The organism is Tepidiforma sp. (assembly GCF_026419595.1).
Lineage (GTDB): Bacteria > Chloroflexota > Dehalococcoidia > Tepidiformales > Tepidiformaceae > Tepidiforma.
In genome coordinates this window covers 1-49302 of the sequence record NZ_JANZZD010000021.1, presented here as the reverse complement: position 1 = coordinate 49302, position 49302 = coordinate 1, and the positions used below count along the sequence as shown (strand labels likewise).

The 49302-nt window shown below is 72.9% G+C and carries 46 protein-coding genes, 1 pseudogene and 1 riboswitch; of the genes and pseudogenes, 21 read left to right on the top strand and 26 right to left on the bottom strand.

From position 1 onward, the window contains the following. From N2041_RS11070 to N2041_RS11055, 4 genes and pseudogenes are all read left to right on the top strand, one after another. Positions 1-801: pseudogene (locus tag N2041_RS11070) on the top strand (hypothetical protein); the annotation flags it as partial. A 17-nt stretch (positions 802-818) separates the two neighbouring features. Further along, positions 819-1268: a hypothetical protein gene (locus tag N2041_RS11065; protein ID WP_297678647.1), complete on the top strand. Its 450-nt coding sequence runs from the start codon at positions 819-821 to the stop codon at positions 1266-1268. Positions 1269-1270: 2 nt separating this feature from the next. Beyond that, positions 1271-3769, top strand: a complete 2499-nt coding sequence (locus tag N2041_RS11060) for an Hsp70 family protein (RefSeq protein WP_297678646.1) — start codon at positions 1271-1273, stop codon at positions 3767-3769. Positions 3770-3852: 83 nt separating this feature from the next. Next, positions 3853-4893 carry a hypothetical protein gene (locus N2041_RS11055; RefSeq protein WP_297678645.1) on the top strand — a complete coding sequence of 347 codons (1041 nt, stop codon included), beginning with the start codon at positions 3853-3855 and terminating at the stop codon, positions 4891-4893. A gap of 50 nt (positions 4894-4943) precedes the next feature. Here N2041_RS11055 and N2041_RS11050 read toward each other — a convergent pair whose 3' ends face one another. After that, positions 4944-5720 carry an SDR family NAD(P)-dependent oxidoreductase gene (locus N2041_RS11050; RefSeq protein ID WP_297678644.1) on the bottom strand — a complete coding sequence of 259 codons (777 nt, stop codon included), beginning with the start codon at positions 5718-5720 and terminating at the stop codon, positions 4944-4946. Between the two features lie 104 nt (positions 5721-5824). On the opposite strand from N2041_RS11050, the gene N2041_RS11045 reads away from it, so the two are divergent. Next, complete coding sequence (locus tag N2041_RS11045) at positions 5825-6439, top strand: TetR/AcrR family transcriptional regulator (RefSeq protein WP_297678643.1); 615 nt, start codon at positions 5825-5827, stop codon at positions 6437-6439. Here the strand turns inward: N2041_RS11045 and N2041_RS11040 are convergent. Beyond that, the gene (locus N2041_RS11040; protein WP_297678642.1) at positions 6436-7194 is read right to left on the bottom strand and encodes an alpha/beta fold hydrolase; all 759 of its coding nucleotides are present in this window, start codon (positions 7192-7194) and stop codon (positions 6436-6438) included. The genes N2041_RS11045 and N2041_RS11040 overlap by 4 nt on opposite strands. 128 nt (positions 7195-7322) lie before the next feature. Then, positions 7323-7472, bottom strand: coding sequence for a hypothetical protein (locus tag N2041_RS11035; RefSeq protein WP_297678641.1), 150 nt, complete (start codon positions 7470-7472; stop codon positions 7323-7325). A 202-nt stretch (positions 7473-7674) separates the two neighbouring features. Between N2041_RS11035 and N2041_RS11030 the strand changes: the two genes are divergently transcribed. Together N2041_RS11030 and N2041_RS11025 are read left to right on the top strand one after the other, a co-directional pair. Then, positions 7675-8220, top strand: coding sequence for a YbhB/YbcL family Raf kinase inhibitor-like protein (locus tag N2041_RS11030; protein ID WP_297678640.1), 546 nt, complete (start codon positions 7675-7677; stop codon positions 8218-8220). 112 nt (positions 8221-8332) lie between these two features. Then, positions 8333-8692 (top strand): YrdB family protein, encoded by a 360-nt coding sequence (locus tag N2041_RS11025; RefSeq protein ID WP_297678639.1) that lies wholly within the window; start codon positions 8333-8335, stop codon positions 8690-8692. A 122-nt stretch (positions 8693-8814) separates the two neighbouring features. Here the strand turns inward: N2041_RS11025 and katG are convergent, their stop codons facing one another. The 4 genes from katG to N2041_RS11005 all read right to left on the bottom strand — a co-directional run bounded on the left by katG (position 8815) and on the right by N2041_RS11005 (position 13148). Beyond that, positions 8815-10980, bottom strand: a complete 2166-nt coding sequence (gene katG / locus N2041_RS11020; RefSeq protein ID WP_297678638.1) for a catalase/peroxidase HPI — start codon at positions 10978-10980, stop codon at positions 8815-8817. Positions 10981-11184: 204 nt separating this feature from the next. After that, complete coding sequence (locus N2041_RS11015) at positions 11185-11886, bottom strand: hypothetical protein (protein ID WP_297678637.1); 702 nt, start codon at positions 11884-11886, stop codon at positions 11185-11187. A 414-nt stretch (positions 11887-12300) separates the two neighbouring features. Continuing rightward, positions 12301-12729 (bottom strand): DUF1801 domain-containing protein, encoded by a 429-nt coding sequence (locus N2041_RS11010; protein WP_297678636.1) that lies wholly within the window; start codon positions 12727-12729, stop codon positions 12301-12303. Beyond that, positions 12726-13148 carry a DUF1801 domain-containing protein gene (locus N2041_RS11005; protein ID WP_297678635.1) on the bottom strand — a complete coding sequence of 141 codons (423 nt, stop codon included), beginning with the start codon at positions 13146-13148 and terminating at the stop codon, positions 12726-12728. Before N2041_RS11005 ends, N2041_RS11010 begins: the two co-directional genes overlap by 4 nt. A gap of 87 nt (positions 13149-13235) precedes the next feature. Here N2041_RS11005 and N2041_RS11000 point away from each other — a divergent pair, with 87 nt between their 5' ends. Continuing rightward, positions 13236-13571, top strand: coding sequence for a YnfA family protein (locus N2041_RS11000; RefSeq protein WP_297678634.1), 336 nt, complete (start codon positions 13236-13238; stop codon positions 13569-13571). A gap of 78 nt (positions 13572-13649) precedes the next feature. Here N2041_RS11000 and N2041_RS10995 read toward each other — a convergent pair whose 3' ends face one another. The 3 genes from N2041_RS10995 to N2041_RS10985 all read right to left on the bottom strand — a co-directional run bounded on the left by N2041_RS10995 (position 13650) and on the right by N2041_RS10985 (position 15380). After that, positions 13650-14033 carry a VOC family protein gene (locus tag N2041_RS10995; protein WP_297678633.1) on the bottom strand — a complete coding sequence of 128 codons (384 nt, stop codon included), beginning with the start codon at positions 14031-14033 and terminating at the stop codon, positions 13650-13652. Then, the gene (locus tag N2041_RS10990) at positions 14026-14865 is read right to left on the bottom strand and encodes a MerR family transcriptional regulator (protein WP_297678632.1); all 840 of its coding nucleotides are present in this window, start codon (positions 14863-14865) and stop codon (positions 14026-14028) included. Before N2041_RS10990 ends, N2041_RS10995 begins: the two co-directional genes overlap by 8 nt. A gap of 95 nt (positions 14866-14960) precedes the next feature. After that, the gene (locus N2041_RS10985) at positions 14961-15380 is read right to left on the bottom strand and encodes an EamA family transporter (protein WP_297678631.1); all 420 of its coding nucleotides are present in this window, start codon (positions 15378-15380) and stop codon (positions 14961-14963) included. Between the two features lie 90 nt (positions 15381-15470). On the opposite strand from N2041_RS10985, the gene N2041_RS10980 reads away from it, so the two are divergent. After that, positions 15471-15773, top strand: coding sequence for a hypothetical protein (locus N2041_RS10980; RefSeq protein WP_297678630.1), 303 nt, complete (start codon positions 15471-15473; stop codon positions 15771-15773). A 12-nt stretch (positions 15774-15785) separates the two neighbouring features. Here N2041_RS10980 and N2041_RS10975 read toward each other — a convergent pair whose 3' ends face one another. After that, positions 15786-17627: a DUF190 domain-containing protein gene (locus N2041_RS10975; RefSeq protein WP_297678629.1), complete on the bottom strand. Its 1842-nt coding sequence runs from the start codon at positions 17625-17627 to the stop codon at positions 15786-15788. Between the two features lie 74 nt (positions 17628-17701). Continuing rightward, positions 17702-17778: riboswitch (Fluoride riboswitch) on the bottom strand. 145 nt (positions 17779-17923) lie between these two features. Here N2041_RS10975 and N2041_RS10970 point away from each other — a divergent pair. Together N2041_RS10970 and N2041_RS10965 are read left to right on the top strand one after the other, a co-directional pair. Next, a complete protein-coding gene (locus tag N2041_RS10970; RefSeq protein ID WP_297678628.1) occupies positions 17924-18460 on the top strand; it encodes a phosphoglycerate mutase family protein in 537 nt (178 codons plus the stop codon). A 173-nt stretch (positions 18461-18633) separates the two neighbouring features. After that, a complete protein-coding gene (locus N2041_RS10965; protein WP_297678627.1) occupies positions 18634-19395 on the top strand; it encodes a hypothetical protein in 762 nt (253 codons plus the stop codon). A gap of 40 nt (positions 19396-19435) precedes the next feature. On the opposite strand, the gene dnaN is transcribed toward N2041_RS10965, so the two are convergent. Then, positions 19436-20584, bottom strand: a complete 1149-nt coding sequence (dnaN, locus tag N2041_RS10960; RefSeq protein WP_297678626.1) for a DNA polymerase III subunit beta — start codon at positions 20582-20584, stop codon at positions 19436-19438. Positions 20585-20796: 212 nt separating this feature from the next. Here dnaN and N2041_RS10955 point away from each other — a divergent pair, with 212 nt between their 5' ends. The 3 genes from N2041_RS10955 to N2041_RS10945 are packed head-to-tail and all read left to right on the top strand — an operon-like array spanning position 20797 to position 24524. Further along, a complete protein-coding gene (locus tag N2041_RS10955; protein ID WP_297678625.1) occupies positions 20797-21885 on the top strand; it encodes an iron ABC transporter substrate-binding protein in 1089 nt (362 codons plus the stop codon). Between the two features lie 7 nt (positions 21886-21892). Continuing rightward, the gene (locus N2041_RS10950) at positions 21893-23494 is read left to right on the top strand and encodes an iron ABC transporter permease (RefSeq protein WP_297678624.1); all 1602 of its coding nucleotides are present in this window, start codon (positions 21893-21895) and stop codon (positions 23492-23494) included. Then, positions 23400-24524 (top strand): ABC transporter ATP-binding protein, encoded by a 1125-nt coding sequence (locus N2041_RS10945; protein WP_297678623.1) that lies wholly within the window; start codon positions 23400-23402, stop codon positions 24522-24524. The genes N2041_RS10950 and N2041_RS10945 overlap by 95 nt, the downstream gene beginning before the upstream one ends. A 16-nt stretch (positions 24525-24540) precedes the next feature. Here N2041_RS10945 and N2041_RS10940 read toward each other — a convergent pair whose 3' ends face one another. From N2041_RS10940 to N2041_RS10930, 3 genes are all read right to left on the bottom strand, one after another. Further along, entirely contained in the window at positions 24541-25392 is an 852-nt protein-coding gene (locus N2041_RS10940; protein ID WP_297678622.1) for a VOC family protein, read from the bottom strand. Between the two features lie 261 nt (positions 25393-25653). Then, positions 25654-26997: an ATP-binding protein gene (locus N2041_RS10935; protein WP_297678621.1), complete on the bottom strand. Its 1344-nt coding sequence runs from the start codon at positions 26995-26997 to the stop codon at positions 25654-25656. 22 nt (positions 26998-27019) lie between these two features. Then, positions 27020-27445, bottom strand: a complete 426-nt coding sequence (locus N2041_RS10930) for a tyrosine-protein phosphatase (protein ID WP_297678620.1) — start codon at positions 27443-27445, stop codon at positions 27020-27022. A gap of 68 nt (positions 27446-27513) precedes the next feature. Between N2041_RS10930 and N2041_RS10925 the strand changes: the two genes are divergently transcribed. Then, entirely contained in the window at positions 27514-28317 is an 804-nt protein-coding gene (locus N2041_RS10925) for an enoyl-CoA hydratase/isomerase family protein (RefSeq protein ID WP_297678619.1), read from the top strand. A 480-nt stretch (positions 28318-28797) separates the two neighbouring features. Here N2041_RS10925 and N2041_RS10920 read toward each other — a convergent pair whose 3' ends face one another. The 5 genes from N2041_RS10920 to mutM are packed head-to-tail and all read right to left on the bottom strand — an operon-like array spanning position 28798 to position 33012. Further along, a complete protein-coding gene (locus tag N2041_RS10920; RefSeq protein WP_297678618.1) occupies positions 28798-29643 on the bottom strand; it encodes a methyltransferase dimerization domain-containing protein in 846 nt (281 codons plus the stop codon). A 1-nt stretch (position 29644) separates the two neighbouring features. Then, positions 29645-30430 carry an alpha/beta hydrolase gene (locus N2041_RS10915; protein ID WP_297678617.1) on the bottom strand — a complete coding sequence of 262 codons (786 nt, stop codon included), beginning with the start codon at positions 30428-30430 and terminating at the stop codon, positions 29645-29647. Between the two features lie 46 nt (positions 30431-30476). Next, on the bottom strand, positions 30477-31211 hold the full coding sequence (locus N2041_RS10910; protein WP_297678616.1) for a hypothetical protein: 735 nt from the start codon (positions 31209-31211) through the stop codon (positions 30477-30479). 39 nt (positions 31212-31250) lie between these two features. Continuing rightward, positions 31251-32156 carry a hypothetical protein gene (locus N2041_RS10905; protein WP_297678615.1) on the bottom strand — a complete coding sequence of 302 codons (906 nt, stop codon included), beginning with the start codon at positions 32154-32156 and terminating at the stop codon, positions 31251-31253. After that, positions 32146-33012: a bifunctional DNA-formamidopyrimidine glycosylase/DNA-(apurinic or apyrimidinic site) lyase gene (mutM, locus tag N2041_RS10900; RefSeq protein WP_297678614.1), complete on the bottom strand. Its 867-nt coding sequence runs from the start codon at positions 33010-33012 to the stop codon at positions 32146-32148. Before mutM ends, N2041_RS10905 begins: the two co-directional genes overlap by 11 nt. 57 nt (positions 33013-33069) lie before the next feature. On the opposite strand from mutM, the gene ruvA reads away from it, so the two are divergent. Continuing rightward, a complete protein-coding gene (gene ruvA / locus N2041_RS10895) occupies positions 33070-33729 on the top strand; it encodes a Holliday junction branch migration protein RuvA (protein ID WP_297678613.1) in 660 nt (219 codons plus the stop codon). A 1-nt stretch (position 33730) separates the two neighbouring features. Here the strand turns inward: ruvA and N2041_RS10890 are convergent, their stop codons facing one another. Then, on the bottom strand, positions 33731-34102 hold the full coding sequence (locus N2041_RS10890) for a hypothetical protein (RefSeq protein ID WP_297678612.1): 372 nt from the start codon (positions 34100-34102) through the stop codon (positions 33731-33733). A gap of 104 nt (positions 34103-34206) precedes the next feature. Between N2041_RS10890 and N2041_RS10885 the strand changes: the two genes are divergently transcribed. Next, entirely contained in the window at positions 34207-34710 is a 504-nt protein-coding gene (locus N2041_RS10885) for a hypothetical protein (RefSeq protein WP_297678611.1), read from the top strand. 55 nt (positions 34711-34765) lie between these two features. Further along, on the top strand, positions 34766-36895 hold the full coding sequence (locus tag N2041_RS10880; RefSeq protein ID WP_297678610.1) for a hypothetical protein: 2130 nt from the start codon (positions 34766-34768) through the stop codon (positions 36893-36895). A gap of 9 nt (positions 36896-36904) precedes the next feature. Here N2041_RS10880 and N2041_RS10875 read toward each other — a convergent pair whose 3' ends face one another. The 3 genes from N2041_RS10875 to N2041_RS10865 are packed head-to-tail and all read right to left on the bottom strand — an operon-like array spanning position 36905 to position 41393. Beyond that, entirely contained in the window at positions 36905-38587 is a 1683-nt protein-coding gene (locus tag N2041_RS10875) for a Na/Pi symporter (RefSeq protein WP_297678609.1), read from the bottom strand. Positions 38588-38593: 6 nt separating this feature from the next. Next, the gene (locus N2041_RS10870) at positions 38594-39034 is read right to left on the bottom strand and encodes a hypothetical protein (RefSeq protein WP_297678608.1); all 441 of its coding nucleotides are present in this window, start codon (positions 39032-39034) and stop codon (positions 38594-38596) included. A gap of 10 nt (positions 39035-39044) precedes the next feature. After that, positions 39045-41393 (bottom strand): heavy metal translocating P-type ATPase, encoded by a 2349-nt coding sequence (locus N2041_RS10865; protein WP_297678607.1) that lies wholly within the window; start codon positions 41391-41393, stop codon positions 39045-39047. Between the two features lie 195 nt (positions 41394-41588). Here N2041_RS10865 and N2041_RS10860 point away from each other — a divergent pair, with 195 nt between their 5' ends. Then, the gene (locus N2041_RS10860) at positions 41589-43610 is read left to right on the top strand and encodes a methyl-accepting chemotaxis protein (protein WP_297678606.1); all 2022 of its coding nucleotides are present in this window, start codon (positions 41589-41591) and stop codon (positions 43608-43610) included. An 83-nt stretch (positions 43611-43693) separates the two neighbouring features. Here the strand turns inward: N2041_RS10860 and N2041_RS10855 are convergent, their stop codons facing one another. Further along, a complete protein-coding gene (locus N2041_RS10855; RefSeq protein WP_297678605.1) occupies positions 43694-45001 on the bottom strand; it encodes a glycosyltransferase family 4 protein in 1308 nt (435 codons plus the stop codon). Further along, entirely contained in the window at positions 44998-46392 is a 1395-nt protein-coding gene (locus tag N2041_RS10850) for a glycosyltransferase (RefSeq protein ID WP_297678604.1), read from the bottom strand. The genes N2041_RS10855 and N2041_RS10850 overlap by 4 nt, the downstream gene beginning before the upstream one ends. Positions 46393-46503: 111 nt before the next feature. Here N2041_RS10850 and nhaA point away from each other — a divergent pair, with 111 nt between their 5' ends. Together nhaA and N2041_RS10840 are read left to right on the top strand one after the other, a co-directional pair. Next, a complete protein-coding gene (nhaA, locus tag N2041_RS10845) occupies positions 46504-47895 on the top strand; it encodes a Na+/H+ antiporter NhaA (RefSeq protein WP_297678603.1) in 1392 nt (463 codons plus the stop codon). A 55-nt stretch (positions 47896-47950) separates the two neighbouring features. Then, positions 47951-49302, top strand: a 1352-nt coding sequence (locus N2041_RS10840) for a hypothetical protein (RefSeq protein ID WP_297678602.1), incomplete at its 3' end; no start/stop codon positions are given.

The following is a 49302-nucleotide window of genomic DNA, read 5'->3' as shown; positions in this document are numbered from 1 at the left end:
GTCCTCGGCATCCTGCTGTTTCGCCGGGACGCGAACCGGGCGACGATCGAGCTGCTCGAGCTGGCGGCCCGCGTCGACTGCCGGCCGGCGCGCAGAGACAACATCCGCGAAAACCTGGAGTTCGTGGCCCAGTACGCCCGCGGCGCGCGCACACGCGACCGGAGCGCCGAACTGGAGCCGCGGCCCGAGCCGGCGCCGCGGGCGAAGCCGGCGCCGGCGTCGCGGGTTCGACACGAGTACCGCGGCGGCCCGCCCACCGCCGCGCCGCCCCCGTTCGGCGGGTGGCCCGCCGCACAGTCCCAGGGAACGGGCAGCCCGGCGTCGCAGAGCGGCCGGCCTCCCGGGGCGCCGCCGCCCTACCCGGGCCGGGGCCACCCGTCGGCCGGAGGACGGCGCCGCGTCAACTGGGCAGGAGTTGCCGGCACCCTGGCCATCCTCGCCATCATCGGCGGCGGCATCGCCTCGAGCGTCATCGACTCGACGAGCGAAGACGATCCGGTCTCTTCGAGCGGGTCGTCGAGCTCGAGTTTTACCCCGGCGTCGTCGAGTGTCCGCTTCACGGCGGGCCAGTGCGTCATTTGGAACCCGGTCGACGGTTCGCTCACACCCGCCTCATGCAGCCGGGCCCAGGCGGCCAGGATCTTGGACGTCTTCCGAATGTCCGGGTCGACGTATCCAACGGAAGCGCAGTTCGAGCGAGCGGCAAACGTGAACTGTCCATCGTCGACGGAGTCGTTCGTCTTTCCGACCGAAGCAGGATGGCGTCGCGGTGACCGGGAGGTCATTTGTCTCGATCGTTAGGTACCTGGAGGGTCATCTTGGGAAAGTCTTCGAAGAAGACGAAACAACAGGCGCCGAAAGCGGCACGAGAGCAGGCGCCACCGCCGGCAGCGGCCCCCGCGGAGCCGGCGGGCACTGCCGCCGACGGGATGGCGCAGGGCGACGCCGGCGCGCCTCAGGCGGTCGACCTGCGCGCCGTCGCCCGCGCCTTTGTCGAGGCTTGGCGCCTCGAGCGGCGCGTGCGCTCCCTGGAAGATCCCCGGCTTGCTGAAGGGGTCCGGCGGCTCCTCGGCGAATTCGAAGCCGCCGGCTGCCGGCTCGAAGACCCGGTCGGCACGCGCTTCGTGGACGGCGTGACCTTCGAAGTCATCGGCGATGTGCCGCAGGGAGCCTCGCTCAAGGTCGTCGAGACGATTCGCCCCGCCGTCTACATCGGGGGACAGCTGCAAGTCCCGGCCCAGGTCATCATCGGCAGCGAGGAGGGATGAACATGGTGAACCAGGTCAACTGGCAGCGGTACAGCATCGACTTGGGCATCGACCTCGGGACGACGAACTCGGCCGTCGCCGCCTGCGTCGATGGCGAAGTCGAGACGCTCCGGAACAGCCTCAACAACGAACTGACCCCTTCGGCCGTGCGCGTCCGCGCGAACGGCGCCATCGATGTCGGTCAGTCGGCCTACCAGCGGCTGAGCATCAGCCCCGAGGAGGTCGCGGTCGAGTTCAAGCGCTGGATCGGGACCGACGACACGTTCAAGTTCAGCTCCGGGCGGGAGATGTCGGCGGTGGAGCTCTCGGCGGAGGTGCTCAAGAGCCTGCTCCAGACCGCCGAGCATCGCCTCGGCCGCCGCCCGATCGCCGCCGTCATCACGGTCCCTGCGGCCTTCGACCTGAACCAGTGCGCGCGCACCGAGGCCGCTGCGCAGAAGGCCGGCATCCAGCACACGGTGCTGCTCCAGGAGCCGATCGCCGCCTCGCTCGCCTACGGGTTCTCGGCAGACGTCCGCGAAGGCAGCTGGCTCGTGTTCGACCTCGGCGGCGGGACGCTCGACGTCGCGCTCGTCGGCGTGCGCGATGGCCGCATCGAGGTCTTCGACCACGAAGGCGACAACTTCCTCGGGGGCAAGGACGTCGACTGGGTCATCGTCGAGAAAATTCTCCTGCCGAAGCTCGCAGAGCAGTACGACATCGATTCGTGGACTCGCGAGAACCCCGGCCGGGCGCAAGAGCTCGGAGTGCTCAAGCACTTGGCCGAGGACGCCAAGATTCGGCTCTCGACGGCCGAGGAGGCGTTCGTCACCATCGAATCCGGGCACCTGATGCTGCTCGATGACCGGGATGACGAAGTCAGCGCCGATATCCGCGTCCTCCGGTCGGAGCTCGAAGCGCACGCCGCGCCCTGGGTCGAACGGGCGATCGCGGTGACCCGGCGGGTCATCGACCGGAACCCGGCGATCAGGCCCGGCAGCGTCCTCCTCGTCGGCGGGCCGACGAACATGCCAATCGTCCGGCGCCGCGTCGCCGAGGCGCTCGGCATCGAAGTCGTCTCCGGGACGAACCCGATGCTCGCCGTGGCCGAGGGCGCGGCCATCTTCGCTGCCTCCCAGCCGCTCCCCGCGGAGTTGCGCAAGAAGGCGGTCCAGGCGCCCGTCCAGGAGGCGGGGACCTCGCGCACCGCCCAGGTCATCGTCAGCCACGTCAACGTGACGGACGACGAAGAAACGCCCGTCGGCGTCCGCGTCCTCGGCGGAAACGCTGCGGAGATCGAGGTCGCTGCGGCCGACGGCTCGTGGCGGTCCGGCCGCCTGCCGCTCAACCCGGAAGGCGCACGCGTCGTCCCCGTTGCGCTCCTGCGGAACGGCCGCAACGAGTTCCGGGTCCACGCCTACGGCAGCGACGGCGCGAGCATTCCGCTCAGCGGCGAAACGTTCGTCGTCACCCGCGGTCTCGTCGCCGCGCCGCCGCCGCTGTCCCGCTCCATCGGCGTGGTCGCGGTCGACCCCTCCGGCGCCGGCCGCCACATCGTCGAGTGGCTCATCCCGAAGGGGACGCCGCTCCCCGCGCGCGCCAGCTACGAGTTCCGCACGACGATCGCGCTCGAACCCGGCGGCGACATCGAGGTCATCGGCATCTACCTCGTCGAAGGGGAGTCGCCCCGCCCGGAGCGGAACCGGCAAGTCGGCCGGATCGACATCACCGACCGCGATGTGCCCCGCATGCTGCCCGCGGGCTCGCCCCTGGAGATTCGCCTCGAAGTTTCCGCCTCGCGGCTCCTCACCGCGGAAGTCTTCCTGCCGGTCACCGACCAGAGCTTCAAAATCGCGATCACGCTCGAGGCCGAGCAGCCGGCGGTCGCGGACCTGACGCGCGACCTGCTCGAGGCGCAGGAGCGGTACGACGACGCGCTCCCGTTCCTCTCCGCGGGCGACGCCCAGGTGGTGGCGAGGCGGCTCGAGGAGGCGCGCGACCTCGTGCGCTCCGCCGAATCCGGCGACCCCGACGCCGTCCAGAAGAGCCTCCACCTCCTGAAGGAAGTGCAGGCGAAGCTCGATGAAGCCGACGCGCAGTCGCGGCAGAAGCAAGCGCTCGTCGAGGCCGACGAAACGCTCGGCAACCTCCGGCAGATCGTCAACGACCTGGGAACGAACGACGACCGCCAGCGCGCCGACGAACTGGCGCGCCGGCTCCAGCAGGCCCAGCAGCGCGCGGATGTCGACGAAGTCGAGCGGGCGAACGCGCTCATGGAGCGGCAGATCTTCGAGATCCTCGCGCGGCACGACTGGATCTGGCAGCAGTGGTTCGAAGAGATCGCGTCGAGCGATGGCCCCTGGAAGAACCCGATGGAAACGCAGCGGCTCATCCGGGAAGGGCGCCAGGCGATCTTGCGCAACGATTCCGCCGGCCTCCGCCGCGCCACGGTGGGCCTCGTCCAGAACCGGGCCGGGGGCGGCGGGCTGCCGTTCACCAACGTCGGCATCCGGCGGCGGTAGTTCCGCCCTGCCAGTTCCCCGGGGCCCGGCACGCGCCGGGCCCCGTCTCCACATGGCGACACACCCAGGAAGAGCGATCCGGTATGTATGCACGAGTCCGCGACATCCTCCAACGCAACTACCTCGACCTCCTCGGCATTCCGCCCTCCGGCACCCTGAAAGACGTCCGGCGCGCGATCCAGCGCGCCGAGATGGAGGCAGAAATGGGGGCCTCCACCGTCGATGCCGGCGTCATCGAAGCGGCGCGGGCCGCTCTCTCGAGCGACGAGCGCCTGCTCGAGTACCGCATCCTTGCCCGCTGGAGGGGCGACGAGCGCCTTGCCCGGTGGGCCTCCCCGCACGATGGTGCACTCGAGGCCCTTCGGAGCGCCCTCGGCGGCTCGCCGTCCGGGGCCGTTACGGCGGTCAGCGCATGGATCGCAGCTCACCGCGACCCCTCCCTGGCACCCGCGCTCGATGCCCCCATCCAGCAGGACGGGCCGCTCTGGTGGGTCGGAGAGGTCGCCGAGGACTACCTCTCGGCATTCCTCATCCCGGGTGCGCCGACGATGGCGGCCCATGAACTCGGAGCGCTCGATCTCTCCCCCTTTCCCGCCGCCGCCGAACGCGTGGTCATGAAGTTCATCCAGTGCCGCCTCGCCGAGGTGAACGAACTGGCCGACCTCGTCCCCGAGTTTCTCGGGGGTGATGTCGATCAGCAGGCAGCTCACGAGGCCTGTGCGTACCGGGACGAGATCAACTTGCTGCTCGATGACTGCATCGTCCTCGATGGAACCATCGAGCGATGGGGGCTCCGGAGAACCGGCGGTAAGGGCGAATTGTTCGAGGCGTTCAGGGAGCTCGCAGACGGTCTCGGGAGTGTCGCGCTCCGGGTTGCCCTCTACTCCTTTGCGTTGGGCGACCGAGCTACGGGCAAACGGCTCACTGTGAAGCTGCGCAGCGTCGGAATGGATGCGGACCTCCGCGAAGCTGCCGACATGGTCCTCGCGCGGGTGCGCCAGGTCGAAAGCCTCCCCTACCGGGCGCGGCTCTTCGCATCGAGGGTGTTCAGCGAGTTCGTGGGCCTGCTCATCGTCGGCGGCCTCATCGCCGCCGTCAGCAAGGCGTGCGATTCCGGCCCCTGACCCCCGCCGAAGAAAACGAATCGCTGCCCCGGCGCCCCCGCCGCCGCCCCTCAGGCGGCGGTCCAGCCGAGGTCCACGGTGATGACGGCGCCGTTGATGCCGCGGGCCGCATCGGAGGCGAGGAAGAGCGCGACGGCCGCGATGTCCTCCGGTTCGAGCAGGCCCGGCATCAGGTTCGTGAACGCCTGCACCCGCGCCATGCCCGCCGGGTCGATGCCCGCCTTGGCCATCGATTCGCCGATGTTCGTCTTCGTGCCCCCGGGCGCGATGGCGTTCGCGCGGATGCCCTTCGGCCCGTACATGTAGGCGGTGTTCTTCGTCAGCCCGATGAGCGCGTGCTTCGAGGCCGTGTAGGCCGCGCCGGCCGCGCCGCCGTGCAGCCCGCCCACCGAGGCGATGTTGATGATGCTGCCGCCGCCCTGCTCCGCCAGCTTCGGGATCGCGCGGCGCATCGTGTGGAGCGGCCCCTCGAGGTTGATGGCGAACACCCGCCGCCACGTCTCGTCGCTCACCTCGGCGACGCCCGCCATCGAATCCATCACGCCCGCGTTGTTCACAAGCACGTCGAGCCGCCCGAAGGCCTCGAACGCGCGGTCGACCAGCGCTTCGGCGGCGGCGCGGTCCGAGATGTCGCCCTGCGCGGCTTCGACGGCGGCGCCGGCCTGCCGCAGCTCGGCGACGGCCGCATCCAGCCGCTCGCCGTTCCAGTCGCCGAGGACGAGCTTCGCGCCGGCGGCGGCGAACTTCCGCGCCATCGCGAGTCCCATCCCCGAGGCCGCCCCCGTGATGAGCGCAACCCTGCCATCGAGATTCCCGGACGTTTCCATCGCGACCTCCGTGCGTGGTGGAGTGCCGCCATCGTCCGCGATGTGGCACGCAGTGTCAAGATCGGCGTTGTGAGCACGGTTCGGCATCGCCTAGAATTCGAGCCATGGGACAGGGAACCGCCGCCCCCGCCGGCGGCCTGCGCGAACGCGCCCGCCGCGCCATCCGGGCCGAAATCGCGCGGGTCGGCATGGAGCTCTTCCTCCGCAAAGGGTTCGAGCCGACCACGGTGGAGGAGATCGCGGCCGCGGCCGGCATCTCGCGCCGCAGCTTCTTCCGCTATTTCGGCTCGAAGGACGAAGTGGTGCTCGCCCACCTCGACGAGCTGGCGGCGACGGTCACGGAGGCGCTCGCCGCCCGGCCGGCGGACGAAGACCCGTGGGTCTCGCTCCGCCGCGCCTTCGATGCCATCGTCGCCGAGGCGGAGGCCGACCGGGCGGCCGGCTTCGGCCTCGCGCGGCTGCTGAACGAGACGGAGGCGCTCCGCGGCCAGTACGCCGAGCGCCAGAAGCGCGCCTGGGTCGGAGCAGCAGCGCCGGTCATCGCCGAACGGCTGCCGCCGCTCGCCGGGCCGGGGCCGGATATCCGCGCCGAGGCGCTCGTCGCGGCCGCGCTCGGCTGCGTCGCCATCGTCGCCGATGCCTGCCTCGCCGGCGGCCCGGAGGCCGATTTCGCCGACCTGCTCGACCAGGCGATGGCGGCCGTGCGGCCGCTCGGTTAGGCGGCGCCGGCCCGGCCGAGGTGCCGGGTGAAGAACTCCTCCCACGCCTGCCGCTCGTAGAGCGGGACCTGCACGTGGCGCCCCGGGTTCGCGTGGAGCGTCTTCTCCGTCGAACCGAGCGCGTCGAACAGGGCGAGCACGGAATCGCGCGGGGCCACCTCATCGTCCCACTGGCACATCACCATCGCCGGCACCGTGATCTGCCGGGCGAGCCGGCCGAACTCCTCGTTTCGTACGCCGGCGAGGCCGAGGCCGGCCGCCCGGACGCGCGGTTCGCCCGCGACGAACGGCACGCCGATCGCGGTGCCCATCGAAAGCCCCCACCAGCCGACCGGCCCGGCGCCCACCTCCGGCAGCTGCTGCGCCGCATCGAGCGCTGCCCGCCATTCGCCGACGGCGCGGCTGACGCGGGCGGCGAGCTGCCGCATCCGCTCGGGGTCGATGGGCGGCAGGCTGCCAGCGCCGCGGAGGGCGCGGGCCTGCGCGAGCTCGGCCTCGCTGGCGCGTTCGCCGTGGCCCGGGTTATCGATGCTCAGGCAGGCGTAGCCGTGGTGGCGGACGAACGCGCGCGCCTTGGCGAGCAGGGTATCGACCCGCTTGTGCTGCATGCCGCCGTGGCAGAGCAGGAGGAGCGGCCGCGGCCCGCGGGCGCCCTCCGGCAGCCAGAGGATGCCGGGCACGCGCTCGCCCTCGACGGTCACCTCGAAGGCGCGCTCGGTGACGCCGAGTTCGGTGGTTTCTGCGGCGAACTGCATGGAGGAGCTCCTTCCCGGCGCGGTGCGGGGGCCGGCCCCCAGTAGGTTCGAATCCGAACGAGACTGGCCCCGGGCGCCGGTTCTCGAATGGTGTTCGGAGATTGTACGCGGCCCGGCGGCCCGTTGCCTCAGCTGAACAGCGCGAGCGCCGCCGCCGCCAGCGCGAGGGGCAGCGCCATGCAGCCCGCCGCACGGCCGACCTTCCGCTGGCGGCCCTGCCGGGTGAGCGGAATGCCCGTCTTCCGGGCGATGCGCCCTTTCGCGGCCGAGATCCCCACGGCGCGCTTCCACGAGAACGAGAACCCGTACGTGCGGCGTCGGCGCGGCATCCTGCTCACCCCCGGATGGCGTGGTCGGGCGCATGGTAGCGAACCCGGCCCGCCGCCGCCGCGCCCCCGCCCGTTGAACCGGCGCCCGGCACGGCGGATACTCCGCCGCGGCAGGCCCGGGGCCTGAACCCGGGCGCCGCCGGGGCTTCGCATGCACCGCTTCCGCGCCGTCCTCCCGCTCCTCGCGCTCGTTCTCGCTGCGGCCTGCGGCGGCGATGGCGGCGCGCCCGCCGCCCCGGTCGTCATCCGGCTCGAAAGCCCGGACATCCCGTGGGGCGACGACATCCCGGCCCGCTTCACCTGCGACGGCAACGACGTGTCGCCGCCGCTCGCATGGTCCGGCGCGCCGGCCGAGGCGCAGGCGTTCGCCATCATCCTCGAAGACCCGGACGCTTCCGGCTTCGTCCACTGGGCGCTGTTCGACCTGCCGGCCGATGCGGCGTCGCTGCCGGAGGGGGCCTCGCCCGGCGGGGCGCTGCCGGGCGGCGCCGCCGAAGGGAAGAACGATTTCGGCAGGGCGGGCTACGGCGGCCCCTGCCCGCCGCGCGGCGCGACCCACCGCTACGTCTTCCGGGTCATCGCGCTCGATGCCCCGCTCGGGCTCGAACCCGGGACGCCCGGCACGCGGGTCCGGGCGGCGGCGGAGGAGCACGCGATCGCGGAGGGCCGGCTGGAGGCGACCTACCGTCGGCCGTGAGGCCGGACCGCGGGCGCGGATTCGCTGCCGCGCCCGGTGGCGTGGTACGGTCGGCAGGAGCCGCCGCCAGCTGCCGCTGTCGGGGCCGAAAACCCCTGCAGGACGTGTCCCCATGGCTGGCGTCATCCACCCGCCGCTCCGCTTCGCGCTCGAAATCGCCGGCCTCGTCATCCTCGGCGCGTGGGCCTATTCGCTCGCCGGCCCGGGCTGGCTGCGCGTCGTGCTGGCGCTGGCCGTGCCGATCGCCGTCGGCGCGCTCTGGGGCATCTTCCGCGTCCCGAACGACCCCGGGCAGGCGGTGGTCGCCATCCCGGGGCCGGCGCGGCTCGCGCTCGAGACGGCCGTTTTCGCCGCTGCCGCGGCGGCTGCCGCCCGGCTCTGGGGCGCCGGCCCGGCGGCGGTGTTCGCCGCGCTCGTGGCGGTCGACTACCTGCTCTCGTGGAGCCGGGTGAGCCGCCTCGCCGGCTGGTGACCCGGCCCGGCACCCGCCCCCGCCCGCCCCGGGAATGACGCCCGGGGGCTGCCCACTGGGCAGCCCCCGGTTCCTCGCTGCGTTCCCCTGCAGCGGGTGCGGCGGTTCGGCGCCGGCCGGCCTCAGCTGTGGAGGTCGAACCGGTCGAGGTTCATCACCTTGTCCCACGCGGCCACGAAGTCGCGCACGAACTTCTCCTGCGCGTCGTCGCAGGCGTACACCTCGGCGAGCGCCCGCAGCTCGGCGTTGTGGCCGAAGATGAGGTCGACGCGGGTGGCGTTCCACTTCACGGCGCCGGTCGCGCGGTCGCGGCCTTCGTACTCCTCCTCCGCCTCGCTCGTGGGCACCCACGTGGTGTTCATATCGAGCAGGTTGACGAAGAAGTCGTTGGTGAGCTGGCCGGGCCGGTTCGTCAGCACGCCGAGATTCGTCTCGCCGCTGTTCGCCGCGAGCGCCCGCATGCCGCCGACGAGCACCGTCATCTCCGGCGGGGTGAGCGTGAGGAGGGCCGCCTTTTCGATCAGGTGGTGCTCGGCGCGCTTCCGCAGGCCGGGCTTCCGGAAGTTGCGGAAGCCGTCCGCCTTCGGCTCGAGGTAGCCGAACGACTCGACGTCGGTCTGCTCCTGCGTGGCGTCCATCCGGCCCGGGGTGAACGGCACGGCGACCTCGAAGCCAGCATCCTTCGCCGCCTTTTCGACGGCCGCGCAGCCGGCGAGCACGATGAGGTCGGCGAGCGAGATGCGCTTGCCGCCGCTGGCCTCGCTGTTGAACCGCTGCTGGATGCCTTCGAGCACGCCGAGGATGCGGGCGAGCCGCGGCGGGTCGTTCGCCGGCCAGTCCTTCTGCGGGGCGAGCCGGATGCGCGCGCCGTTCGCGCCGCCGCGCCGGTCGGTGCCGCGGAAGCTCGAGGCCGACGCCCACGCGGTGAACACGAGGTCCGAGACGGAGAGGCCGGAGCCGAGGACGGCTGCCTTCAGCTTCGCGATGTCGTCGGCATCGACGAGCGGGTGGTCGACCGGCGGGATCGGGTCCTGCCAGGTCCACACCTGCGTCGGCTTGAGCGGGCCGAGGTAACGGGTGACGGGGCCCATGTCGCGGTGGATGAGCTTGAACCAGGCGCGGGCGAAGGCGTCCTCCAGCTCCTCCGGATGCTCGAGGAAGCGGCGGGCGATCTTCTCGTAGATGGGGTCCATCTTGAGCGCGAGGTCCGTCGTGAGCATGACGGGCGCATGCCGCTTGTTCGGGTCGTGCGCATCCGGCACGAGGTTCTGGGCCTCGGGGTCGGTCGGCACCCACTGCCAGGCGCCGGCCGGGCTCTTGGTGAGGTCCCAGTTGTACTTGAAAAGGGTCTCGAGGTAGGAGTTGTCCCACTTCGTCGGCGTCGGGGTCCAGGCGCCTTCGAGGCCGCTGGTGTAGGTGTCGCTGCCCTTGCCGGAGCCGTAGCTGTTCTTCCAGCCGAGGCCCTGCTCGTGGATGGGCGCGCCGCCCGGCTCGGGGCCGACGTAGCTGGCCGCGTTGGCGCCGTGCGTCTTGCCGAAGGCGTGGCCGCCGGCGATGAGCGCCACCGTCTCCTCGTCGTTCATCGCCATCCGGCCGAACGATTCGCGGATGTCCTTCGCGGCCGCGAGGGCGCTGGGCACGGCGTTCGGGCCCTCCGGGTTCACGTAGATGAGGCCCATCTGGATGGCGGCGTACGGCTCTTCGAGCTCGCGCTCGCCGTGGTGCCGGTCATCGCCGAGCCACTCGTCCTCCGGGCCCCAGTCGATGTCCTCCGGCTCCCAGACGTCTTCGCGGCCGAAGGCGAAGCCGGCCGTCTTGAAGCCCATCGATTCGAGGGCGACGTTGCCGGCGAAGGCGATGAGGTCGGCCCAGCTGATCTTCTTGCCGTACTTCTTCTTGATCGGCCAGAGGAGGCGGCGGGCCTTATCGAGGTTCGCGTTGTCCGGCCAGCTCGCCAGCGGGTCGAACCGCTGCGTCCCGCGGGAGGCGCCGCCCCGGCCGTCGTGGACGCGGTAGGTGCCGGCCGCGTGCCACGTCATCCGGATGAAGAGCGGGCCGTAGTGGCCGTAGTCGGCCGGCCACCAGTCCTGCGAGGTCGTCATCAGCTCGATGAGGTCGCGCCGGAGCGCTTCGACATCGAGCGTCTTCAGCTCCTCCCGGTAGTCGTAGCCGGGGTCCATGGGGTCGGAGGCGGGATGGTTCTGGCGGAGCAGGGAGAGGTCGGGCTGTTCGGGCCACCAGTCGCGGTTGCGCTTGCCCTTCAGCTTCATCGTGCCATCGGCGGACATGGGCGGTACTCCTCCAATGCGGTGTGCGGGTGAGCGGCGGATGGTGCGCGGGCCCGGGCGCGCGCCGGGAGGGCGCGCCGCCGCCCGTGCGAGGGTAGCGGACCGGCCGCGGCGGGAGGTGAACGGCCTTCCGGCCGCCCCGGCCGCGAAGCGATAGTAGGGCGTGTTTTAGACTCTGTCCAGTTCTGGAGTTACTGCGAACGTTCAGATCTCGGCAGGCTCTTCGTAAGCGTCGAGGACCGAGTCGGACAGGTGCTCGACGTGCGGCAGGGCGGCAATCTCCCGCACGGCGTCGTAGGAGAGATAGGTGCACCGCTCCGCAAGGCTCCTCGGCTCGATGAGCGAGAAGACAGGTCGCCGAATTTCGTGGAGGACCTTCTCTCGCCGTGCCTCCGGGGCAACGATGTGGAGCTTGATGTCCATGTTCGGCTGGAGTGCGAGCAGGTCGGCCATCCTGAGAATTCCCGAATAGATCGATGTGGTGTGCTCGACCTCGAAAGCGCGCCGGATGGAGCGCCCCTTGAGCCAGAGCACGTCGATCTGTTCGATGGTCCGCAGGGTGACATCGTCGTAGTTGAGGGGGAGGCGCTCGATGAGTGAATCCGGGTCTCCCTTCCACTCGGCCTTCACCCTGGCACGGTCGTTCGGGGGTATCCACACCTTCAGCCGCATCCGCGAGCCGATGGTGGCGAGGAGCGCCTGTATCTGAAGGGACTCGCGGACCTCGGGCAGCGACGTGCCGTCGTTCGCGGCCTCATCTTCGGGAACGACAACCACGACATCGCGGTCCGTGCCACGGACGAGCGCCACCTGAACCGAGGGAGGTACGGGATAGACGACCGGATTCTCTTTCTGGCGATCGAGCTCGCGTGTGATAACCATCCCGTCTTCGTCTGCGACCGTCACCAGATTCGTCCTGAGCGGTGCTGTCCAGTACCGGAACGTCTTCGGATGTTCACGGGTAAATGAAAGCTGAGTCCAGATACAGTCTTCCATCATCGGGATTGCATGCTCAAGCGGAAGCAATGAACGGGGATGCACGGACACGAGAACGCGATGCTGGCTCTCGGTTTCTGGCGACGCGATAGCCACCTCACCCGTTGCTTCGAGAACGGCTGCCCATCGGGAAGCTCGCGTCACGTAGCAAACAAAGAAGTCTCCGGCCTTCACGCGGTGAGCCTGACGAAGATGCCGCTCATGAAACTTGACTGTGGAGCCCCCCGACGCTCGGAAAGCTTCATATGTTTCGGGCGAGAAGATGCAGGTATAGAAGGCCATTGGCTATCCGACCTCACTGTTCCGCCAATGGTAGCGCCCCGCTCAGAAGCCCGCCCAGCCGGGGCGCGCGGCCGCCTGCCGCACCCACGCCTCCAGCTGCTGCTCCAGCGCATCGAACCCGCCTTCGGGGATATCGACCCAGCGCGCATCCGGGTCTTTCCCCTTCCCCGGCGGCTCTGGTTCGAGCGCGGCGCCGGCGAAGAACGTCACCTTCACGGCGCGCGTCAGGCAGTGGACGGAGCAGAACCAGCCGAGCCCCTCGACGCCGTAGAACGGCGAGTTCCAGCGGACGGCCTTCTTCACGCCCGGCACGGCGCGCTCGACCAGCGCATCGAAGCGCCGGCCGACCTCCTGCTTCCAGCCCGGCATCGCTGCGATGTAGGCCTGCACCGGGGCGTCGCCGTCGCCCTTCGGGATTTGCGGGTTGCCGCCGGCGAGCAGCCGCGGCGCATCACCGCCCGCGCCGCTCACCGGGCGCGCGCCTTCGCGGCCTTCGCCGCCTCGTTGAGGTCGGCGGCGGCGCGGACGAGCTGGCGGAAGGCCTCGGCGTCGAGCGTATCGCCCTCGGCGAGGTCGATGGCGCGGCGGGTGCCGCCGCCGAAGCCGGCGTTGAAGAGCCCCGCCGGGTCGGGCAGGCTCGCGCCGCGGGCGAAGGTGACCTTCACCTTCCCGCGGTACGCCTCGCCGGTGCAGAGGAGGCCGGCGTGCGACCACGCGACGACGCCGAGCGGGTTCGTCGGCTTCACCCACTTCAGCTCTTCGACCACGCCGGGGACGGCCTCGCGGATGAGCTCGCGGATGAGGGTGAGCGTCCCGGCGCGCCAGCCGCCCCACGCGGCGATGCGCTCAGCGATGGGGTCGGTGCCGGCGGGCGGAGCGGTTTCGGCCATACGGTGGGGACCTCCAGTGCGGCGGGGCGGCCCGGCGCGGCGGCTGGTACGCTCGGGGGCGAAACCCCCTTCGCTGGTGCGCCGACCATGCCGGAGCCCTACCGCGCCATTCTCGTCTTTTTCCTCGCCGGCTGCGCGGAGCTGTTCGGTTCGTGGCTCGTCTGGCAGTGGCAGCGGGTCGACCGGCCGTTCCCGTTCGGGCTGGCGGGGGCCGCGGTGCTGTTCACTTACGGCCTCATCCACACGCTCCAGAGCGAATCGGAGTTCGGGCGCATCCAGGCGGCCTACAGCGGCATGTTCATCGTGCTCGCGCTCGCCTGGGGCGCCATCGCCGATGGCTGGCGGCCGGACCGGTGGGACCTCGCCGGGGCCGGGCTCGCGCTCGCCGGCATGGCGCTGATGATGTTCGGCCCGCGGGGCTGACGCGCCGGCGCCTCCTTCAGCCAAGGACCCGGATCGCATCGGGGCCGCTGGTGCCGGCGCGATGAGCTGGCGCCCGTGTCACCGCTGCCCGGCTGGCTGGAACAGTTCGACAACGTTGCCCGAAGGGTCGAGCAGGAGAATCTGCGAACCGCCGGGCCCGGTGACGATCTCATTGCGGAACTCGCAGCCTTCGGCCTTCAGCCGCGCAACCTCGGCCGCGAGGTCGGGGACGATGACGTGGATGCGGTTCCAGCCCCCGGGTCCCGGAATCGCGCCGTCCGGCATCGGCCGGCCGGCCGAACTCTGCGGCCCGGCGAGCAACAGGCGCAGGTTGCCGCGGCGAACCGAGCCGAACGCCGGCGCAGCGTCAGATTCGACGGTGAAGCCGAGGTGGTCGGTATAGAAGGCCAGCGCCTTCGCGACATCGTCCACCATGTAGCGGACGTGGACCGTTTCATCCATGGAAGACCTCCCGGTCTGATGTTGTTGCCTTGCCGGCGGCCGCGGTGCGCAGCGCCAGTTCGACGAACGGGATGAGGCGCGCGGAGAGTTCGTCGCGGATGCGGCGGTACGCCGCCAGCCGCGCCTCGGCGGACCCGCGCACGGCCGCCGGGTCGGGAAAGTGCCAGTGCAGCGTGCTGTGCGCGCCGGCGATCCTGGCGCAGGTCTCCCGCATCGCATCCGAGAGCGTGATGACGTAGTCGAAGGGGCCCGTCACGTCGCTGAGAGCCTTCGAGTGCGCCTCCCGCCAGTCGATGCCCGCCTCCGCGAGGACGGCGATGGCCATCTCGCTCACCGGCGCAGGGCGCGCGCCGGCCGATTGCACGCGGAAGCGTTCGCCGCCGAGCCGCGTCAGCAGGGCTTCGCCGATCTGACTTCGGCCGGAGTTCGCCTGGCACAGGAAGAGCACAGCGATCGGTGCGGACGGCTCCGGCCGGCGCCCCGGGCCACTGGTGGCGCGCCAGGTCGCCTCAAGGTCACGGAGTTGGCCGTCGAGCCATTCCAGGTCGGCCCTGCGTGCGGCAATTGCCTCGCGCTGGCGCCGGAGCGCGGCGAGCAGTTCGTTCCCGCCGCCGCGGTCGAAGGTGAGCCGCGCCAGGCGGCCAGCCTCCGCGGTGGGGAGTCCGACCCGCCGCAACGCGACGACCAGCCGAAGCAGGCTGACATCGTGCGTCGTGTACTGGCGGTAGCCATTCTCACCTCGCGGTGCTGGCGGCAGCACGCCAGCGGACTCGTACCAGCGCAGGCCCGATGGCGAGATCCCGGCGGCCCGTGCAGCTTCTGCAATGTTCATGGGGGAACTCTAGACTTTCCAGTTGCTGCAAGGTCAACACGCGCGCATGCCCCATCGCCAGGGCAGCGGCGGCCCCTGCGCCGCCCTCTGCCCCCTCACCCCAGCGCGATCAGGATCGTCCCCGCCGTCACCAGCGCAGCGCCGGCGGCCACCCCCCAGCTCAGCCGCTCGCCGAGGAAGACCGCCGCGAACACGACCGTCAGCACCACCGAAAACCGGTCCACCGGCGCCACCTTCGAGGCCGTGCCCAGCTGCAGCGCCCGGAAGTAGAACAGCCACGAAATCCCCGTCGCCAGGCCGGAGGCGATGAGGAACCCGACCGTCCCCCGCGAGAGCTTCCCGAGCTCCTGCTGCGCCCCCGTCGCGAAGACGATCCCCCACGCGAACACCAGCACCACCACCGTCCGGATCGCCGTCGCGAGGTTCGAATTCACGTCCTTCACGCCGAGCCGGCCGAGGATCGCCGTGGCCGCCGCGAACACCGCCGAGAACAGCGCGAAGACGAACCAGCTCACGCCTTCACCCTGCCTTTCCAGCGTGGACATTGCGGCTTGACAGAGTTGCGCCGCCCGGCGACCTTCGAGCCATCCGCCAGGGAGGACGGCATGCGCTCACATATCCTGACCACCCGCACCGTCCCCGCGGCGGCCCTCGCCGCCAGCATGCTGCTCCTCATCCCGTTCGGGGCGATGCTGGTGACGGACGCCGTCCGGTGGGGTTTCCTGGACTTCGCGGCTGCCTGGCTGCTCGTTTTCGCCACGGGGGCCGGCATCAGTGCGGCCGCGCGTGCGCGCTCTATGCCGCTGCTGGGCCGCCTGGCAGCCGCGGCGGCAATCGCGGCGCTCGTGGCGGTGGCCTGGGGCGAGCTGGCCGTTGGCCTCTTCGGCAGCCCATTTGCGGGCACCTGAGCCTCCCCGCCCTCAGCTCCCGGCCTGCGCCGCGGCATCCGGCTCTCCTTCGAAGTCGTCGTCGAACACGTCATCGACCACGACCGCGCCCTTCTCGAGGTGCCAGTGCTCCACCGTCTTGTGGACGATGACCTTGCCGGCGAGGAGGTCGCCGTGGCGCTCGCAGAACCGTTCGAGCGCGTCGGTTTCGCCCACCAGTTCGACGCAGAGCATCAGCGACTCGTTCGTCACTTCGGGCGAGGTGCTGCGCGCGTGGATGTCGGCATTGCCGCTGAACCCGTAGTGCGTCGGGTGGGCGATGGCGTTCATCAGGCCGTCGCGCCGGGCGGCGTCGATGATTTCGCGGTAGAGCGGGCGGCTGCGGAGGAAACCGCCGAGGCCGCGGCGCGGCGCGCGCTCCTTCGGCGCCAGGTAGATGCGCACGAGCCCGAGCTCGCGCCGCCGGACGCGGTGGTTCGAATCCATGCCAGGTTCTCCTTCTGCGGGGGTTTTCCCGTTGAACACGTCGAAGATGGCGGGCAGCGGCAGCTGGTCGGCCGCCTTCGCCTCCCGCACCACGCGCAGCGGCGCCTCCGGCGGCACCGTCGCCGGCCGCACCTTCGGCGTCGCCACCCGCTGCGAGAGGTAGATGCCCGAGTGCCCGCTCACGAGGTAGGACACGAAGCAGGCGACGGCGAGGTAGGGCGCGCCCGCCGAGCCGAACAGCTCGATGCCCATCACGGTGCAGGCGAGCGGCGTGTTCGCCGCGCCGGCGAAGACGGCCACGAAGCCGAGCCCCGCGAAGAGGTCCGGCGGCGCCTGCAGCACATCCGCCACCTGGTTGCCGAGCGAGGCGCCGATATAGAAAAGGGGGGTGACTTCGCCGCCTTTGAAGCCGCTGCCGAGCGAGACCGCCGTGAAGACGATCTTCCAGAACCAGGCGAACGGCGACGCGCCCCCCGCGTGGAAGCTCGAGACGATGGTCGTCGCGCCCGGCTCCGGCGAGGTGACGCCGAGCCCGAGGTAGTCGCGCGTACCCAGCGCGAAGACGAGGCCGATGACGACGAGGCCGCCGGCCGCCGGCCGGAGCAGCGGCTGGCGGATGAGCCGGCGGAAGAGCCGGCCGAGGCCGTGGGCCAGCTCCGCGAAGAACACAGCCGCCAGGCCGAAGACGATGCCGGCGAGGCACGCCTTCGCGAGCAGCAGCACATCGAACGGGAGGTTGCCGCTCCGGCCGGTGACGGTGACCTGGTAGGCGGTGTGGTGGACATCCCACGCGGCGGCCGTGAAATCGGCGGCGAGGGCGGCGTAGAGCACCGGGATGAGGGCGCTGTACTCCATCCGGCCGATGGCGAGCACCTCCATCGCGAAGATGGCGCCCGCGATCGGGGTGCCGAAGACGGCGCCGAAGCCGGCCGCGATGCCCGCCATGAGCAGCGTCCGCAGGTCGTCCGGGCCGAGGCGGAGGAGGCGGTTGAAGGCGCTCGCGATGCCGCCGCCCATCTGCACGGCGGTCCCTTCGCGCCCGACGGAGGCGCCGAAGAGGTGGGCGCCGACGGTGGCGATGAAGATGAGCGGCACGATCCGGGGCGGGATGCCGCCGCCGGGCCGGTGGATCTCATCGACGAGCAGGTTGTTGCCGCCCTCCACGCTCCGCCCCCAGCGGTGGTAGAGCGCGGCGCTCGCGATCCCGGCGAGCGGGAGCAGGTAGAGCAGCCACGGGTGGTCCCAGCGGGCTTCGGTCGCGTGTTCGAGCAGCCAGAGGAAGAGCGCCGAAACGGTCCCGATGGCGGCCGCGACGGGAGTGAGGAGCAGGAACCACTTGGCGAGGTAGCGGATGACGGCGAGCTGGTCGCGGAAATCGATGAGCGGCATCAGGCGGCCCCCTTCCGGGGGCCTCGCAGGTGGCCGGGGTCGCGGGTCGTCTCCAAAAAACAAACTCCTGCACAGGGGGTGCAGGAGTCATCAGCACGCCGGGCGCCGTGCCGGCGGCGGTTGACGGCAGGACTCCATCGCCGTGGCTTTCAGCCTACCGGGCTGGCTGGCTGCTGGCAACCCCCGGCCCGGCGTGGAGCCCGAGGGCGCGGAAGGCCGCCACCTTCACGAAATCCGCCGCGAGCGCGCCGGCCCGGCCGCCGGTACACTCTGCCGACCCCCAGCGAAGCCGCTCTATGAAAACCGCTATCGTCATCCGCCACGCCGAGCGGCAGGACCGCGCCGACAACGCCTCCGGCCTCTCGCCGGCCGGCGTCGCCCAGGCGCGCGCCGCCGGCGCCCGCTGCCCGCGGTTCGACCTCGTGGTGACGAGCCCGCTCCCCCGGGCGAAGGAGACCGCCGCCGCGATGGGCTTCGCCGTCAGCCGGGTGCACCCCGCCCTCCAGGAGATCGGCGAACGGGTGGAGGCGCACGTCCGCTGGAGCGACGGCTACCGGGCCTGGGCCGAAGCGCGCCGCTCGGCGCCGGCGGTCGCCGCGTACGCCGACGCCCTCGCCGCGCTCGTCCGCGGCTGGCTCGATGAGGTGCCGGAAGGCGGCGCGCTCCTTGTCGTCACCCACGGCGGCATCGTCGAAGCACTGGCGGCCGGCCTCGCGCCCGGGTTCGATGGCGGGGCGCTCGAGCCCGGCGCCGGCTACGCCGAGGGGTTCGAAGCCCTCATCGCGGCTGCCGGGGAGCCGGCGCTCCGCCGGTTCCCGGCCCCGCGGGGCTGACCGGGCGGCCGGGGCGCGCCGGGGCAGCCGCCCCCGGGGCGGCCGGCGCCCGGCTCACACGTTACGACGGAACCGTGAGGGTCGCATTGACGTTCTCTGTGGGTGTGGCATCCTCCACCCGGGCCGGGCGGGCGCAGGGTCCGGACGGCACGCGCAGTTCGCAGGAGGTCGAGATGGAGCGGAAGCGCCTGAACTGGCGGCTCGCGGGGCTCGCCGCGGCCGTGGCAGCTGTGGCCGTAGGCGGGTTCGCGCTGGGAAGAGCCTTGCTCGGGTCCGATGGCCCGGCCGATGGCGCGCCGGGCGATGGGGCGCCGCTGCCAGCACCGGTGCCCACGGAGACGATCGACACGAGCAAGCCCGGCTGGGGCTTGCCGTACCTCGACGCCGATAAGGCGCTGCCCCGCTACGACCAGGTGGTCAACGGCATCGCTGTCGGTCCTTCGGCGAAGCACGAATCGAGGTGGTGCGCCCCGGGCCAGGCGCAGTGGGTCGATGCCCGCGAAGCCGACGGGACGCCGCTCGCCCTCCCGGGGTCGTTCCCTGCCGGCGGTGTGCCGGGGGAAGCCCGCGCCGTGCGCTGCGGCGACACCATCGTCCACACCGAAGTCACCATCGCATTCCCCGCCTCGCCGACCGCGGCGGCGAAGGTCGCCTCCGGGAAGAGCTGGTTCGATGTCCAGCACGGCGGTGTGATGACCATCTACAAGGACCTTGCGACGTCGCCGGGCTTCGCCTCGCAGATCGCATCGGAGCGCTGGGAGGCTGCGAGCGTGAACGGGCTGCCTGCGGCGCTCGGTCGTGCCGTCTTACGCGATGAATTCGGCGAGAGCGCCGTCGTCGTGTGGGATGAACGGCGCAACCTGCAGGTCGTGGTCCGGGGCGTCGACGTCCACGTCGATGACCTGCTCGCCGTCGCCGCGGAGGCGCTGAAGTGAGCGCGAAGGCGCAGCGCCCGGCGCGAACCCCCTCAGGCGCCTACCACTGCACGAACATCGGCATCACGACGTGGACGTAGCCCGGCTCGGGCACGCCGTTCTCGTCCACCGGGCGGAAGACGCCCTGCGCTGAGGGGCTCGTCATCTCCAGCGCCACCCGGCCGCTGCCCAGCACGTTCAACACGTCCTGCAGGTAGCGGCTGTTGAACGCGATCCGCGAGGCGTCGCCCTCGATGACCGCATCGAGCTTGCCTTCGTTGCCGCCGACTTCGTCCGCGCGGGCGCTGATCGTCAGCTGGCCCGGCATCCCGCCTTCGCCCGGCGTCATGATCAGCCGGATGATGCCGCTCCCGTCGCGGGCGAAGATCGCCGCGATGCGCGCCTCCCGCTTGAATTCGTCCACGTCGACGATCATCCGCGTGTTGAACTGCGCGGGGATGAGCTGGTTGTAGTTCGGGAAGGTGCCCTGGATGAGCTGGGCGACCATCTGCACGTCGTCCCATTCGAAGAGCACCTGCGAGCGCTGCGGGTTGATCCGCATCTCGACCGGCAGGTTCGAATCGCCGATGAGGCGGGAGAGTTCGCGCAGGGCCCGCGCCGGCACGATGACCTCGATCGTCTCCGCCGGCGACTCCTCCAGCTGGATATCGGCGACGGCCAGCCGGAAGCCGTCGGCGGCGGCGAGGGTGAGCCGCGGGCCGTCGCTCTTCAGGTGGACGCCCGTGAGCACGGGCCGCGAATCATCCGTGGCGGCGGCGAACTCCACGCGCTCGATCGCCCGCTTCAGCGCCTTCGGGTCGAACTTCACCGCCACGCCGTCGCGGATCTCGGCGACGCGGGGGAAATCGGCCGGGTCCATCGCGTTGATGGTCGAATCGTTGCGGGCGCATTCGATGCGGAGCTGGCGGCCGCTCGCCGGCGCCTCGAGCGAGACGGTCGCGGCCGGCAGGTTCGCCACGAAGTCGTTGATCAGGCGCGCGGGCACCGTCGTCGCGCCCGGCTCATCCACCTTCGCGCCGACCCACGCGACGATCGAGATATCGAGGTCCGTCGCGGCGAGCCGGAGCTTCCCCTCCTCCGTCTGCAGCAGCACGTTGGAGATGATGGGGATGGTGGCGCGCGTGGCCACGGCCCGGCCGACGATGGCGAGGCCGCGCTGGAGGTTTTCCTGGAGCACCTGGACTTTCATGTGTTCACCCGCCTGATCCGATTCGCGGATCCGCCCGTGATTATAGGTTCGCCCTCCCGTGGTGGCGAGCACCGCGCCGAAGCGCGTAGACGCCTTCGCAATTGTGGCCGACCCTGCCAAATCGCACGGAAGAGGCCAGATTTGACACCAAAATTAGGTGACCCTAATCTCCCCGGTGTGACATCTCTCCGCGTGAGGCAACGCTCAGCCCCATGAATCTCCTGCGCACCCTCGCACTGGTCGCCCTCGCGGCGGCTATCCCCCTCGCGGCCGCGGCTTGCGGCGGCGACGACGATGACGAGCCGACGCCGGCGGCCACCGCTACCGGCACCGCCGCCGCGACGGCCGCCGCCAGCCCGACGCCGAAGCCCTCCGGCTCCATCACCGTCTACTCCGGCCGCGGCGAAGCGCTCGTGAAGCCGCTCTTCGAACAGTTCACGAAGGACACCGGCATCACCGTCAACGTGAAGTACGGCGATTCGGCCCAGCTCGCCACGCTCCTCGCCGAGGAAGGCAGCGCCTCGCCGGCCGACGTCTTCTTCCCGCAGGATGCCGGCGCCCTCGGCGCCATCGCGAAGGCAGGCCTCTTCGAAAAGCTGCCCGAAGCCACGCTTACGAAGGTCCCCGCCGCCTACCGCGCGAAGGACGGCACCTGGGTCGGCGTCTCCGGCCGCGCCCGCGTCATCGTCTACAACACCTCCCTCAACCCCGCCGACCTCCCCACCTCCGTGAAGCAGCTCACCGACCCGAAGTGGAAGGGGCAGGTCGGCTGGGCGCCCACCAACGGCTCGTTCCAGTCGTTCGTCACCGCGCTCCGGAAGCTCGAGGGCGACGCCGCCGCCGAGAAATGGCTGCGCGACATGATCGCGAACGACGTGAAGGTCTACAAGGACAACCGTGCCATCGTGAGCGCCGTCGCGGCCGGCGAAGTGAAGCTCGGCCTCGTCAACCACTACTACCTCTGGAGCTTCATCAAGGACCAGGGCGAAGGCTTCGCCGCCCGCAACCACTACACCGCCCCGGGCGACCCGGGCACGCTCGTCAACGTTGCCGGCGTCGGCCTGCTGAAGACGTCGAAGAACAAGCCCGCGGCGCAGGCGTTCATCGACTACCTGCTTGCGAACGCGGCGCAGGAGTACTTCGTGAAGCAGACCTACGAGTACCCGCTCGTGGCCGGCATGGCGGCGGACCCGCGCCTGCCCGCGCTCGATTCGCTGAAGCCGCCCGCGATCGACCTGAGCGACCTGAACGACCTGCAGGGCACGCTCGCGCTGCTCCGCAAGGTCGGCGCGCTCCAGTAACCCCGCGATGGCGGCGGCCTTCCTCCCCCTCCGCCGCAGCGCACGGCGAGCCCCGCTGGCCCTCTGGCCGCCGGGGCTCGCCGTCGTGCTCGCCACGCTCGTGCCGGCGTGGTACCTCTTCCGCCGGAGCACCGAGCGCGGCTGGGCGCCGTGGGAGGAGGTGCTGCGCGATGCGGCCTGGCCGCTGCTCGCGCGGTCGCTCCAGCTCTCCCTCGTCGTCGCCGTCGCCTGCATCCTGGTTGCGCTGCCCGCGGCCTGGCTCACCACGCGGACCGACCTGCCCTTCCGCCGCACGTGGTCCGTCCTGATGGCCGCGCCGCTCGCCATCCCCTCCTACGTGATGGGCATGACGGTCGTCGAATTCCTCGGGCCGAAGGGGATGCTGCAGGGCTGGCTCGAACCGTTCGGCGTCGAGCGTCTGCCGGAGGTCTACGGCCTCTGGGGCGCCGCCTACACGCTCACCGCGGTCAGCTTCCCCTACGTCTACCTCGTGCTCCGGGGTGCCCTCGCGGCGGCCAGCTCGGCCGAGGAGGAGGCCTCCCGCTCGCTCGGGGTCGCGCCGTGGCCCACCTTCTTCCGGGTCGTGCTGCCCGGGCTCGTCCCCGCGCTCGCCGCCGGGCTCCTCCTCGTCATCCTCTACGTCCTGAGCGACTTCGGCGGCGTCTCCACGCTCAACTACACCACGTTCACGCGCGACATCTTCATCGAATACCAGACGAGCTTCGACCGGACCCGGGCGGCGATCCTCGCCTGCGTGCTGGTCGCCGTCGCCGCTGTCATCCTCGTCGCCGAGCTGACGGTCCGGCGGCGGGCAGCGGGCCGCACGTCCCGCCGCTCGGCGCCGCCGCGGCCCGTGCCGCTCGGCCGCTGGCGGTGGCCCGCGGTCGCCTTCCTCGCGCTCGTCGTGCTCGCCTCGCTTGCGCTCCCGCTCGGGGTGCTCGGCTACTGGCTCGCCCGCGGCCTGCAGGTCGGGGCGAACTTCCCCGATATCGGCGAAGCGGCCCGCCACTCGCTCCTGCTCGCCCTCGCCGCGGCCGGGCTGACGGTGGCGCTGGCGCTGCCGCTCGCCATCCTCGCCGCCCGCTACGGCGGCCCCGGCGCGGCCGCCCTCGAGCAGACGGCCTACCTCACCCACGCCCTCCCCGGGCTCGTCGTCGCGCTCTCGCTCGTCTTCTTCGGCATCCGCTACGCGCAGCCGCTCTACCAGACGACGTGGATGCTGCTCTTCGCCTACCTCGTGCTGTTCGTGCCGAACGCGCTCTCGGCGCTGCGGGCGAATCTCCTCCGCCTGCCGCCGCGGCTCGAAGAGGCGGGCACCTCGCTCGGGCGGCCGCCGCTGCGGGTGCTCGCGACGGTCACGATCCCGCTCGCGCGGCCCGGCATGGCCGCCGCCGCGGCGCTCGTCTTCCTCACCGTGCTGAAGGAGCTCCCGGCCACACTCTTGCTCTCGCCCCCCGGCTTCGAAACCCTGCCCGGGCTCGTCTGGGGCCGAACCTCCGACGCCCTGTATGCTGGTGCAGCGCTGCCCGCGCTCGTCCTCGTCGGGCTCGCGCTCATCCCCCTCGTGGTGCTGGCCTGGAGAGGCGACCCTGCGACCCTCGAATCCTGACCCGTCCCCCCGCCCGGCCGCGGAGGCGCTCCGCATCGATGCCGTCGACGTCCACTACGGCCGCTTCCGCGCCGTCCACGGGGCGACGCTCGTCCTCGCCCCGGGCGAACTCGTCGCCCTCCTCGGCCGGAGCGGCAGCGGCAAGACGACACTGCTGCGCGCCGTCGCCGGCTTCGAACGGGTGACCGCGGGCGAAATCCGGCTCGCCGGCGAACTCATCGAAAGCCCGCAGCACCACGTGCCGGCGCACCGCCGCTCCGTCGGCCTCGTCTTCCAGGAGTACGCCCTCTTCCCGAACCAGACCGTCGCGGGCAACATCGGCTACGGCCTGCCGCGCGGCGAGCGCGGCCGGGTGGAGGCGCTCCTCCGCCTCGCCCACCTGGAGGGGCTCGAAGGCCGCTACCCCCACCAGCTCTCCGGCGGCCAGCAGCAGCGGGTCGCGCTCCTCCGCTCGCTCGCGCCGCGGCCCCGCGTCCTCCTCCTCGATGAGCCGTTTTCGAACCTCGATGCCGGCCTCCGCGTCCAGATGCGCGACGAGGTCGCGGCCATCCTCCGCGCCGAGGGCATGACCGCCCTGCTCGTGACCCACGACCGCGCCGACGCGATGGCGATCGCCGACCGGGTCGCCGTGATGGACGCGGGCGAAATCGTCGAGGTGGCGACGCCGCGCGCGCTCTACTTCGAACCCGCGACCCGCACGGCCGCCTCCTACGGCGGCGACGTCCAGTTCGTGCCGGGCGAGGCGTTCGGCGCGGCGGCGGAGTGCCCGCTGGGACAGCTGCCGCTGGCGCGGCCGTTCCGCGGCCCGTGCGACCTCCTCATCCGGCCGGAGTGGCTGCGGCTCCGGCACGGGGGCACGCCGGCGCGGGTCTGCGCGCGGCGGTTCGAAGGTGCCGTGACGCGGCTCGACCTCGAGGTGGGGGGCCACCTCCTGCGGATGACCGCGCCGTCGAGCGACCTCGCCGACCCGGGCGAGGCGGTGGCCGTCACCGTCGCCGTCCCCGCCGTCCCCTTCCCGCGCGCGGGGTGAGGGGGCGGCTCCGCCGCTACTCCTCGAACAGCTGGAAGAGCACCCCGCCCGAATCCCGCGGGTGGATGAACGTGTGCCGCTTCCAGTCGTTCTCGATGATGCCGCCCCACGGCTCGATCCCCTCCGCCCGCAGCGCCTCGACCGCACGGTCCACCGAGGCGACCTCGCAGCAGATGTGGTGCATCCCCGGCCGCCGCGTCGCGATGAACTTCTGCACGAAGCTGTCCTCCCGCGTCGGCGCGATCACCTCGAACTGCAGCTTGCTCCCCGGGATCGACATCACGGCGCCCCGGTAGCCGAGGTGCTCGTCCTCCCACTCCGAAAGCAGCTGCATGCCGAACACCCGCTCCTGCCAGGCGACCTGCTTCGCCAGGTCCGGCACGGCCATCGAGACGTGGTCGACCCGCTGGAGGTCGACGATGCCGCCGCCCGCGTTCCGGTCGACCTCCGGCGCCGGCCGGTGCGCGACGAACAGCTGCCAGAGGATGCCGCCGCTGTCCTTCGGGTGGATGTACGTGACGTACCAGGCGCCGTCGTCCTGGATGCCGCCGAAGGGGGTGATGCCGAGCCGCTCCAGCTCCTTCGCCGCCGCGTGGATGTCCTCCACCTCGACGGTGATGTGGTGGAGCCCCGGCCCGTTCTGGTCGAGGAACTTCTGCACGAACGAATCCGGCCGGGCCGGCGAGATGACTTCGAACTCGATGCCGGTGCCCCGCACCTGCGAGACGCAGCCGTCGAAATCCTGGTTCGGGCCGGCCTCCCAGTGGTGCAGGAACTTGAAGCCGAGCAGCCGCTCGAGCTTCGCCGACTGGGCCCGCCAGTCGGCCGCCGCCATGGAGATGTGGTCGACACGGGTGATGGGCAGCAAGAGGCGCTCCGGGATGGAAGGTGGTGGGCGCTCATCATACCGGGAGGGGAGGGAGCAGGGAGGAGAGAGCAGGGAGGAGGGAGCAGGGAGAAAGGGAGAAAGGGAGAAAGGGAGAAAGGGAGAAAGGGAGGGGGCCCTGTACGAAGTGGCGGCGAGCGCCGGGGCGCGCTGCGGTTCGAACTGCTCCGCGGCGAAAAATTCACCAGACGGTGGCGAAATTTCGCGCGTTTAGCGGTCCGCGTGGGCGTGAACCGCGGCGGCTCAGGCGCGCCAGAGCGCGTCGAGGGGCAGCGCCCAGAGCCGGTCGCCCGCGGGGAGCGGCTCCGGGTGGGGCGAGAGGACGGCGCCCGCGATGAACCGGCTGCCCAGCTCGTCGCGGAGCGCCGCGAGGCCGCGGAAGTCCCGCCGCTCCGGCCGCGCGGCCGCCTTCACCTCAAGCGCGGCCACCCGGCCGTCCGGCGCCTCCAGCACGAGGTCGACCTCGAGGCCGGCGTACGTCCGCAGGTAGCTGACCGACGGCGCGGTCTCGCTCCAGGTCGCCTGCTTCCGCACCTCGGCGACGGCGAACGCTTCGAGCAGCTGGCCCGCCGCCTCGGGCACCCGCTCCGCCATCGCCGCGCCGCTGCCGGCGAGCGCAGCCGCGAGGCCCGGGTCCGCCAGGTACAGCTTCGGGCTCTTCGTCAGCCGGGCGGAGAAGTTCGTCGACCAGGCCGGCAGCGGCGCCAGCAGGTAGAGCGTCTCCAGGTGGCGCAGGTAGCGGGTCACCGTCGAATGCGGCAGGTGGAGGTCCTGCGCCAGGCCCGCAACGTTCGCCGTGCTGCCGACCCGGCCGGCGATCAGCCGCAGGAGCGCGGGGACGGCGGCGACGTGCTCGATGGCGGCGATGTCCCGCAGGTCGCGCCGGATGATGGTGTCGAGGTAGGAGGCGAACCAGCGCCGCCGCCGCGCGGGCAGCTGCCGGCCGACCGCCTCCGGGTAGCCGCCGGCCTCGGCGAGCCGGAGGTACTCAGCCCGGCCGAGCTCCGAAGGGCCGAGGCCGGCCGCCGGGCTGCCCGCGAACAGGGCATCGAGGAACCCCTCGCGCCGGCCGCGCAGCTCGCCCTGGCTGAGGGTGTGGAGTTCGATGATCTCGACCCGGCCGGCGAGCGAATCCGCCACCTGCGGCAGGGCGAGGAAGTTCGCCGAGCCGGTCAGGAGGAAGCGGCCCGGCGCCGGGTCGTCGTCGACCGCCCGCTTGATCGCGAGCAGCAGCTCCGGGAGCCGCTGCGCTTCATCGATGACCAGCGGCTGCCGGGCCGCGCTGGCAGCGAGCCCCGCCGGGTCGGCCCGGGCGAGGTCGAGCGTCAGCGGGTCATCGAGGGTGAGGTAGCGCCGGCCGGTGCGCTCGGCGATGGCGCGGGCGAGGGTGGATTTGCCGCACTGGCGCGCCCCGGCCAGGTAGACGGCCCGGGTGTCAGCCAGCGCCTCCAGCACGAGCGGCTCGATGTTCCGCCGGTACATGTTCGAAATGCTACCGTTCGATGGTGAAATTTTCACCACCGTCAGCGCTGCAGAGCCCGCGCCCGGGGCGACCAGCCGGCGCGCCAGCGGTGAAAAATTCGCCACCCGGTGGTGAATTTTCGCGCGTTCAGCGGGCGGCCGCCGCGCCGCCCTCCCGCTCCAGCTGCTCCAGGATGTAGCGCACCACCCGGCCCGTCCGGTCCATCCCGGCGCTGCAGTGCACCAGCACCGGCTTTGGCAGCTCGAGGAACGCCCGCCACGCCCGCTCGTACTCCTCCGGCCGGTACGGGTGCGTCAGCTGGTCCAGCGTCGGCAGGTGGAAGACTTCGAACCCGCTCTGCCGGTACCGCTCCAGCAGCCCTTCCGGCGCCGCCTTCCGGTAGAGCCAGAGCTGGTCGTTCCCGATGAGGCACATGATCGACCGGATGCCGAACCGCCGCGCCTCCGCAATCCACCGGTCCACCGCCTCGTCCCGCACCGTCAGCTCCGGCCCCGGCGCATAGCCCGGCCGCGGGCTCGTCGCAATCAGCCCTTCGATCACCCAGTTCGGCATCTTTCCAGTAGTCTAGCCCGCGGCCCGCTCACGGTCCGGGCCCGAATGTCCTTTCGCAGGAGTGCCCCATGGCCGCCGAGTACCAGCACCTCCGCATCGCGACTGCCGACGGCATCGCCCTCGTCACCCTCGACCGCCCGGAGGTCTACAACGCCGCGAACGACGTCCTCCACGCCGAGCTGACCCGCGTCTGGCGCGACCTCGATGCCGACCCGGCGGTGCGCGTCATCGTCGTCACCGGCGCGGGCGACCGCGCCTTCTCCGCCGGCGGCGACCTCGCCGATATCGAAGCCCGCGCCGCCCTCCCCGCCGAGGAGCGGTTCGAGGCCGTCGTCCGCGTGATGAAGGAGGCGGAGGCGATCGTCTACGAGATGATGACCTGCGAAAAGGTCATCATCTCCGCCATCAACGGCGTCGCCGTCGGCGCGGGGCTCGCCGTCGCCCTCATGGCCGACATCTCGATCATCGCCGAAGAGGCGCGGCTGACGGACGGCCACGCGCGGCTCGGCGTCGCGGCCGGCGACCACGCCGCCATCATCTGGCCGCTCCTCTGCGGGATGGCGAAGGCGAAGTACTACCTGCTCACGTGCGACTTCATCGACGGGCGCGAAGCGGAGCGGATCGGGCTGGTGAGCCGCTGCGTGCCGCGCGAGCAGCTGATGCCGGAGGCGATGCGCATCGCCCGCCAGCTCGCCGACGGTCCCCAGCACGCGCTCCGGTTCACGAAGAAAGCGCTCAACCAGTGGCTCCGGCTCGGCGGCATCACGGCGTTCGACTACTCGCTCGCGCTCGAGATGCTCGGCTTCTTCTCCGCCGCGCCGGCGGAGGGCGCCCGCGCCATCCAGGAGAAGCGCCCGCCCCGCTGGGGGTAGGGGAGGGCCGCCGTTCGGCGGCGCGGGATGGCTCGCCGCCTTCGGCGGCATCGCCGCGGGATGCGGCCGCGCCGCGGCCGCGCGGGCGGGCGCTTCGCGCCCGGGGAGGGAGAGAGGGAGAAGGGAGAGAGGGAGAAGGGAGAGAGGGAGAAGGGAGAAGGGAGAGAGGGAGAAAGATGCCGCCCTCCTTGCCCCCAACTTCCAACCTCCGACTCCCAACTCCGTCGTCGCGGGGCTCCGTCTCCGCGGGGCGCGATGCGCCCAACGGATGTCCCCGGGAAGCGGGAAGCGGGAACCGGGAGACGGGAGGCGACGGACACGCGGGTCCCAACCTTCAACCTCCAACCTTCAACCTCCAACCTCCCGCCGCCCCGGCGCCGACGCGGAGCGCCGGCATCCCGCGGCGCCGCCGCCGGGAGGCGGCCAGCCATCCCGCGCCCCCGCACGGCGGCATCCAGCCTCGCCGCCTGCGGCCTCCCCCTACACCAGCCCGCGGCTCGCCGCCAGCACCATCCAGCCGCCCGTCCCCTTCACCGGCGCTGCGCCGTCGAAGCGCAGGCCCGTCCGCTCCAGCAGCTTCCGCCACTCTTCCAGCCCGCGCAGGCGGCCCCGGCCGAGCGCCAGCAGCTCGAGGTCGCGCAGCGCCAGCCCCGGCGCGGCCCGCGGGTCCGCCGGCACGACCGGTTCGAGCAGGAGCAGCCGGCCGCCCGGCGGCAGCGCGGCGTGCGCTGCCGCGACCTCGGCCGCGGCCTCCGCATCGGCGAGGCAGCTGAGCCCGCCGCCGGCCGCGAGCGGCACGCCCGGCGACGCGGCCCGCCATGTCCGCTCGAGCCACGCCCGCGCGGCCGGGCTGCCGATGATGCATCCCGGCGCCGGGACATCGCCCGCGGCGCGGCGGAGCGCCTCGGCTGCGCCCGGCGGCGGCGCGAACCCCTCCCCGCCCGCCCGCGGGACCGACGGCCGGCCGGTCTCCACCGCCTCGAGCAGCCCGCCCCAGGCCTCCCACTCGCGGTTCGCCAGCGCCAGCAGCCGTTCGAGGTAGTCGCCCGGCGCCTGCCGGCAGAGCAGGCCGGCCACCGGGGTCGCGCCGTAGCGCCCATCCTCGCCGAAGTCGAGCACGCCCTCGGCCGCCAGCGCGCGCAGCAGCCGGGTCAGTGCCTCCGGGTGCACCCCCGCCGTGCTCGCGAGCAGGAGCGCCGACTTCGGCTGGTCGCGGACGAGGTCGAAGATGCCGAGCCGGGCGGCGACGGCCATCGCCTGGACGAGCGCCGGCGCGGCGAGCGTCCGTTCGAGCCAGCCCGCGGCGCCGCGCTCCCGCCCGGCCACCTCACACCCCCGCCAGGAAGCTGCGCAGCGCCGCCTCCGTCTCCGTCGGCCGTTCGAGCTGCACCCAGTGCCCGGCCGGGATGCGCACCACCCGCGCCGCGGGCGCCGCCTGCGCGAGCAGCTCCGGGTAGCCGGGGTGGTCCATCCCTTCGATGACGAGCGAGGGCTGGCCTTCGAGCGCGGCCAGCAGCCGGCCGCCGAGCGCTGCCATCTCCTCCTCGCTGAATTCGAACAGCGGCGCCCAGAGCCCCAGCGCCACCTCCGGCGGCGTCGCCGCGCTCCGCGCCTCCACGCCCTCCCGCGCGGGTCCCGTCAGCCCGCCGAACATCGACCCGAACAGCTGCTGCCGGAAGGCGAGGTGCGTCTCCGGCGAGCGGATGACGGGCGCGATCGCGCGCATCTGCGCCGCGAATTCGCCCAGCGCCAGCGGCTGGTCGATGACGGCGATGCCGCGCGCGAAGCCGGGCATCCGCGCGGCGATGAACGCCGCGAGGAAGCCGCCGAAGCTGTGGCCGATGAGCACCGGCCGTTCGATGCCGAGTTCGCCGCAGAGCGCCGCGACGTCGTTCGCGAGCGCCTCCGGGAAGTAGGCGTGGTCGAACGGCCGGCCGGAAGCGCCGTGGCCGCGCATATCGGGCGCGATGCAGCGGAACTCGCCGGCGAAGCGCGGCAGCAGCGCCCCCCACGTCGCCGAGCTGTCGCACCAGCCGTGGAGGAAGACGAGCGGCGGCCCTGCGCCTTCGTCGCGGTAGTGGAGCGTCACGGTCGGGCGGGCGAACTCGGGCATGGGCGGCACCTCCGGAGCGGTCGGCGGGGCCGCCATTCTATACGGCTCAGGGGGCCGCTGCGTCCCCGGCCGCGAAGACCGCCGGCTCGGCCGCCGTCTGCGGGTCGGCCTTCGCGAGGGCCGCCGCATAGGCGGCGTAGGCGGCCTCGACGGCGGCCATCGTCTCCGCGCCCTTGCCGGCGAGGTAGCCGGCGTCGAGCCCTTTCGCGCAGGCCTCGGCCACGGCGGCCGCGTCGAGCTTCCCCGGCGCCGCCGTGGCGCAGAGCAGCCGGAGCGCGGCCTGCCGCCCCTGGATCGCGCCGATGGAGCCGTTCGGCGCGCCCGCCAGCCACGCGCCGACCGCCGCGCGGAGGTCGAACAGCGCCAGGGCGATGCGCTGCGCCGCCGTGACCGCCGGGTCGGCGCTGCAGGCGAGCGCGCCCGGGAGCGGCGCGGCGGCGCGGTCCGCCCCCGCAGCGGCGGAGGCCTTCGCGCAGAGCGCGTTCCAGCCCTCCGGGGTGCCCGCGGCCGCCGCGGCGACCAGCATCGCCTGCCAGTCGGCCGGCTTCACCGCCTGCCAGCCGCCTTCGGCCGGGAACCAGGCGGCGAAGTCCGGCTCGACGGGTTCGGCCGGCGCGGGCGTGCCAATCGCCGCGATGTAGGCCGGCGTCGCCGGCAGCGGCACGAGGATCGGCCCGACGAACGGCACCGCGGCGACCCCGGCTGCGAGGTCGGCGGTGGCGCAGCGCGCGGTGCTGAGGAAGAGGAGGGCGAGCACCACCCAGGGCAGCTTCCGGAACACACCCTGATCATCGGCAGGCGGGCCGGCCCGCCGGAGCCGTCAGCCCCAGAGCGCCGCCCGGATCGCTGCCGCGATCGGCGAATCGCCGGCCGGCTCCCGCATCCCCCGCTCGATGCGCACGGCGGCGAGGTTCAGCGCCGCGAGCGCGGCATCGTCGCCGAGCGCCTCCACCTGCCGGCGCGGCAGCCAGAGCAGTTCGTCCGTGCCCCAGGCGAGCCCGGCGAGGTCGGCGAGGTCGGCGGCCGCGGCCGGGTCGAGGCCCCGCAGCCGGGCACACGCCATGGCGAGCGCGCGCCGCGCCGGCGCCCCGAGCCCGCTGGTGAGCAGGAAGGCGGCGAGGTCGAACAGCTGGTGGCCGAAGCCGGCCGCGGCGAAGTTCACGAGCCACGCCTGCCCCGGCGCGAGGAGGACGTTCGCGGCCGTCGCGGCGCGGTGAGCGAAGCCGAACGGCCCGGCGAGGAGCGCTTCCCGGGCGGCGGCGAAGTGCGGCGCGGCGGCCTCCCGCTCCGCTGCCGCGAAGCCCAGCCGGTAGAGCGGCGGCGGGCATGCGGGCAGCACCTCGGCCGGCGCCTTCTCCCAGTCGAGCCCCTCCCGCAGCGGCAGCGCGTGGAGCGCGGCGAGCGCCGCGACGGCCGCTTCCGCGGCGCCCGGCGGCGGTTCGACCTGCAGCGCGGTGAGGCCCGGCACCTCATCCTCGATGGTGGCGAGGCCGGAGAAGCCGAGCAGCCGCGGCATGGCGGCGAACCCCGCGTTCGCCAGCGCCTCGAAGACGGCCGCGTGGTTCTGCGCCGCCTCCGCCGTGACCGGCCGGCGGACGATGACCGCCCGCCCGCCGCCGCTCCACCGCTCGGGCGCGCCGGCCGCATCGCCGAGCGGCTCGCAGGCTGGTTCGCTGCCCGGCGGCAGCCGGAGCGCCCGCGCCACATCGGCCGGGTCAGCCAGCACGGCGCGCCTCCTCCCCCGCCCGGCGGGGCCGCCGCGCCGGCCGCTGGCAGCGCGGGCAGTAGTGCGTCGCCCGGCCGCCGACGATGCTCCGCGCGATCGGCGTCCCGCAGGCGTAGCACGGCTTCCCTGTCCGCCGGAACACCTGCACGAACATGTGCTGCCGGCCTTCGTTCCCCTGCCCGTCGACGTAGTCGCGGAAGCTGGCGCCGCGGTGGGCGATGCCCCGTTCCAATACCTCGCGGCAGGCGCGGTAGAGCCGGCCCATGGCCGCGCGCGAAAGGTCGCCCGCCGGCGTATCCGGCCGGACGCCGGCGGCGTAGAGCGCTTCATCGACATAAATGTTGCCGAGCCCGGCGAACCGCCGCTGGTCGAGGAGGACGGCCTTCACCGGCGCGCGCCGCCCTTCGAGCACCCGGCGGAACTGCGCCTCCGTCAGCCCGGCGTCGATCGGCTCCGGCCCGAGCTTCGCGGTGACTTCCTCCGCGGAAGCGTGGAGGCGCCACGTGCCGAACTTCCGCAGGTCGCTCCAGCGCAGGTCGTGCCCGTCATCCAGCTCGATGACGGCCCGCTCGTACGGCTCCGGCGGCGCGCCCCGCTCGCGCCACACCAGCCGCCCCGTCATCCGCAGGTGGGCGGCGAACCAGCGCCCGTCGTCGAGTTCGAAGAGGAGGTACTTCCCCCGGCGGCCGAGCGACCGGATGGTCCGCCCGACGAGGTTCGCGCGGAGCGTCTCGATCGGCACGCCCGCGAGCAGCGGCAGCGTCCCCGGGTCCACCTCGACGCCGGTAATCGTCCGGCCCGTCACGAGCGGGGCGAGGTCGCGGCGGATGGTCTCGACTTCCGGGAGCTCGGGCACGTCCCGATTGTCGAACCCGCGGCCGCCCACGCGCCACCCATGGCATACTCGGCGGCGATGATTACCCACCTCCGCGGCCGGCTCGCGCGGATGGACCTCGCCGGCCCGCTCGTCGAGCTGGATGTCCACGGCATCCGCTTCGAAATCCTCGTCCCCATCGTGCTCTGGCCCGAACTCACGGAGCTGGCGGGCGAGGCCGACCTCTCCGCCGGCGAAGGCCCCGAGCTCGGCCTCCACATCTTCTACCATGTGAACGCGAACAACCCGCTGCCTGTCCTCGTCGGCTTCCTCCGCCGGGCGGAGCGCGACTTCTTCCGGAAGTTCACGACCGTGGAAGGCATCGGCCCGGCGAAGGCCGTCAAAGCGATGAACGTCTCCGTCTCGACCATCGCCCGCGCCATCGAACAGGAGGACCGCGCCACCCTCGCCCGGCTGCCCGGCATCGGGCCCCGCTCGGCCGACAAGATCATCGCGACCCTCCGCGGCAAGGTCATCGCCGAAGCCGCCCTCCAGGACGCCGGCGTCGAACGGCCGCTCGAAACGGCCGCCTTCGAGGAGCGGCGCCTCATCGCCGACGCCGTCGAAGCGATCGCGGGCCTCGGCTACTCCCGCGCCGAGGCCCGCAAATGGGTCGAAGCCGCAGCCGCCGAGGACCCCTCGCTCGATTCGCTCGATGCGATGCTCGTGGCCGTGCTCCGCCGGCTCGACGCGCGCTGAGCTACCGCCCGGCCAGCCCTGCGCGGATCTTTTCGATGGCCGACATCGCGGCGCGGCCCTGCTGCCGGAGCGCCGCGCCGGCCGGGATCGCGGCCGCAGCCTCCCGCCGGACCGCCTCGCGGATGCGCGCGAGCGTCTCCTTCGCCGCCGCGTAGCTGGCCTCCAGCGCTTCGACCGTATCGCCGCTCAGCAGGGCGGGGTCGAGCGCCGGCTCGGCGGCGGCGAGCGCCTCTCGCAGCCGCGCGATAGCGCGGGCGTGCGCCTCGCGGGCGGCGGCCAGCGCCTCGTCCCGCTCCGCCAGCTGCGCGCGCAGCTCCTCCAGTTCGAGCAGGGCGTCCTGCGCCTGCAGCTCCTCCGGGTCCATCGTCGTCACCTCCGGGTGTGATCTCCGCCCGACGGTGCCCCGGCGCGGCCCGGAAAGCCAAGGGCAAGCTGGCACATTCCCCGCTGGGGCGGCCTTTGTTACCTTCGGGAGCGATGCGCCTGCCCGTCCCCTCCCGCCGCTTCCTCCTCGCCGCCGCGCTGCCCGCGCTCCTGCTCGCGGGCGCGGCCTGCGGCGACGGTCCCGACCCTGTGCCGACGCCGACGCCCACGCCCGATGCGAGCCAGTTCGGCCCCGCGCCGAAGCTGGGCGGCAACATCCTGAAGGTCTACCCCGAGCACGGCAGCACGGTGACGCAGGCCTCCACCCGCTCGCCCGACCCCTCCCGGCCGGGCGGCATCTGCGCCGAGGTCAGCTTCGAAGGCACGCCGCAGTACGGCCAGTGGTTCCGCATGGCCGTCGACGGCGTCGAAGTGACCGACAGGCTCACGTGGGTCATCCCCACCCGCGACCAGCCCCAGAACGGCCGCGTCTGCTACGCCCCGCCGGAGGGCCTCCAGCCCGGCAAGCACGAAGCCGCCCTCGCCGTGCAGGACCCGCTCAACCCGAACGCGCCGACGAAGCAGGTGGTCGGCTGGGCGTTCATGGTGAGCGAGTAGGCGCGCCCGCTAGCCCGAACCCCGTTCATCCGCCAGAATCCCGCGGCACGACGCCATGCCGACGCTCGTCCGCCTCTCCCGCACCGCCGCCTCCACGCTGCTGGGCATCGCCGCCGCGCTGCTCGTCACCCTCGGCGTCATCCGCCTCTGGCTCGCCGACGTGCTCTACGACGAAGACCGGTTCGCGGCCACCGCCGTCTCGCTGATGGAGAACGAAGCCGTCCGCGCCGAGGTCCGCCGCGTCGTCGTCGACCAGGCGATCGACCAGCAGCCGGACCTCCTCGCCGCGCGGCCGCTGCTCGATACGGTCGTCGATACGGCGCTCACCAGCCGTCCGTTCGAACGGATCCTCGAAGCGGCCGCGCGCGACCTCCACCGCGCCATCTTCTCCAGCGACCGCCAGAGCTTCGTCCTCAACATCTCGGATATCTCCACGCTCGCCCAGGCCGGCCTCCGCGCCTACGACCCGGAGCTGGCGGACCGGCTGCCCGGCGGGCCGAACCTCGGCACCATCGAGGTCGCCAGCCGGGGCGCCGCCACCCGGCTGATGGAGGTCGACCGCCAGCTGCGGGCGCTCACGTGGGTGGTGCTCGCGGCGGCCGCCGCCTGCTTCGTGGCGAGCGGCCTCGTCGGCGGCTCCTTCCGGGCGGCGGCCACCGCGTTCGGCATCGGGCTCGTCGGCGGCGCGCTCCTCACCTGGCTCGGCATCGCCATCGTCGCCGAACTGCTGGAGACGCGGGTGCCCGGCTCGCGGGTCGCCCGCGAAGCCGCGCGGGAGACGTGGCTCGCCTACAGCCGGGAGCTCCGCTCGTGGATGTGGCTGCAGGCCACGGCCGGCGTCGTCATCGCCTCCGTCGCGTCCAGCCTCGTGGCCACGGCCTCCGCCCGCGAACAGGCCGCGGCCGTCGTCCGCTGGTTCGCCGCCCGCTGGGAGCAGCGGCTCGGGCGTGTCGGGCTCTCGGGCCTCTGTGTGGCGGCCGGCGTCATCCTCTTCCTCTCCCCCGCGGCGGCGGGCATGCTCGCGGCGCGGGCGGCCGGGCTCGCCATCGCCTACCTCGCCGGCGTCGAACTGCTGCGCACGCTCGGCCTCGCCCGCGAAGCCGCGCGGCGCGATGCCCCCCGCGCGGCGCGCCGCGAAGCCGCCATCCCCGCCGTCTTCGCCGGCAGCACGCTCGCCCTCGCCGGGCTCGCCGTCGCCGGCCTCTTCTGGCTCAACCGCGATGCCTTCCGCGCGCCATCGTCCGCCGACCTCGTCCGCTACGACGGCTGCAACGGCCTCGAAGAGCTGTGCGACCGCCGGCTCGACCAGGTGCTCTTCCCCTCGACCCACAACTCGATGAGCGCCGCCGAATCGCCCGGCTGGTTCCTCGCCGAGCACCTCCACCCCATCGACCGCCAGCTCCGCGACGGCATCCGGGCCTTTCTCATCGACGTCTACTACGGCTACCCGACCGGCCGCGGCGTCCGCACCGACCCGGCGCTCACCATCGAGAAGATCGAGCCCTACTGGGGGCCGGAGGCCTCCGAAGCCGCTGCCCGGCTCGCCGACACCATCGGCCCCATCCCGCAGGGCGCGAAGCCGGGCCTCTACCTCTGCCACGGCTACTGCGAACTCGGCGCAACCCCCTTCGAAGGCGTCATGCGCGACCTCCGCGCGTTCCTCCGCCAGCACCCCGGCGAGGTCGTCATCCTCGTCCTGCAGGACTACGTCGACCCCTTCGACGTCGAGAAGGCGATGACGCGCACCGGCCTCATCGACTACGCCGCGGTGCTCGAATGGGGCGAGCCGCTGCCGACGCTCCGGCAGCTCATGGAGACGGACCGCCGCCTGCTCGTTTTCTCCGAAAACGTGAAGGATGCGCCGGCGCCGCCCTGGTACCACGACGCCTTCACCTGGATGCAGGACACTCCGTTCCTCTTCCGCTCGGCAGAGGAGTTCAGCTGCGAGCCGTTCCGCGGCCGGCCCGATAGCCCGCTCTTCCTCATCAACCACTGGGTCTCGCGCTTCCCGCCCTCCACCCGCGACGCGCTCCCGGCGAACAGCGCGGAGGTGCTGCGCAGCCGCATCGAACGCTGCTGGCAGGAGCGCGGCATGATGCCGAACATCATCTCGGTCAACTTCTCCTCGATCGGCGACCTCTTCGCGGTCGTGGAGGAGGTCAATCGGAAGGGCCCGCAGGAGTAGCCGCGCGGCTCAGCCGGGCTCGGCGGGCGCCGGCGCGGGCCGCTCGCCGGTCGCGGCGGCGTCGAGGTGGGCGCCCAGCCGCCAGCCGTGGTAGAGCACGCGCGCCATCCAGAGCATCGCATCGAGCCGCTCCACGAGCGGCGGCCGGGGCGCAGCCGGCGCGGGCCCAGGAGGAGGGGCCGGCGCTTCCGCCGGCCGCGGCCGGCCGAACCAGCGCCGCAGCCCGCGCAGTTCGCCGGCCAGCGCCTCCGCCACGTTCGTCTCCCGGGGCTCGGCCGCCCGCTCGATGAGCTCCCGCCGCCGCGCATCCCGCCAGCGCGCATACGAGGCCGCCTCGGCCTCCGCGGCGGGCAGCGCCTCCCGGAGCGCTTCCGGGTTCTCGAGCGCGCCCGCCAGCGCCCGCGCGGCCTGCACGAAGCGCGGCCCCCGGTGGGGGAAGACGCGCGCCGGCGCCGCCCCCGGCGGCCGCTCCGCGAGCAGCGCCAGCCGGTGGAGGTGGTCCACCGCGTGCAGCAGGGAGACGTACCGCTGCCGGGCGGCCGGGTCGCCCGGTTCGACCCGTTCGATGAAGCGGGTGAGCGGTTCGATCGCGGCGGCAGCCTCGGCGGCGGCAGGCGCGGGCCGGCCCTCGGCCCCGAGCGCCGCGGCTTCGAGCAGCGCCCGCCCGGTGCGCGCTGCTGCCCGCCGGGCCGCGTCGAGCGCCACCTCCGGCACCTCGGCCACCGCGGCATCGAGGTCCGCCAGCAGCCGCGGGCCGCGCTCCGGCACGAGCCGCGCCACCAGCCGCGAGAACGGCCCGATGACCGGCAGCAGGAGCAGCACGCCGGCGAGGTTGAAGAACGTATGGAAGGCGGCGAGCGCCATCGCCGGGTCGCCGTCGTCCGCCGCGTCCCGCGAGAGCTCGACGAACGCCGGCAAAGCCGCGAAGGCGATCACCCCGGTGATGACGTTGAACAGCACGTGCGCCAGCGCCGTCCGCTTCGCCGCCGTCGTCGCTCCCAGCGCCGCGATGCCGGCCGTCACCGTCGTGCCGACGTTCTGGCCGATCGCCAGCGCCGCCGCCTCTTCGAGCGTCACCGCGCCCGCATCGACCGCCGCCAGCGTGGTGGCGATCGCTGCCGAGGACGACTGCATCACCACGGTCATCGCGATGCCGACGCCGACGAGCAGCAGCCGGCCGCCGAGCGTTGCGCCGCCGAAGCTCCCGGGGTCGATCCGGTCCGCCAGCTCGCCCATCCCGGTCTGCAGCGTGCCGATGCCGACGAAGATGAGGCCGAAGCCCGCGAGCGCCATGCCGGCCGCGGCCCGCCGGCCGCTGAAGAGCAGCCACGCCAGCGCGCCCACGCCGATGAGCGGCAGCGTCCATTCCGCGACCCGCACCTTCAGCCCGATGGTCGAGACGATCCAGCCGGTGGAGGTCGTCCCGAGGTTCGCCCCGAAGATGACGCCGACCGCGCCCTGGAAGCTGAGCAGGCCGGCACTCACGAACCCGATGGTCGTCAGCGTCGTCGCGCTCGAGGACTGGACGAGGGCGGTGACGGCCGCGCCGGAGAGGACCGCGCTGAACCGGTTGCCGGTGAACCGCTTCAGCAGTTCGCGGAGGGCGCTGCCCGCGGCCGTCTTCAGCCCGTCGGTGAGCAGCAGCATCCCGACGAGGAAGATGCCGATGCCGCCGAGGACGGTGAAGACCACGGCGGTCTACCCCGCGGGCGCCGCCGGGGGCGCACCGGGCGAGGCCGGCACCAGCCGGAACGGCAGCGAGCGCGCATCCTCGCGGCCGCCCGGCATCGACGCGCGGACGGCGGCCCGGTAGCCGCCGTAGGCCGGCAGCTCGGCGTTCAGCGCGACGGCCGCCTGGATGAGCTGACTCGACCCGGCCGGCACGTGCGGCGGCCGGCCGACGTGCAGCTGCCCGTCGAGCTGGAACACCGCCGCGCCGTCGTCGTCCTCCAGCCGCAGCTGGAGCGCGATCGGCACGTTCGTCTCGTCCCACTCCACGCGGACGCCGATGGCGACGGCGAACTGGGCGCGGGCCGGCGCGGCCGGGGCCTGCCGCACATCCCAGCCGCCGCCCATCAGGTAGAGCTTGCCGTTGAGGACTTCGGCGTGGTCGGCGAGGAGGGCGTAGTCGATCTGCATGGCCGCCAGTCTACCCCGGCGTCCCGGCGGCCGCCGGGGCCGGCGCCGGGGCCCGCTCGAGCCCGAGCAGCGCGGCGAGGTCTTCTTCCTGCGCGAGGTTGAGCCGGAGCAGCGTCGCGAGCCCGATGAGCTGCTGGCGCAGGTCGGCCACGTCTTCCGGGTCGAGCGCCTCGGCGCCCGGCTCGAGGTCCGAAGCCAGCCGTTCGAAGTTCCGCAGCACGCGGAACAGCTCTGCCTGCGTCCGGCTGTGGGCCGCGAGCGGGTCCGGCCCCGGGAGCCGGGCCGCCAGCGCAGGGTAGAGGTCGCGCTCTTCCTGCTGTTCGTGGGGCACGACCATGGCGCGGACGCGCGCGGCGGCGGCCTTGGCGCGGGCTGCCAGCTCGGCCGGCGGCAGGGCATCGAGTTCGGCGGCCAGGGTGCGGAGCTCATCCGCGAGCGCGCCGAGCTCCCGGTGGCCTTCGAGCAGCGACTGGAGGACGGCCGGCGGGATGCCCGCCCCGGGCCGCGGCGGCTGCCAGCGGAGCACCCGCAGCGCGTTCAGGATCGCGGCGACGTCGATCCCCTCCTGCAGGAGCGCCCCGGCTACCGGCGGGATGCGGCCCGCCGCCGCGAACCCCATCGCGAGGAACGAGAGGCCCATCCCGAGGACGATGCTCTCGACGGCGATCCGCCGGGCCGAACGCGCCACCAGCATCGCCTCCACCAGCCGGTCCAGCCGGTCGACCATGATGACGCCGTCGGCCGCCTCCGCTGCGGCCGCCGCGCCGCGCGCGCCCATCGCCACCCCGACATCCGCCGCCGCCAGCGCCGGCGCGTCGTTGATGCCGTCGCCGACCATGAGCGCGGGCGCGCCCGCCCGCGCGGCCACATGGTCCACCTTCTCCGGCGGCGTCAGCCCTGCCAGCACCCGGTCGATGCCGAGCGAGGCGCCGACCATCTCCGCGAGGCCCGGGTGGTCGCCCGTGAGCATCACGGTTTCGCCGATGCCGAGCCGGCGGAGCATGCGCACCACCCGGCCCGATTCGGGCCGGACCGGGTCCTCCAGCGCGAAGGCGGCCGCGAGCTCGCCATCGACCCCGAGGAACGTCGCCGAACCGCCGTAGCGGAGCGCCCGGCGCTGCAGCCGGAGCGCTGCCGGCGAGGGCTCGCGCGCGCAGACCCACGGAAGCCGGCCGAGCCGCAGCCGCCGCCCGTCGATCTCGCCCTCCAGCCCCATCCCCGGCTCTTCGCGGACTTCGCCCGGGAGCGAAAGCGCGATGCCCCGCTCGGCCGCCGCGCGCACCAGCGCCTCCGACATGATGTGGCCCGAAACCTGGGCGAGGCTGGCCGCGAGCCGCAGCGCCTCGGCCGGGTCGAGCCCGCCCCACGCGGCCAGCACCCGTTCCAGCCGCGGCGTCCCGGCGGTCAGCGTCCCCGTCTTGTCGAAGAAGACGACCTGCACGCGGGCCAGCGTTTCGAGCGCGCCGCCGCCTTTGATGACGACGCCGCGCGCTGCTGCCCGCGAAATCCCGCCCACGATGGCGATCGGCGCGGCGAGGATGAGCGGGCACGGGGTGGCCACGACGAGCACGGCGAGCGCCCGCACCGGATCGCCGCTCCACGCCCAGGCCCCGCCCGCCGTGAGGAGCACCACCGGGACGAACAGCCCGGCGTACCGGTCGGCCAGCCGCGTCATCGGCGAGCGCGACGCCCGCGCGGCCTCCACCAGCCGGATGATGCCCGCGTACGTGCTCTCGCCGGCCGTCGCCAGCGCGCGCAGCCGGAACGGCGCGCCGGCGTTCACCGCGCCCGAAGCGATGCGCTGGCCCGGTCGGGCCTCTGCCAGCCGGCTCTCGCCCGTCAGCGCCGATTCATCGAGCAGCGCCTGGTCCTCGAGCAGCGTGCCGTCGACCGGCACGGTGTCGCCGGTCGCGACGAGGAGGAGGTCGCCGGCCCGGACCGCATCGGCCGGGACGACTTCGACGGCGCCGCCCGTGATGCGGCGCGCGGTCCGCGGGGCCCGGGCGAGCAGCCCGGTGAGCTCCCGCTCCGCGCGGCCGGCCGCGTACGCCTCGAGCGCCTGCCCGGTCGCGAGCATCACCCCGATGACGGCCGCGGCGAGCGTCTCGCCGAGCGCGATCGCCCCGGCGATGGCGAGCACCGCGACGACGTCGACGCCGGCCCGCCGCGCGCGGAGCGCTTCGACCATCCCCCGGAGGGCCGGCACCAGCCCGCCCAGCGCGGTCGCCGCCCACGCGACGTCGGCCGCCCGGCCGTAGCCGGCGGCGAAGAGCGCCAGGCCGATCGCCGTGCCGGCGACCGTCGCGGCGGGCAGCCGCGCTTCGCGCGCCGCGGCCGGCTGGAGGCGGGGAAGGCGCATCGCCCCGAGTCTACCCCCGCGCCCCGGCAAGCGCCCCGGCTGAGCATGTGCTTAGTGGTGGTGCGCGGCCGTCCCCTTAGTGGCAACCCGCCCGCACCCTACGTGATCCTCCCGGCGGGCCCGTCGAACTCCGCAAACGATGATGAACACAGCGTGAATGGCGCGGCAGCGCCAGCGATGGGAGGCACCGATTCCATGGCTTTCGTGCGGATTCCGCAGGCAATCTCCAACCTCCGCCTCGTGCACAAGATCCTGGGCGGCTTCGTCGTCGTCCTCGTCCTGATGGGCATCGTCGCCGGCGTCGCCGTCTACCAGCTGAACGAAGCGGCGAAGCGCTCCGACACCATGTACCGCATCAACACCCTCGGCGTGCAGCACTCGCTCCAGGCGATCCGGTACCTCAACGCCAGCGCCCGCGACGAGAAGAAGGCGCTCCTCGCGGCGGAGGCCGGCCAGCGCAGCCGGGCAGTTGACGCCTCGCGCGACTATCTGAAGAAGGCGCAGGACGAACTCGAGGCCTACCGGCCGACGATTAGCTCGAAGGACGAGGCCGATCTCTTCGCCGTGATCGAAGAGCTCGCGCAGCGGGTGGTGGCCGGCCGCACGCAGGTGCTGGACCAGGCCTCGAAGGGCGACCAGGTCGGCGCCGTCATCACTGCTTCCCAGATCGACTCCGATGCGCAGCGGCTGAACGATAACCTCGACCTCCTGGCGCGGTACAACGTCGAGCAGTCGCAGAAGGCTGCGAAGCGGGCCGATGCCGCGGCCGGCAGCGCGCGCACGCTGCTCATCGGGCTGACCGTCGCCGCCGTCGTGCTCGGGTTCGGGGGCGCCTGGCTGCTCGCCCGCTCCATCGCCGGGGCCGCGCGCCGGGCCGCCGAGGCAGCGGACCGCATCGCCCAGGGCGACGTCGATGTCACCGTCGATATCCGCTCGAAGGACGAGCTGGGGCAGATGGCGCAGTCGTTCCAGAACATGACGGCCTATCTCCGCGAGATGGTCGGCGTGGCCCGGGAAGTTGCGTCCGGCAACCTGGCCGTCGAGGTGAAGCCGCGCGGCGCCCAGGATGCGCTCGGCCGGGCCCTGCGCGACATGGTCGACAACCTTGCGAGGCTCGTCGGCACGGTGCAGGAGAATGCACAGGCGATCTTCGCGGCCTCGGCCCAGCTGGAGGAGTCCTCGAACCAGATGGCGGCTGCCACCGGCCAGATCGCCCAGGCGATCAACGAGGTGACGACCTCCACCGTCACGCTCAACAACCTGGCGCAGGACAGCACCCACGAAGTCACCCAGCTCGCAGCTGGCTCGCAGCAGCTGAGCGCGAGCGCCCAGTCGAGCGCGCAATCGGCGGCCGAGGGCCAGCGCGAAGCCGAGGCGATGGGCCAGCGGATCGCGCACGCCTCCGAAGTCTCGGCCGAGGTGGCACGGGCCGCCGAGGCGAGCCGGGAAGCCGCCATCCAGGGCCAGCAGGCGGTCGCCCAGGCCGTCGCCGCGATGGAGTCGATCGCTGCTGCCGTCGGCCGCGCCTCCGAGCGGGTGAGCGAGCTCGGCCAGCTCGGCCAGCAGATCGGCGACATCGTGAAGGTCATCGACGAGATCGCCTCGCAGACGAACCTGCTCGCGCTCAACGCCGCCATCGAAGCCGCCCGCGCGGGCGAGCAGGGCCGCGGCTTCGCCGTCGTCGCCGAAAACGTCCGCGGCCTCGCCGAGCGCTCCAGCGCCAGCACCCGCGAAATCGCCGAGCTCATCGCCCGCGTCCAGCAGGGCACCCGCGAAGCGGTCAACGCGATGGCCGAGGGCGTGCGCGACGTGACCGCCGGCCGCGAAATCACCCAGCACGCCGGCCAGTCGCTCGAGGCGATCATCCACGCCGTCCAGTCCGCCGCCGAGCGGATGAACGAAGTCGCCGGCGAAGTGCAGGAGCTGGCCCGGGGCGCGACCCGCATCGTCGAAGCCACGGAATCGATCGCGCAGGTGAGCCGCGATTCGGCCGCCGGCGCTGCCGAGATGGCGAGCGGCACCGAGCGGGTGGCGATGGTCATCTCGCAGGTCTCCGTCACCTCCGAGCAGACGTCGGCCTCGGCCGAGCAGGTCTCGGCCTCGACGGAGGAGCTCTCCGCGCAGTCGGAGGAGCTGGCGGCGACGGCATCCCAGATGCGGGAGTACGCGAAAGCCCTCAGCGAGGCAGCGGCCCGCTTCCGCCTGGCGCAGGGCTGAGCGCCCGCGGCGCCGGCGGGGGCGGAAGGAAGCGGGGGAGCGCTCAGGCGCTCCCCCCGCTTCGTCTGCATTCGCCCGCCTGCCTACAGGTGGAGCGGCGGGCTCTTGCAGGCCTTCTTGAGGGCGAAGTAGACGCCGCCGCGGAAGGCGGCCCGCAGCTGCCGCTGCCGCGCCGGCAGGGCGACGCTCTCGCCCCGCGCGCAGAAGTCGGCCAGCGGCTGCACGGCTGCATCCCACGACAGTTCGGCGCCGACCCGCGCGAGGTTCGCCCGGCAGCTCTCCCGGAAGCCGGCATCGTCGAGCAGCCGTTCGATGCCGGCCGCCACGGCGTCGACGTCCCGCTCCGGCACGGTGATGCCGAGCGGCTCCCGCTCCACCCGCTCCGCCAGCACGTCGCCGCGCGTGCAGAGCAGCGGCACCTGCGCCCGGAAGAGGTCGACGTACCGCGTGCGGAAGGCGAAGCGCGCCTCGAGGTTTTCGTAGCCGAGGCAAACGCTGGCGTCCGCCTCTGCGAGGTAGCTGTCGATCTCCGCGTACGGCACCCAGCCCTCGCGGAAGAAGACGGTCCGGTCCTTGAGCCCCAGCTCCTCCGCGAGTTCGATCGTCCGGCGGGTCACCCCCGCGTTCGGCCCGAAGGCGAAATCCGGGTGGTTGACGCCCATGAAGACGAGCTTCACGTCCGGCCGGCGGCCGGCGAGCTGCGCCATCGCCCGGAGCAGCGTCTCGGTGTCGTTCCATTCGGTGATGCCGCCGTTCCAGAGCAGCACCCGGTCGCCCGGTGCGATGCCGGGCACCACCCCTTTGAGCACCGGCCCGGCCGGCCGGAGCGGCTGCTGGGGCACGCCGTAGGGCACCACGTCGATGTACTGCCGCAGCGACGGGTCGCGCGCGTAGACCGACGGCGGCACGAGGTCGAGCGCCATCATCATCCCGATCCAGAGGTCGCGCTGGCGGTCGTCCGCGCAGAAGATGAAGTCCGCCAGCGTGAGCTGCATGTTCAAATACCACCGGTTCGAAGCCATCCACGTCCGCCGCCACTTCGGCAGGATGTCGCGCTGCGAGAGCTCCATCCATTCGATGAAGAGCGGGGTGAAGGCATCGAGCGCGAGCCGCGTCTTCCCCATCAGCTGGACGAACTGGGGCGGGAAGTTTCGCGACACCGTCACGTCGTGCTGGCGGGCGAGGAAGAGCGCCTCGCCGTTGTCGTAGTAGCGGCGGATGCCGACGTTGCGGGCCGGGGGCGTCACCTCGCCGCGGTCGCCCGGCACGGCGAGGGTGATTTCTGCGCCGGGCAGGGCGCGGCCGAGCGCGCCGGCGAGCTGGTAGGCGCGCACCCCGGGCGAGGCCATCTGCGGCCCGACGACGGCCCGCGAGAGGACGAGGATCCTCACTTCGCCGCGCTCCCCGCGCCGGCCCGGGCCAGCCGCTCCTGCCGCAGCCGCTCCTTCTTCTCGGCCGCTTCCCGCCGCTCTGAGCGCCGCTTCAGCGCGCGGTCGTAGTGGTTGAACACGGCCCGCCGGGCGGTGTACACGGCCAGCCGCTGGGCCAGCCCGGGCACGCGCTCCCACTTCGCCGAGACCGGCTCGCCCTCCTCCCGGCAGAAGCGCACCAGCGGCTGCATCGTCGCGCTCCACTGGAGCCGCGGCCGGGCAGCGGCGAGGTTCGCCTTGCAGCGGGCGTGGAACTCCCGGTCATCCAGCAGCTTCTCGATGGCGCGCGCCAGCGCCGGGGCATCGCCCTCCGGCACGACGAGCCCCCAGCCCTCCTGCGCCACCTCCTCCGCCAGCACGTCGCCGTGGGTGCAGATGAACGGCAGTTCGCCCCAGATCAGGTCGACGAACCGCGTACGGTGGCTGTAGCGCGTCTCCATGTTGTCGAAGTAGGTGCAGACCGAGATGTCGGCCTCGAGCACGTACTGCTTCGCTTCTTCGTGGGAGACCCAGCCCTCCTCGAAGAAGATCGTCCGGTTCAGCTGGCCGTTGCGGGCCGCGATCGCCTTCGCATCCTGGAAGCGGACGCCCTTGCCGAGCTCCTTGATGCCCGGGTAGGCGGCGCCGAGGAAGAGCAGCTTGATATCGTCCCGGCCGAGCAGCCGGAGCGCCTCGATCAGCGTCGCCGGGTCGTACCACTGGATGATGCCGCCGTTCCAGAGGATGATCCGGTCGTTTTCGCCGAAGCCGGGGCGCACGCCGCGCAGCACCCGCTTCCCGGGGACGGGCAGCTCCGGCCGGATGCCGTGGGGCGCCGAGTCGATATACCGCCGGAGCGTCGGGTCGGCCTCGTACACCCGCGGCGAAATCAGCCCGAGCGACGTCATCATCCCGATGTAGCTGTCGCGCTGCCGCTCGTTGCAGGTGAGGATGAAGTCGGCCAGCGTCAGCTGCATGCCGAGGACGGCGCGCGTCCGCTCCGCCCAGGCGTCGCGGTGGCGCCCCTCGTAGTGCTGCATCCCCACCTCCATCCACTCCATCGCGTACTGCGAGAAGAGGTCCACCACGTACCGCTTCCACGGGTAGAAGACGGCGATGTGGGGCGGCAGCATCGAGCTGATGATGATGTCGTGCGAGGCGGCGAGCTGGAGCAGGTTCCGCGCGCTCCAGCGGGTCACCCGGAAAGCCCCGTCGGCCGGCTGTTCGACGTCCTCGTTCGGGCCGGCGAGGGTGACCCGCGCGCCGGGCACGTGCTCGGCGAGGACGCGCGCCTGCGCGGTGGCGCGGATGCCCGGCGCCGACATGTGGCTGCCGAGGTAGCCCCGGGCGAGGATGAGGATGCGCGGCCCCATGGCCGCCGATGGTACGGCCCGCCCCCGCCACGCGGAAGCGCCGTCCCCGCAACGAGGGACCGGTGCGGCCTCAATTGACCGCAAGCTTCGCCGATCTACGCTACGGGCGACGTGTTGCGCGCCCTCGATTCCTTCATCGGCGGCCATGGCCGCCGTTTCGTTGTCCGGCGGTTCGTGCGCCCTGCCCAGCGCTTCGCCGCCATCGAAGCCTCCGGCGGCATCGTCCTCCTCCTCGGCGCCATCATCGCGCTCGCCTGGGTCAACTCCCCCTGGGAGCAGAGCTACCACGACCTCTGGGAGACGGAGCTCGCGCTCGACCTCCACCTCTTCGAAATCCACCAGCACCTCGGCCACGCCGTCAACGACGGCCTCATGGTGCTCTTCTTCTTCGTGGTCGGCCTCGAAATCAAGCGCGAGCTCGTCTCGGGCGAACTCTCGAGCCCCCGGCGCGCCATCCTCCCCGTCGCGGCGGCGCTCGGCGGCATGCTCGGCCCGGCGCTCATCTACACCGCCTTCAACGCCGGCACCGAGACGGCGCACGGCTGGGGCATCCCGATGGCGACGGACATCGCCTTCGCCGTCGGCGTCCTCACCCTCCTCGGCAAGCGGGTGCCGCCGCCGCTCAAGGTCTTCCTCCTCGCCCTCGCCGTCGCCGACGACCTCGGCGGCATCATCGTCATCGCCGTCTTCTACACCGAATCGCTCTCGCTCGAAGCGCTCGGCTGGGCGGCGGCCCTGCTCGCCCTCATGTTCATCCTGAACCGGGGCGGCGTCCGCGCCATCGGCGTCTACTTCTTCCTCGGCGTCCTTTTCTGGGCCGCGATGCTCAAGTCGGGCATCCACGCCACGATCGCCGGCGTCATCCTCGCGATGCTCACCCCCTCCCGGCCGTACTACTCGGACGAAGATTTCGACGCCGCCATGGACCGCCTGCGCACCGAGTACGCCCTCGCCCGGGCCGACGGCGACCACGAGCGGATGCAGCAGGCGCTCGCCCAGATGGAAGACCTCGCCAGCGGGATGGAGAGCCCGCTGGACCGGCTGGAGCACCGGCTCGCGCCGTGGACGGCCTACCTCATCGTGCCCATCTTCGCGATCGCCAACGCCGGCGTCCCCGTCACGGGCGAAATGCTGCGGAACGCCGCCTCCAGCCCCGTCACCCTCGGTGTCGCGTTCGGCCTCGTGTTCGGCAAGCCGATCGGCATCTTCCTCACGAGCTGGCTGTGCGTCCGCCTCGGGCTCGCCCAGCTGCCGGCGAACACCGGCTTCCGGCAGGTGCTCGGCGCGGGGATGATCGCCGGCATCGGCTTCACGGTGGCGCTCTTCATCGCGGGCCTCAGCTTCGACGACCCGTCGCACCTCGACGAGGCGAAGATCGGCATCCTCGCCGCCTCGCTCATCGCCGGGGTCATCGGCTCGCTCTACCTGCTGCTGGCCGCGCCCTCGGCCTCGCACGATACGGGCCTCGAGGCTGCGCGCGCCCGGGCCGCCGCCGGCCACTGACCCCGAGCGTCAGCCGCCCCTCGGAGCTGGAGGGCCGCGCTGCCACGGTAGCGGCATGCGCACCCTCACGCCCTCGCTCCTCGCGCACCAGCGCGCGGCGCGCCGCCGCCCGGCGGTCCGCGTCCTCCTCTCCCGCCGCCGGGCGGGCGTGCCGCTGCTCGCGTTCGGCCCGCCGGCCGCGCTGCCCGGCAGCGAAGCCCCGCACGCGCTCGTCCTCACCGCCGCCGGCACGGCCGTCCAGCTGGTCAACGACGGCGGCAGCCTCCGCGCCCGCCGGGATGGCGGCCCGTGGTCGGGCGTCCTCGCCAGCCTGCCCGCCGGCGCGCCTATCGCCGCGGCGGCCGTGCCCGGCGAAATCGCCGCCGCTTTCGCCGACGGCACCGCGCTCCGCACCATCCACTCCTTCGACGACGGCCTGACCTGGTCCGCGCCGGCGACCCGCGTGACCGAGGCCGTGCCGATCGGCAGCCTCGCGCTCGCCGGCCGCGCCTCCAGCGGCAACCTCTGCGCCTTCTATAGCCTGGGCGCGACCCCGGCGGTGAAGCGGCTCCGCCGGACGGGCGGCACCTGGGCCGCCAGCGGCACCACCTGGACGATGGCCGGCACCTGGGCGACCGTCACCGGGCTCGCCGCGGTCCACGCCGCCGGCGACTTCCACCTACTCGTGACCGGCACGGCGCCCGGCAGCGGCGCGGCCCTCGCGGCCGCTCATGTGATGGGCGACGGCGGGCTGCCGCCCAACACCTGGTTCGGCCCGCGGCCGGTCGCCGCGGCCGATGCCGCCTCCGGCATCACGTTCGAGCGGCCCGCCATCGCCTGGGCCGGGCAGGCCGTCGCCGCCGTGCGCGAAGTCCGCGCCGCGCCCGTCGCCGGCTCCCGCGCGCTGCTGGCGCAGGCCGTCGCCGGGACGCTCGCGCCCTGGAGCGAGCCGGTCCCGTTCGCTGCGGGCGCGCCTTTCGGGCTCGCGCTCGCCGCCGATGGGGCCGCGCTCCTCGCCGCGCGGGTCGGGGCCGTGCATGCCGCGCCGCTCGCGGATGAGCTGGACGGTTCGGGCCTCCTCCGCAGCTTCCGCCGGGTCGACGGCCCGGCCGTCTCGCGGGCGCTGGCCGAGCTCGCCGACCCCGCCGGGCTGGCCGGCAGCGAGCCCCTCCTCGCCCCCGGCGCCGGCATCGAAGTCAGCCTCGGCTTCCGCTCCGGCCCGGGCGGCGCGCCGGAGTACGGCCCCGCCTTCCGCGGCGCCCTCGAGGGGGTCGAGCGGCGCCGGGCGGGCGGCGTGCAGGCGGCCCGCCTCCGCATCGCCGGGCCGTGGGAGCGGCTCGCGGCCTACCGCGCCCCGGCCACCTGGCAGCCGCCGCCCGGCAGCACCCGCGGCGAACTCCTGACCGCCCTCGCGGCCCGCGCCGGCAT

Bases quoted from the DNA above. Each gene is read 5' to 3' on its own strand.
- N2041_RS10950 (WP_297678624.1), top strand. From the start codon at position 21,893: ATGGCGGCGGCCTTCCTCCCCCTCCGCCGCAGCGCACGGCGAGCCCCG.
- N2041_RS10995 (WP_297678633.1), bottom strand. From the start codon at position 14,033: ATGGATGAAACGGTCCACGTCCGCTACATGGTGGACGATGTCGCGAAG.
- N2041_RS10860 (WP_297678606.1), top strand. From the start codon at position 41,589: ATGGCTTTCGTGCGGATTCCGCAGGCAATCTCCAACCTCCGCCTCGTG.
- N2041_RS10850 (WP_297678604.1), bottom strand. From the start codon at position 46,392: ATGGGGCCGCGCATCCTCATCCTCGCCCGGGGCTACCTCGGCAGCCAC.
- N2041_RS11005 (WP_297678635.1), bottom strand. From the start codon at position 13,148: ATGGCCGAAACCGCTCCGCCCGCCGGCACCGACCCCATCGCTGAGCGC.
- N2041_RS10965 (WP_297678627.1), top strand. From the start codon at position 18,634: ATGGAGCGGAAGCGCCTGAACTGGCGGCTCGCGGGGCTCGCCGCGGCC.
- N2041_RS11000 (WP_297678634.1), top strand. From the start codon at position 13,236: ATGCCGGAGCCCTACCGCGCCATTCTCGTCTTTTTCCTCGCCGGCTGC.
- N2041_RS10980 (WP_297678630.1), top strand. From the start codon at position 15,471: ATGCGCTCACATATCCTGACCACCCGCACCGTCCCCGCGGCGGCCCTC.
- N2041_RS10970 (WP_297678628.1), top strand. From the start codon at position 17,924: ATGAAAACCGCTATCGTCATCCGCCACGCCGAGCGGCAGGACCGCGCC.
- ruvA (WP_297678613.1), top strand. From the start codon at position 33,070: ATGATTACCCACCTCCGCGGCCGGCTCGCGCGGATGGACCTCGCCGGC.
- katG (WP_297678638.1), bottom strand. From the start codon at position 10,980: ATGTCCGCCGATGGCACGATGAAGCTGAAGGGCAAGCGCAACCGCGAC.
- N2041_RS10865 (WP_297678607.1), bottom strand. From the start codon at position 41,393: ATGCGCCTTCCCCGCCTCCAGCCGGCCGCGGCGCGCGAAGCGCGGCTG.
- N2041_RS11025 (WP_297678639.1), top strand. From the start codon at position 8,333: ATGGCTGGCGTCATCCACCCGCCGCTCCGCTTCGCGCTCGAAATCGCC.
- N2041_RS10870 (WP_297678608.1), bottom strand. From the start codon at position 39,034: ATGCAGATCGACTACGCCCTCCTCGCCGACCACGCCGAAGTCCTCAAC.
- dnaN (WP_297678626.1), bottom strand. From the start codon at position 20,584: ATGAAAGTCCAGGTGCTCCAGGAAAACCTCCAGCGCGGCCTCGCCATC.
- N2041_RS10990 (WP_297678632.1), bottom strand. From the start codon at position 14,865: ATGAACATTGCAGAAGCTGCACGGGCCGCCGGGATCTCGCCATCGGGC.
- N2041_RS11045 (WP_297678643.1), top strand. From the start codon at position 5,825: ATGGGACAGGGAACCGCCGCCCCCGCCGGCGGCCTGCGCGAACGCGCC.
- N2041_RS11030 (WP_297678640.1), top strand. From the start codon at position 7,675: ATGCACCGCTTCCGCGCCGTCCTCCCGCTCCTCGCGCTCGTTCTCGCT.
- N2041_RS10930 (WP_297678620.1), bottom strand. From the start codon at position 27,445: ATGCCGAACTGGGTGATCGAAGGGCTGATTGCGACGAGCCCGCGGCCG.
- N2041_RS10915 (WP_297678617.1), bottom strand. From the start codon at position 30,430: ATGCCCGAGTTCGCCCGCCCGACCGTGACGCTCCACTACCGCGACGAA.
- N2041_RS10975 (WP_297678629.1), bottom strand. From the start codon at position 17,627: ATGCCGCTCATCGATTTCCGCGACCAGCTCGCCGTCATCCGCTACCTC.
- N2041_RS10925 (WP_297678619.1), top strand. From the start codon at position 27,514: ATGGCCGCCGAGTACCAGCACCTCCGCATCGCGACTGCCGACGGCATC.
- N2041_RS10885 (WP_297678611.1), top strand. From the start codon at position 34,207: ATGCGCCTGCCCGTCCCCTCCCGCCGCTTCCTCCTCGCCGCCGCGCTG.
- N2041_RS10880 (WP_297678610.1), top strand. From the start codon at position 34,766: ATGCCGACGCTCGTCCGCCTCTCCCGCACCGCCGCCTCCACGCTGCTG.
- N2041_RS11060 (WP_297678646.1), top strand. From the start codon at position 1,271: ATGGTGAACCAGGTCAACTGGCAGCGGTACAGCATCGACTTGGGCATC.
- N2041_RS10955 (WP_297678625.1), top strand. From the start codon at position 20,797: ATGAATCTCCTGCGCACCCTCGCACTGGTCGCCCTCGCGGCGGCTATC.
- N2041_RS11055 (WP_297678645.1), top strand. From the start codon at position 3,853: ATGTATGCACGAGTCCGCGACATCCTCCAACGCAACTACCTCGACCTC.
- N2041_RS11050 (WP_297678644.1), bottom strand. From the start codon at position 5,720: ATGGAAACGTCCGGGAATCTCGATGGCAGGGTTGCGCTCATCACGGGG.
- N2041_RS11040 (WP_297678642.1), bottom strand. From the start codon at position 7,194: ATGCAGTTCGCCGCAGAAACCACCGAACTCGGCGTCACCGAGCGCGCC.